The following is a 56,200-nucleotide window of genomic DNA, read 5'->3' on the forward strand; positions in this document are numbered from 1 at the left end:
CTTTTACATACCGATCATTCCTCGATAGCTCAGTCGGTAGAGCGCCGGACTGTTAATCCGTAGGTCCCTGGTTCGAGCCCAGGTCGAGGAGCCAATACTGGCAGCCAAAGGCTACCCTTCTGGGTGGCCTTTTTGCTTTGCAGTACCGCACTAGCAAAAGACGGTACGGCTCGCGCGCGATATCTCCACCCCTCTTGCGTGCCTACGCCAGCTGCAACTGATTTGGCCATTCCGATGCCCCCCCCCCCCGATTGAGCGCCGTGCGGGTGGCGAAAATGCATGTGCAGCCATCACATCACACATGACGGGTCCTTTGCCACACAATCGAATGCCGCCCTGAAGCCTCACAACATGCCCCCTCAACTGCCCTGGCTGGAGCCAGAGGACCTTCTGCCCGACCCCTCCACCGCCTGGGGAAAGACCAGCCCCGCTCCGGGCCTGCTGGCAGCGGGAGGAGCCCTTGATGTGGCCCATTTGCACGCTGCCTACGCTCAGGGCACCTTTCCCTGGTTCGGCATAGGCCAGCCCATTCTCTGGTGGGCGCCTGACCCCCGCATGGTTCTGAAGGTGGCCGATTTCCGGCTGCATCGGTCCTTGCGAAAAACCCTGCAGAGATTTCACACCAGTGCAGCCTGTGAAATCCGCATCGACTCGGCCTTTGGCCAGGTCATCCGGGCATGTTCCAGCACGCCACGGGATGGTCAGAACGGCACCTGGATCGTCCCCGAGATGGTGGTTGCCTACGAAGCGCTGCATGCGCATGGAACGGCCCACAGCGTCGAGACGTGGGTGAATGGAAAGTTGGCAGGGGGTCTATATTGTGTGGCGATCGGCCGCGCCATCTTTGGCGAATCCATGTTTGCCCACGCTACCGATGCCTCCAAGATCGCACTGGCGGCACTGGTTTGCATGTGTCTGCGCAACGGCATTGAACTGATTGACTGCCAACAAAACACCGCGCATCTGGCATCCCTGGGCGCACGCGAAATACCACGTGCTGAATTCATGCAACACGTGCAGAAGCAGACCACCCAGCCCCCGATGGCGTGGCACTTTGAGCCCGTATACTGGAATGCGCTGCTGTAACCAGCGGTACCCACGGCATGACGCAACTCAACGACCTACCGCTGCAAACACTGCAGTTTTACGCAACGGCACCCTACCAGTGCAGTTATCTGCCCGACCGGCAGGCGCGATCCCAAGTCGCCACCCCCAGCCATCTGATTCAAGGCGAGGTCTATTCGAACTTGGTGGCCCAGGGGTTCAGGCGCAGCGGTATGTTCACTTATCGTCCTTATTGCGATGGCTGCCAGGCGTGCATCCCCCTGCGCATCAAGGCCCACCATTTCAAGCCCGATCGCAGCCAGCGCAGAGCGGCTGCACGCCACGGGCACCTGCAGGCACGGGTGTTGAGGCTGTGTTTCATGCCTGAGCACTACCACCTGTATCGGCGGTATCAGAATGCCCGCCATCCCGGCGGGGGCATGGACCACGACAGTGTTGACCAATACACGCAGTTTCTGCTGCAAAGCCAGGTGAACACCCGCCTCGTGGAGTTTCGCGAAGTCGATGCATCGGGCGAGGCGGGTCAGCTGAAGATGGTGTCCATCCTCGATATCCTGGAAGACGGTCTCTCGGCCGTTTACACCTTTTATGCGCCGGAACCACATTGCAGCTACGGCACCTACAACGTGATGTGGCAGATTGAGCAGGCTCGCTCCCTGGGCTTGCCCCATGTGTACCTGGGCTACTGGATCCAGCAGAGCGCCAAGATGAACTACAAAGCCCGCTTCATTCCCCACGAGGTTCTGGAGGCCGGCCAGTGGATCCGCCGGACTGATCAGCATGCGGGTGGCGCTCCACGGCATGCATCAAATTTCACAAGATAAAATCACAACCCCTCCCCACATTCCACCCCATGAAGAAAAAAGATCCAGGCATCCCCGTGAAGCCCAGCGTTCAGGTGCTGGAACGCATGTTCACGCTGATGGATGTACTGGCATCACGCGAAGAGGCAATTTCGCTCAAGGAAATCAGCGAAAAAACGGGCCTGCACCCCTCGACGACCCATCGCATCCTGAACGACCTGACGATTGGCCGGTTCGTTGACCGGCCCGAATCAGGCAGTTACCGGTTGGGCATGAGGCTGCTGGAGCTGGGGAATCTCGTCAAGGCACGCCTGAGTGTGCGCGACGCGGCACTTGGCCCGATGCGCAATCTGCACAAGCTCATTCAGCAGCCGGTGAATCTCAGCATGCGCCAGGGCGATGAAATTGTTTATGTCGAGCGCGCCTATAGCGAGCGATCTGGCATGCAGGTGGTGCGCGCCATCGGCGGGCGGGCACCGCTGCACCTCACATCCACTGGCAAGCTGTTTCTGGCGCTCGACGATCCGCAACGTGTGCGCGCCTATGCCACGCGCACCGGACTGGCCGGGCACACACGCAACAGCATCACCCAGCTTCAGACACTTGAACGAGAACTGGCCAAGGCACGCCAATACGGCATCGCCCGTGACAATGAAGAGCTGGAACTTGGTGTGCGCTGCATGGCGGCAGGCGTCTTTGACGATCAGGGCAAGCTGGTGGCCGGCCTGTCCATATCGGCCCCGGCCGATCGCCTTGATGAAGGCTGGCTGCCCAAGCTTCAGGCCACCGCCCACGAAATCTCCCTGGCTCTGGGCTACCTCTCCACCCAAGACACAACCCGCGCGAACCGCGAATCCTGAAGCAGGATCGGAAGCTTTGCGCAATAAGGGGGCCGGTCAGCCCGCGCGGGCGGCCTGCAGTTTGGCACCCAATGCAGGCAAGGACTCCACCCAATGGCGCACCCGCTGCGCATCCCCCAGCCGGCTGAACTTGCCTGCCGAGTCGAGAAAAACCATGATGAGCTTGCGCCCAGCAATGTGGGTCTGCATCACCAGGCACCGGCCTGCCTCCGAGATATACCCCGTCTTCTGCAACCCGATCGTCCATTCCGGATTCTTCACCAGCCCATTGGTATTGTTGTACTGCAGTGTCTTTTGCCCCACCGCGACCTCATAACCGGGAGAGGTGGAAAACTCCCGCATGACCGGATCCCCGTGGGCCACGTTCACCAGCCGGGCCAGATCGCGGGCACTCGACTGGTTGCGGCTAGACAGCCCGGTGGGCTCGACATACTTCGTGTCGATCATGCCAATCGAACGCGCTTTGCTGTTCATCAGTGCCACAAAAGCATCGAGTCCGCCCGGATAGGTCCGGCCCAGTGCGTGCGCAGCGCGGTTTTCACTGGACATCAGCGCCAGATGCAGCATCTCGCCACGGGTCAAGGTGGTGCCTACGCTCAGGCGCGAGCGACTCCCCTTTTCCGTATCCACATCATCCTGGGTAATGGTCAGGGGCTCGTCCATGGGCAAGCCGGCCTGGGTGATGAGAAGGCCCGTCATCAACTTGGTCAGCGATGCGATGGGAAGCACCGCATGGTCGTTCTTGCTGACCAGAACCTCGTTCGTGTCCTGATCAATCACGAATGCCACACTGGACTTGAGATCGAGGGGATCGGCAACTTGGTGAAGTCCAGCCATCTGACCAAAAGTCGGCTTGGCCGGCTCATAGGCAACCCGCACGGGGGCCTTTGCAGTGCGCGCCGTGGCACGCACCGCCTTGCCCGCGCTGGCAGCCTTGCGCGGCACTGCGGCACGCTGGGCGCTGACGGTCTGGGCTTGGTGCTTCTTGGCGACGGGTTTCTTCCGTTCGCTCGCCTGGGCGGAGGGCGATAGCAGCGCAACGCTGACAACAAACAGGCCAAAAATCTGGAAGAGACGATTCACTGCAGTGGGGCGGCGATGGTGCATCAGAATGCTCCAAACGGTAATAAGTGTGGGCAGTGTACAGAATTGAAAAAAGTCGCGCAAGATCAATACGTTGCACGACTTTTCAATAAAGTGAGTGAATTACAGGTTCACATCTCAGCCCTGTGCTGCGACACGGTCGGATTTGCTTTGCAATTTGTTCAACGCGCTCAGGTAGGCTTTGGCTGACGCAACCACGATATCGGGGTCCGCTCCCACGCCGTTCACCACCCGACCGCTGTTTTGCAAACGCACCGTGACCTCCCCCTGGCTCTCGGTCGAACCGCTGATGGCGTTCACCGAGTACAGAACCATTTCAGCACCACTCTGGACATGCGACTCGATGGCCTTCAGCGACGCATCCACTGGGCCATTGCCGTCGGATTGCCCGCGTACCTCCTTGCCATCCACCGTGAACACAATCGAAGCCTGCGGCCGCTCGCCGGTCTCGCTGTGCTGCGCGAGCGAAACAAATCCAAATTGCTCCTTCTCGCTGGTCACGCTTTCATCACTCACCAGCGCCAGGATATCTTCGTCAAAGATTTCGCTCTTGCGGTCGGCCAGCTCTTTGAACTTGGCGAAGGCGTTGTTGACGTCGGTTTCGCTTTCGAGCTGCACACCCAATTCCTGCAAGCGCTGCTTGAAGGCATTGCGTCCACTCAACTTGCCCAGAACGATCTTGTTGGCACTCCAGCCCACATCTTCCGCACGCATGATTTCATAGGTGTCACGGGCCTTCAGAACACCGTCCTGGTGAATACCGCTGGCGTGGGCAAAGGCATTGGCCCCCACCACGGCCTTGTTGGGCTGCACCACAAAGCCCGTGGTCTGGCTCACCATGCGACTGGCCGCCACGATGTGCCTGGTGTCGATGCCCACGTCCAGCCCGTAGTAGTCGCGGCGCGTCTTGACCGCCATGACCACTTCCTCGAGCGAGCAGTTGCCTGCGCGCTCGCCCAGACCATTGATCGTGCACTCCACCTGGCGCGCGCCGCCGATCTTCACACCCGCCAGCGAGTTGGCCACCGCCATGCCCAGATCGTTGTGGCAGTGCACCGACCAGATGGCCTTGTCGCTGTTGGGCACCCGTTCACGCAGGCTCTTGATGAAGTTGCCGTACAGCTCGGGCACGGCATAACCCACGGTGTCGGGCACATTGATCGTGGTGGCACCTTCGGCAATGACGGCTTCGATCACGCGGCACAGGAAATCCGGGTCGCTGCGATAACCATCCTCGGGGCTGAACTCGATATCCCCCACCAGGTTGCGGGCAAAGCGCACCGACTGCCTGGCCTGCTCCAGCACCTGCTCGGGGGTCATGCGCAGCTTTTTCTCCATGTGCAGCGCAGACGTCGCGATAAAGGTGTGGATACGTGCACTGGCTGCGCCCTGCAGGGCCTCTGCGGCGCGTGCAATATCGCGATCATTCGCGCGCGACAGCGAGCAGATGGTCGAATCCTTGATCGCGTTGGCTATTGCCTGCACCGCCTCGAAGTCCCCGTTGGAGCTGGCTGCGAAACCGGCTTCGATCACATCCACCTTCAGGCGTTCGAGCTGGCGGGCAATGCGCAGCTTTTCGTCCTTGGTCATCGAGGCGCCGGGCGATTGCTCGCCATCGCGCAAGGTGGTGTCAAAAATGATGAGTTTGTCAGCCATGTGGTCTCTCCTGGTACTGGTGGGGTTGCCCGCAACGTCGAAATTCTGGCGCCCAAAACAAAAGGCCCGTTGCGGGTGCATACGGGCCTTTGTGGAAAAAGTGTGCGCGTGCGCCTACCGTCTCCGCCCGTGGGGAGATAGCAGTAGGGCCAGTGCAAACGTGTTCATGCGGGCCAATGTAGCACAGTTTGCTGCATTCCGCTGCCATCACTTGTGCAGACCCCGCTCATCGGGCTCATCGGTCGAGATACTGATCACGCTGCTGTGCTGTCCCTTGGCCTTGCGCCACGCATACACGGCATAGCCGCTCAGGCCGTACAACACAAACACGCCAAACAGGACAATGGGCGGATGGATGTTGATGACGGCAATGCCCAGGGCAATCAGCACGATGGCGGCGAAAGGCACGCTCTTTTTCATCTGCACGTCCTTGAAGCTGTAGAACGGCACATTGGTCACCATGGTGAGGCCCGCATACAGCGTGAAGGCAAACATGACCCAGCTCACCTGTGACCATGTAAGCCACGCGTCCTGGTCGCGGTGCACCCCCAGCTCGGTCAGCAACCAGATGAAGCCCGCCACCAGCGCCGCAGCGGCGGGCGATGGCAATCCCTGGAAATAGCGCTTGTCCACCACGCTGGTGTTGACGTTGAAGCGTGCCAGGCGCAGCGCAGCGCAGGCGCAATACACGAAGGCGGCAATCCAGCCCCAGCGGCCCAGCCCCCGGAGCGACCACTCGTAAGCAATCAGGGCCGGCGCCGCACCAAACGACACCATGTCGGACAGCGAATCCATCTGTTCGCCGAAAGCGCTCTGGGTGTTGGTCATGCGGGCCACGCGGCCGTCCAGGCTGTCCAGCACCATGGCACAGAACACACCCACGGCCGCCATGTCGAAACGCCCGTTCATGGCCATCACGATGGAATAGAAACCACCGAACAATGCCGCCAGTGTGAACAGATTGGGCAGAATGTAAATGCCCTTGCGCCGCTTGCGCACCATCACACCGACATTCTCGGTGGATTCATTGCCATCATGCATCAAATAGACCTCCAGCCCTTGCCTATCAGGCGCAAGAAGCTCTCAAATTTATAGCGTTATTTTTCACCCGCTGCGCTGGCAGAACGCCGCACGGGCACCAGGCGAAGGCAGCAGTGTAGCGCCAGCCAACACCGTGCCCGCCCACAAAAAAGGCCACCGAAGTGGCCTTTGGATGCTGGCAATGCCTTGGCGAGGCCGCATCAGTTGCGGGTCTGATCGACCAGCTTGTTCTTGGCGATCCAGGGCATCATGGCGCGCAGCTGGGCCCCCACCACTTCGATGCTGTGGTCGGCCGTGTTGCGGCGGCGGGCGGTCATGCTCGGGTAGTTCAGGCGGCCTTCCTGGATGAACATCTTGGCGTAGTCGCCGTTCTGGATGCGCTTCAAGGCATTGCGCATGGCGGCGCGCGACTGCTCGTTGATGACCTCGGGGCCGGTCACGTACTCGCCGAACTCGGCGTTGTTCGAGATCGAGTAGTTCATGTTGGCGATGCCACCTTCGTAGATCAGGTCCACGATGAGCTTGAGCTCGTGCAGGCATTCGAAGTAGGCCATCTCGGGGGCATAGCCGGCTTCGACCAGGGTTTCGTAACCCATCTTGATCAGCTCGACGGCGCCGCCGCACAGCACGGCCTGCTCGCCGAACAGGTCGGTCTCGGTCTCTTCCTTGAAGTTGGTCTCGATGATGCCGGCCTTGCCGCCACCGTTGGCCATGGCATAGGACAGGGCCAGGTCACGGGCCTTGCCGCTCTTGTCCTGGTGCACGGCCACCAGGTGGGGCACGCCACCGCCCTGGGTGTAGGTGTTGCGCACGGTGTGGCCGGGGGCCTTGGGGGCGACCATCCACACGTCCAGATCGGCACGGGGCACGACCTGGTTGTAGTGCACGTTGAAGCCGTGGGCGAAGGCCAGCGAAGCGCCTTGCTTGATATTCGGGGCCACGTTGTTGGTGTAGACCTCAGCGATCTGCTCGTCGGGCAACAGGATCATGACCACGTCGGCGGCCTTCACGGCATCGTTGACTTCCATGACCGTCAGGCCGGCCTTGCCGACCTTGTCCCACGAGGCGCCGCCCTTGCGCAGGCCGACCACGACCTTCACGCCGCTGTCGTTCAGGTTCTGGGCATGGGCGTGGCCCTGCGAGCCATAGCCGATGATGGCCACGGTCTTGCCCTTGATCAGGCTCAGGTCACAGTCTTTGTCGTAGAAAACTTTCATGGGTCGCTCCGGTTGAAATTCGTATGGGGTTGAAAAATGAACAGTTGATTGTCTTACATCGGATTTGGATCCGGCCGGATGGCTAGGCGGGGAGCCGCAGACAGTGCTTTAGCACCGCAAGGCTCTCCAACGACGCCAGCCGGTCGAAGGCAAATCCGTTACACGCGCAGGATTCGCTCGCCGCGACCGATGCCGCTGGCACCGGTGCGCACGGTTTCCAGGATGGCCGTGCGATCGATGGCTTGCAGAAAAGCATCGTTCTTGGACTGGTCACCGGTGAGTTCGATGGTGTAGCTCTTCTCGGTCACGTCGATGATGCGACCACGGAAGATGTCGGCCATGCGCTTCATCTCCTCGCGCTCCTTGCCCACCGCGCGCACCTTCACCATCATGAGCTCGCGCTCGGTGTAAGCACCTTCGGTGAGATCCACCACCTTCACGACCTCGATGAGGCGGTTCAGGTGCTTGGTGATCTGCTCGATCACGTCGTCAGAGCCCGTGGTCTGGATGGTCATGCGCGAGAGCGATGCATCCTCGGTGGGCGCCACGGTGAGCGATTCGATGTTGTAGCCACGGGCCGAGAACAGACCCACGACGCGGGAAAGAGCACCGGGCTCGTTTTCCAGCAGGACAGCAATGATGTGTTTCATGGTGAGAGATTCCTCTTTTTGCTGCCCTCCCCTGCGCACGGTAATGCGCAGGCTTGGCAGGCAATAGATTCGTCAAAAAAGATAGCTGCCAGCGCTTACCAGATAAACGCCAAAAGCCGATTGGATGCTTAAAGGTCTTCCGATCCCAGCAACATCTCGGTAATGCCCTTTCCGGCCTGCACCATCGGGAACACGTTCTCGGTGGGGTCGGTGCGGAAGTCCATGAACACCGTGCGGTCCTTGAGTTTGCGGGCTTCGCGCAGCGCGGGCTCGACGTCCTTGGGGTGCTCGATCAGCAGGCCCACGTGGCCATAGGCCTCGGCCAGCTTCACGAAGTTGGGCAGCGCGTCCATGTAGCTGTGGCTGTAGCGGCCGGAGTATTCAATCTCCTGCCACTGGCGCACCATGCCCAGGTACCGGTTGTTCAGCGAGCAGATCTTGATCGGCGTGTTGTACTGCAGGCAGGTGGACAGCTCCTGGATGTTCATCTGCACCGAGCCTTCGCCGGTGATGCAGAACACCTCGGATTGCGGCTTGGCCAGCTTGATGCCCATGGCATAGGGAATGCCCACGCCCATGGTGCCCAGGCCGCCAGAGTTGATCCAGCGGCGGGGTTCGTCGAAGCGGTAGTACTGCGCGGCCCACATCTGGTGCTGGCCCACGTCGGACGTGATGTAGGTGTCCGCGTCCTTGGTCATGTTCCACAGGGTCTCGACCACGTACTGCGGCTTGATCACGTCGCCGCTGCCCATGCTGTACTTGAGGCATTCGCGCTTGCGCCAGCCTTCGATGGTGTCCCACCAGGCGGCCAGTGCACCGGCGTCTGGACGGGTGCTGCTCTCGCGGATCATGGAGATCAGTTCGGTGAGCACGTCCTTCACGTCGCCGACGATCGGGATGTCGACCTTCACGCGCTTGGAGATGCTCGACGGGTCGATGTCCACGTGGATGATCTTGCGGTCGTTCTGCGCGAAGTGTTTGGGGTTGCCGATCACGCGGTCGTCAAAGCGGGCACCCACGGCCAGCAGCACGTCGCAGTTCTGCATGGCATTGTTGGCTTCGATGGTGCCGTGCATGCCCAGCATGCCCAGGAATTTGCGGTCCGACGCGGGGTAGGCGCCCAGGCCCATCAGCGTGTTGGTGACGGGATAGCCCAGCATGTCCACCAGCGTGCGCAGCTCGTTGGTGGCATTGCCCAGCAGCACGCCGCCGCCGGTGTAGATGTAGGGGCGCTTGGCCGCCAGCAGCAGCTGCAGCGCCTTGCGGATCTGGCCGCCATGGCCTTTGCGTACCGGGTTGTAGGAGCGCATTTCCACGCTCTGGGGGTAGCCGGTATAAGCGACCTTCTTGAATGACACGTCCTTCGGAATATCGACCACCACGGGGCCGGGTCGGCCGGTGCGGGCGATATGAAAGGCTTTCTTCAGCGTCATGGCCAGATCGCGCGGGTCCTTGACCAGAAAATTGTGCTTCACGATGGGGCGCGTGATGCCTACCGTGTCACATTCCTGGAATGCATCCAGGCCGATGGCCGCCGTGGGCACCTGGCCAGAGATGATCACCATGGGAATGCTGTCCATGTAGGCCGTGGCAATGCCCGTGACGGCATTGGTCAGCCCGGGGCCCGAGGTGACCAGCGCCACACCCACCTCGCCGGTGGCGCGGGCATAGCCGTCGGCGGCATGCACCGCGGCCTGCTCATGGCGCACCAGTACGTGCTGGATCGTGTCTTGCTTGTAGAGCGCGTCGTAGATATAGAGAACTGCGCCGCCGGGGTAGCCCCAGATGTACTGCACGTTCTCGGCCTGCAGCGACTTGACGAGGATTTCAGAACCCATGAGGTCCTGCGAGCCGGAGGCGGGAGAATTGCCGTGGGAGGCAATGGCTGCCGATGTGAGTTCAGCCTTGGAGATTTCCATGATCAACCTTTGTGAATTTCTCTGACGAAAAACCTTGGGTGCTCCTTACAAGCGCTCTTGTGAAGCCCGCTCGGAACTTGAGGCCAAGGACATGGGCGGGATGATTGCCGCGCCGGACCGTGACCCGTTTGCCTTTTGAATTGCAGTCGGAATTATCGCACTGCAACACACGCAAAACCAGCCGCTTCCAAAAAAATCGGTACCCAATGCGATAATTGAACCCTTGCGCGGACTGCACCGCGCTTTCACGCATGACTGCATCGCCCCTTCCGGGCTGCTTCCTCTTGGCCACTGAACAAGAACTCTCCGACTTCCTCAAAAGTGTAGAAAAGCGCGCATTCAAGCGCTCGCTCTACCACGTCCGCAATGAGGAAGCGGCCCTGGACATCGTCCAGGACAGCATGCTCAAGCTGGCCGAGCATTACGGCGACAAGCCCACGAGCGAATTGCCCATGCTGTTTCAGCGCATCTTGTCAAACTGCACGCTGGACTGGTTTCGCCGCCAAAAGACCCGCGATGCACTGTTTTCGAGCATGAGCGACTTCGACGGACCCGGAGAAGATGGCACGGAATTTGATCTGCTCGAAGCCTACACCGGCCCAGACAATGGCGAACGGGCTGACAGCGCGGAAGATCTGACCCGGCGTGCACAGATCTTCAAGGGCATCGAAGAAGAAATCGAGGCGCTGCCGGCACGTCAACGGGAAGCGTTTCTCATGCGTTACTGGGAAGAAATGGATGTAGCAGAAACAGCAGCCGCCATGGGTTGCTCCGAAGGCAGCGTCAAGACGCACTGTTTTCGTGCAATACAGACTCTCGGCAAGGCGCTGAAGGCAAAAGGAATCGAACCATGAACACCGCAAACACCCCCTCCCATGAAATGGCGGCGGATCGTTTTGCCCGCCGCGTCACTGCACGGTTAAGCAGTGGAGCGAATGATCTGCCCTACGATATTTCCGAGCGGTTGCGCGCGGCCCGCATGCAGGCGCTGGCCAAGCGCAAAGTCACCGTTCAGGTGCGTCGCGTTGCACCCGCCGTTGTGCACTCGGGCCATGCCGCCGCGCTCGGTGGCGGCAGCGAACGGGGTGGCTGGTGGAATGCCCTGATTTCGGCGGTTCCCGTGATGGCACTGCTGGTGGGCCTGGTAGTCATCAATGTGGCCCAGGACGAACTGGGAACGATCGAGGTGGCGGAAGTGGATGCCGCCCTGCTGACCGACGAGTTGCCCCCGGCGGCATACTCCGACCCGGGTTTTGTACAGTTCCTGAAAACCGCCCATTCCAGCAACTGATCGACTTCTTTTTTTCTGCATGCACGCAAGCCCCCCTGACGACCATCCCACCATGCCAGCCTTCGTGCTGGCTTCGGTGCTTTTGGGTGCGCTTGCAGCCGGCGGCATGGCGGTGCTCAACCAGGTGCGCATGGCCCCGGGCACCTTGGTGCCCACGGCCGCGCTGACCTCCAGCCCCAATGGCAAAGGCGCAGGCACGGTAGTCCATCCATCCCGACAACCCCCTGCGGGCCCAGGCTGGGAGGTTCTGAACACTCCGCAGAAACTGGCGCTCTACCCTCTCGCGGAACGCTGGGCGCTGCTCAGCGAAGCGCAGAAACGGCGCTGGCTCGCCCTGGCCCAGAATTTCCCCACACTCCCGGAACAAGAGCAGGAAAAACTCCATAACCGCATGACGGAATGGGCCAGTCTGAGCGTGCAGCAGCGCAACCAGGCACGGCTCAACTATGCCGACTCCAATCGCCTGGCCCGTGACAACAAGCTCGCCCAATGGCAGGCCTACCAGGCGCTGAGCGATGAAGAAAAGCGCAAGCTGGCTGCGCGCGCGGCCCCCAAGCCGCAAGGTGCAGCCACTGCGCTCAAACCCGTTTCTCCCCGCAAGCTGGCACAGATTCCGGCGGCCTCGGAGGCCAACCCCAACCGCCCCAACCAGCCCAAGATCCCACCGGGACAAAGCCTCCCGCCACGGGTCGCGAAGCCAGCACTGCCCGCCCCTGCCGGCGCCGGGCACGGGAGTGATGCACCGGTTCCGCCCCCCCCCGCCTTGGTGGAAACGGCCCCCGTCAACATACCGATGGCTGTGCCAATCACGCTACCGCCACTGCCGGCTGCGCCAGTTGCCAGCGACCATGCGACCCCGGCCGTACCCGATGCGCCCCTCCTGACCCCCCAGTAATTTGCATGCCCGTCCTGCCCCCGCCTGAAGCGCTGCCTTCCACGGTCCCCGCCCCCACGAACCTTCAGGCCCCGAGCCTGGTCCGCCGCATGGCATGCTGGATGTATGAAGGCATCCTGATGTTCGGCGTGGTCTTCATCGCCGGCTACCTGTTTGGCACCCTGAGCCAGACCCGCAATGCCCTGGACAATCGCCATGCCCTGCAGGCCTTCCTGTTTGTGGTGTTTGGCATCTACTTCACCTGGTTCTGGGCCAAGGGGCAGACCCTGGCCATGAAAACCTGGAACATCCGCGTGGTGGACCGTGGTGGCCGCCCGCTCACGCAGGCGCGTGCGCTGCTGCGCTATGTTCTTTCCTGGCTGTGGTTTCTACCGCCATTGGCCGCGGTGGCACCCTTTTCACTGCCGGGCGGCGAAGCCACGGTGATCGTGCTGGGCTGGGTTGCCGTGTGGGCGCTGCTGAGTCGCTTTCACCCCCAGCAGCAGTTCTGGCACGACGCACTGGCGGGCACCCGCCTGGTGCACCACGAACCTGTCAAAAAATAAGCTTTTGCCGGATATGCCCTTGCCCGGACAGATCCGACCCCGACAATTGCAGCATGCCATCACTCGACCCCACACACCCCGCGCCCGCCAACCCCCAGAAAGCCCGGACCGGACTGAACCGGGTCTGGCATGCCACGGGCTACTCCATCGCAGGCCTGCGTGCCGGCTGGCACGAAAAGGCGTTTCGCCAGGAAGTCATTGCGGCCGTGATCCTGGTTCCGCTGGCGTTCTGGCTGGGCCGCAACTGGATGGAGGTGGCGCTGCTGGCCGGGTCGGTCGTCATCGTGATGATCGTCGAGCTGCTCAACACCGGTATCGAGACCGCCATCGATCGCATCGGCCCCGAGTGGCACGACCTGTCCAAGCGTGCCAAGGACATGGGCAGCGCCGCGGTGCTGCTGTCGCTGCTGCTGTGCATCGGCATCTGGTGTGCCGCTCTTTTTCAGAGGTTTTTCCATGGCTGAGCCTGCTTTCTCCATCTGCGTGTACTGCGGCTCGCGCCCCGGTGAGAACCCGGCGTTTTCCCAGGCCGCCCAGGCCGTGGGCCAGTGGATCGGCTCGCATGGCGGCCAGCTCGTGTACGGCGGCGGCCTCAGCGGCCTCATGGGCACGGTGGCCGAGGCCACACGCCTGTCCGGTGGCCGGGTGGTGGGCGTGATACCGCAGACGCTGGTGGACAAGGAACTGGCCAACCGCCAGTGTGACGAATTGCACATCGTGCAGACCATGCATGAGCGCAAGGCCATGATGGCCGAGCGCAGCAACGCCTTTGTGGCGCTGCCCGGCGGCATTGGCACCTTCGAGGAACTGTTTGAAGTGTGGACTTGGCGCCAGCTGGGCTACCACGACAAGCCGCTGGGCCTGCTCAACGTGGGCGGCTACTACGATGGCCTGCTGGCCTTTTTGCAGACCAGCGTGGCGAGTGGGTTCATGAGAGGGTGGCAGATGGACCTGCTGCACATCGCAACCGACAGCGACGCCCTGCTGCGCACCTTGGTGCAGTCGGCAGGCCACAGCCTGGAGCCGGTACCGCTGCGCTCGGTGATCTGACAGCCCGCAAAACGAGCGCGGCCCAAGCCAGCGCCCCTGTGCAAGGGCCGCCCCGCCGCGCTGGGGCCATCCCCCTCAGGGGGATGGCGCGAAGCGACACAGGGGGAGCCTATACCGCTGCGTCGTCCAGGTCACCCGTGCGGATGCGCACCACGCGCTCCACGGCGGTCACAAAAATCTTGCCGTCGCCAATCTTGCCCGTGCGCGCCGCATTGACGATGGCGTCTACGCAGCGCTCCAGGTCTTCGGTCTTGACCACGACTTCCACCTTCACCTTGGGCAGGAAATCCACCACATACTCCGCCCCGCGGTACAGCTCGGTGTGGCCTTTCTGGCGCCCGAAACCCTTCACCTCGGTCACGGTGAGGCCCGTCACACCGCATTCGGCCAAGGCTTCACGGACCTCTTCCAGCTTGAACGGCTTGATGACGGCGGTGATCATTTTCATGGGGGAGTCTCCTGGAGGATAAAAAAGCAGTGGAACTGGCGGATGCCCGTCAGGCCCTGAATTGGCTGGTGATAGGGTAGCGCCAGTCCTTGCCGAAGCTGCGGCGCGTGACGCGCACGCCCACGGGGGCCTGGCGGCGCTTGTATTCGTTCAGCTTGATCAGCCGGGTGACGCGCTCGACATCGGCGCGCTCAAAACCGGCGGCAATGATGGACTCTATCGGTTCGTCATTTTCCATGTAACGCGCCACGATCGCATCGAGCACCTCGTAGGCCGGCAAACTGTCCTGGTCTTTCTGGTCGGGGCGCAATTCGGCACTGGGTGGGCGCGTGATGATGCGCTCGGGGATGGGGTTGGCGCCGGTGCCATACGGATCGTGGGCATTGCGCCAGCGCGCCAGATCGAACACCCGGGTCTTGGCCACATCCTTGATGGGCGCAAAGCCGCCGGCCATGTCGCCATACAGCGTGCAGTAGCCGGTGGCCATCTCGCTCTTGTTGCCGGTGGTCAGCACGATGGCGCCAAACTTGTTCGACAACGCCATCAGCAGCGTGCCGCGGATGCGGGCCTGCAGGTTCTCCTCGGTCGTGTCCTCGGACAGGCCGGCAAATTGGCTCGCCAGCGCCGCCTTGAAGGCCTCGAACTGGGGGGCAATCGCGATTTCGTCATGGCGCACGCCCATGCGCTCGGCCATGTCGCGCGCGTCGATCCAGCTGATGTCCGCCGTGTAGGGCGAGGGCATCATCACGGTGCGCACCTTGTCCGCGCCCAGGGCGTCCACCGCAATCGCCAGCACCAGCGCCGAATCGATGCCGCCCGACAGCCCCAGCAAGGCGCCCGGGAAGCCGTTCTTGCGCACGTAGTCGCGCACGCCCAGCACCAGCGCATCCCACAGATCGGCCTCCGCGCTGCGCTCGGGCGCCACTTCCGCTTCTATTCTGATAGCAGTTTGTGCTTCATGGATTTGCGCAAACACCAGTTTTTCCTCAAAACCAGGCGCCCGGCAGGCCACCGATCCATCGGCATTCAGGGCAAAGGAACGGCCTTCGAAAACCACCTCGTCCTGCCCGCCCACCAGGTGGGCATAGACCAGCGGCAGGCCTGTCTCGGCCACCCGCTCGCGCATGGTCTGCTCGCGCTCGGCGCTCTTGCCCAGATGAAAGGGCGAGGCATTGATCACGGCCAGCAGCTGTGCCCCCGCCTGCGCCGCAGCGCGCGCGGGTGCGGCAAACCACGCGTCCTCGCAGACCAGCACACCCACCCGCACGCCCTCCACCGCGAACACGCAGGGCGACTGGCCGGCGACGAAATAGCGGCGCTCATCGAACACCTGGTAGTTGGGCAGCTCGCGCTTGGCATAGGTCTGCTCGATCTGGCCATGCCGCAGCACGCTGGCCGCATTCAGGCAGGGGCTGAACGCCGGATCGCCCGGCGCCTGCTTTTGCGGATGGCCCAGCACGATCGCGAGGTCCTTCAACCCTGCGGTCTCGCGGACCACGGTTTTCACGGCATCATCACAGGCCGCAAGAAATGCGGGGCGCAAAAACAGGTCTTCTGCCGCGTAGCCACAGATGGCCAGCTCGGGCGTCAGCAGCAGCCGCGCGCCCTGCGCATGGGCCTCACGCGCGGCAGCGATGATTTTTTGCGCATTGCCGGGCATGTCGCCCACGACAAAATTGAGCTGAGCGGTGCAAATGGAGAGCGTCATGGAACTGGGATCGGCCCCTGCGGCCAGGTTGGACACCGCCACCCCTCGGAGCCCCGCGCTGGGCGGCGGCCCATGGAGGCAGCATGGCTGAAGGCAGCATTATCGCCCGCGTGCTGGCATCGCCGCTGGAGGTGGACGCCAGCGCCTGGAACGCCCTGCTGGCGCGGCACCCGCACGCCACACCCTTCATGCGCCACGAATACCTGGCGGCCCTGCACACCAGCGAAAGCGCCGTTCCCCGCACGGGCTGGACGCCCCGCTTCATGACGCTCTGGGAGGGCCAGGATCCACACGCAGTGCTGGTGGCCGCCTGCCCGCTGTACCTCAAGAGCCACTCCTACGGCGAATACGTGTTCGACTGGTCCTGGGCCAGCGCCTACGAGCAGCATGGCGTGCCGTACTACCCCAAGGCCGTGGTGGCCGTGCCCTTCACCCCCGTGCCCGGCTCCCGGCTGCTGGCGCGCGACGAAGCCACACGCCAGCTGCTGGTGCAGGCGCTGCGCCAGTGGTGCGAAGACGAGGGCCTGTCGTCCTTGCATGTGCTGTTTGCCAGCGACGACGACGTGCTGGCCAGTGCCCGGCAAGGACTGATGCTGCGGCATACGGTGCAGTTCCATTGGCAGAATGCGGCCCCCACGCTCCCTGCTTCGCGTGGTTCGCAGCCCTCCGAGGGGGTGCTCACCACCCTGGGGCAGCCCGGCGGTGGCCCCGGCCTGGCTTTCGAAAGTTTCGACCATTTCCTCGCCAGCCTGTCCCAGGACAAGCGCAAGAAGATCCGCCAGGAACGACGGCGCGTGACCGATGCGGGCGTCACCTTCCGCTGGGCACAGGGGTCCGACATCCGCCCGTCCGACTGGGACTTCTTTTACCGCTGCTACGAGCGCACCTACCTGGAGCATGGCAACCCGCCCTACCTCACGCGGGCTTTCTTTCAACAGATGGCCGACCGGATGCCCGGGCACTGGCTGCTGTTCATTGCCGAGCGGGAGGGCCGATCAATCGCGAGCAGTTTGATCGCGATTGACGATTACCCCGCCTGCGCCAGCGGCATTCATCAGGCAAAAAACCCACCCCGCGCCGCGTATGGCCGCTACTGGGGCGCGCTGGAACGCGTGGACTGCCTGCATTTCGAGGCCTGCTACTACCAGCCACTGCAATGGTGCATAGCCCACGGCGTGCAGCGCTTTGAAGGGGGCGCCCAGGGCGAACACAAGATGGCGCGCGCCCTGCTGCCCGTGCAGGCGACCAGCACACACTGGCTGGCACACCCGGCCTTTGCCGATGCGGTGGAACGCTTTCTGGCCCGCGAGGGCGCAGGCGTGGAAGACTATCTGGACCACCTGCAGGCGCGCAGCCCTTTCCGGGCGGCGTAGCATCGCCCCGGTGGCGCAGCGGTGCATCAGCCCCCGCAGGCACCACCCGAGCAGCAGGAGTCTTGCGAGGCCACGGCAGGCTCGGTCTTGCTGATCAGCACGCGCCAAAGGTCCGGGCCTTGCTGCAGATAGGCCCACTTGAAGGCACCTGCGGAGCGGGCCTGGAACTGGTGGTGCAGGGGCTGGGGATCATGGTCGTTGACCAGTTGCAGCGCCTCGCCGGGCAACAGCGTATCAAAGCGGCCAAAAATCAGGGCGTGGCGCTCACGGGGTGCAATCTCGCGGACATCGATGACAGAGCTCTGGGTGTGAAGCATGGCAGGACCTTTCTGAAAGGGTGTGAAAAAACCAAAGGAACCGCTCTGGCCGAGCGGCATATGCATGCAGGCAGCCAAGGCCTGCAGAGCGGAAACATCAACCGTCCTTGCCGTCCAGCCGCGTCTGGATCAACCAAGGGGTGTACAGGCCCAGATAGATGACAAAGGCCGCGGCCCAGGCCAGCGCAGCCAGCACCAGTGCGGCGGCATACCACTGCGGCGCAGCCAGCGGCAGCAGGACCCGCAGCACAGCGGCGCCCATCACCAGCCCATAGGCCAGCACCTCCAGCCGGCCGGCCTGCAGCGGCCTGCCGGTGTGGCCGCGCGCCGTGCGGGTGATCATGCCGACGATGAGTCCGCCCGTGGCACCCACGGCAAAGGCATGCACCGCGGCCGACACTGCCACGACACCCAGTTGCGCCAATGCCAGCAAAAGGAACCCCACAGGAATCCATGCATACGACGCATGCAGGATCCACAAGATGGGGCGATTGCGCGTGATCCATGGCTTCCACCGCCACATGCGCCATCCATGCAACAGCGCTGCCAACCCGGCCAGCACCGCCGTGACCGCACCCGCGCCGAAAGGAACACACACCCAGGACGCCAGTGCCAGCGCCGTCACGGCCAGAATCACGAGCTCCAGCGGACGCTGTGCCTGCAGCTTGAGCCCCGGATTCACGCTCATGGTGAAAGCCGGCACCACACGCCCTGCCATCACGCACTCGATCACCACGATCAGCGCCAGACCCGCGTACAGCGCCTGCACTGGCGGCAGGTTGAGGACACCCAGCACCGCCAGGTGGAACACCCCGTTGGCCACGGACAGCAGCACCAGCACCCCCATCAGCGGCAGATTGCGGCGGTTGCGCGCCCGCAGCAGCACCGCAAGCAGCAAGCCAGCCACCACGGGCAGCAAGACGACATCCAGTACGGCATAGATCGCATAGGGCGCCACCACGGCCGCCACCCGGGCAGCAAGCCAGAGCAAGGCCAGCGCTCCCAGCAGCGCACCGCGCGGAGTGGCCAGGCCGGTCCACGCCTTCACGGCCGTGAGCAGGAACCCGATGATGACGGTCGCCGCAAACCCGAACAGCATTTCATGGGCGTGCCACAGCAAGGGAGCGACCGGAAGATCAAGCGCCACCCACCCCATCATGGAAGCGATCCACAGTGGCACGGTCAGGCACGCCACCAGGGCTGCGCCCAGATAAAACGGGCGAAAACCCAGCCGCAGCAGGGGCATACCCTGGAGAGCGGGGGCCGCAGCCCCGTTCGCGGTAGACATGACGGGAGTGGAGAGTGGTTTCATACGGTGATGCCCACTGCGCGGGAACAACGGCGAGGGCGGGTGTTCATAAGATTCATTTAAAATGAATATTATCGCAGTGCACTCACCAACGCAAGCTCCAATGAATGCCTTGGAGCCCGTCCTTCGTTCTTTGTGTAGCAGAAACCGTTCAGCATGCGCCGGCCGAAACCCATCGACGCGCTCAGGGCGAACGGTAATGAGGGCCACCACATCCGCCACGGCATCCACCACGCACCCCATACCCCGCCTGGCCGTTGCAGCAACGTTCGCCATGCTGCCCAGTGGCGAAAAAAGCATGCAAACCAAGTGGTTTGCATGCTTTTGTTTTGAGAGCTTTCAGCGTTTTACGGCAAAGCGCCAGCCCCCTATTTCACGGAGAAATCGGTGAACGAACTTCAGGCAACGCCCTTCTGGAAGCTCGCGATACCGTCGGTGATTTCCTTCTTGGCGGCGTCGATGCCTTCCCAGCCCAGCACCTTGACCCACTTGCCCTTTTCGAGGTCCTTGTAGTGCTCGAAGAAATGGGCAATGGCGTTGCGGCGCATGGCGTTCACGTCGTCGATCGTCTTCCAGTGGTCGTACATGGGCAGGATCTTGGACGTGGGCACGGCAATCACCTTGCCATCCACACCGGCCTCGTCTTCCATCATCAGGATGCCCAGGGGGCGGCAGGGCACCACCACGCCGGGATGCAGGGGGTAAGGCGTGATCACCAGCACATCGACCGGGTCGCCGTCGCCCGACAGGGTCTGCGGCACATAGCCGTAGTTGGTGGGGTAGTGCATGGCCGTGGTCATGAAACGGTCCACAAAAATGGCACCCGATTCCTTGTCCACCTCGTACTTGATGGGGTCGGAATTCATCGGAATCTCGATGACGACGTTGAAGGTATCGGGAACGTTCTTGCCTGGGGGGACGTTGTTGAGGGACATGTCTTGGTTGAAAAGTTGATGGACGGCAATCCGCGCAGCATGCCGCGTCGGGATTAACCCTGATTTTAGGCACATGGCCCTTTCTGCCGGCTTGCAAATGGGGGTTTGGCTGTAAATTGACCCTGTTGGCCAATCGACTCCGGTACGCTGGGGCACGAGGAAGCAACGCAGCGGAAGCACGCCGATGCGTTGTGTTTCCTTCCGTGCAAGTGAATATTTCAAGGAGTGACGAATGGCTGGAAATACAGCGCTGACTGCCCCTCTGATACTGGCTGTGGTGTGTGGATTGATTGCGGTGGCCTATGGCATCTGGGCCCGGGGATGGATTCTTGCCAAAGACCCCGGCAACGCCCGCATGCAGGAAATCGCCGCCGCCATCCAGGCCGGCGCCGCCGCTTACCTGGCCCGCCAATACAAGACCATTGCCCTCGTCGGCGTGGTGCTGGCCATTCTCATCGGCATCTTCCTGGACGGCACCACGGCCGTTGGCTTCATGGTGGGCGCAGTGCTTTCGGGCGCCTGCGGCTTCATCGGCATGAACGTCTCGGTGCGCGCCAATGTGCGCACGGCACAGGCCGCCACGCAGGGCATTGGCCCGGCGCTGGATGTGGCGTTTCGCGGCGGCGCCATCACCGGCATGCTGGTGGTGGGCCTGGGGCTGCTGGGCGTTACCGGGTTCTACTGGTTTCTGGCAGGCAACGGCAACCTCACGCCCACGGCCAAGCTCTCCGTGCTGCTCAACCCGCTGATCGGCTTTGCCTTTGGCTCGTCGCTGATCTCTATCTTTGCGCGCCTGGGCGGTGGCATCTTCACCAAGGGCGCCGACGTGGGCGCCGACCTGGTGGGCAAGGTGGAGGCCGGCATCCCCGAGGACGACCCGCGCAACCCCGCCGTGATTGCCGACAACGTGGGCGACAACGTGGGCGACTGCGCCGGCATGGCGGCCGACCTCTTCGAGACCTACGCGGTGACGCTGATCGCCACCATGGTGCTCGGCGCGCTGCTGGTGGCCACCGCCCCGGTCAACGCCGTGGTGTACCCGCTGGCGCTGGGCGCCGTGTCCATCGTGGCCAGCATCATCGGCTGCTTCTTCGTGAAGGCATCGCCCGGCATGAAGAACGTGATGCCCGCGCTGTACAAGGGCCTGGCGATTGCGGGCGTGCTGTCGCTCGTCGCCTTCTACTTCGTCACCGTCTGGATCATGCCGGACAACGCCATCACCGCCACCGGCAGCCAGATGAAGCTGTTTGGCGCCTGCGCCACGGGGCTGGTGCTGACGGCAGCGCTGGTATGGATCACCGAGTTCTATACCGGCACGCAATACGCGCCCGTGCGGCACATCGCCCAGGCATCGACCACGGGCCACGGCACCAACATCATTGCCGGCCTGGGCGTATCCATGCGTTCCACGGCCTGGCCGGTGATCTTTGTGTGCCTGGCCATCCTGTCGGCCTACCAGCTTGCGGGCCTGTATGGCATTGCCGTGGCGGCCATGTCCATGCTCTCCATGGCGGGCATTGTGGTCGCGCTCGATGCCTATGGCCCCATCACCGACAACGCGGGCGGCATCGCAGAAATGGCCGAGCTGCCCAGCAGCGTGCGCGACATTACCGACCCGCTCGACGCCGTGGGCAACACCACCAAGGCCGTGACCAAGGGTTACGCCATCGGCTCGGCGGGCCTGGCCGCGCTGGTGCTGTTTGCCGACTACACCCACAAGCTCGAAAGCTATGGCCGGGCCATCAGCTTTGACCTGAGCGATCCGCTCGTGATCATCGGGCTGTTCATCGGCGGCCTCATCCCCTACCTGTTCGGCGCCATGGCGATGGAGGCCGTGGGCCGCGCCGCCGGCGCGGTGGTGGTGGAGGTGCGCCGCCAGTTCAGCACCATCAAGGGCATCATGGACGGCACGGGCAAGCCCGAGTACGGCAAGGCCGTGGACATGCTGACCACCGCCGCCATCAAGGAGATGGTGATCCCCAGCCTGCTGCCCGTGGTGGTACCCATCGTGGTGGGCCTGCTGCTCGGGCCCAAGGCGCTCGGCGGGCTGCTGATGGGCACCATCGTCACCGGCCTGTTCGTGGCGATTTCCATGTGCACCGGCGGCGGTGCCTGGGACAACGCCAAGAAGTACATCGAGGACGGACACCACGGCGGCAAGGGCTCCGAGGCGCACAAGGCCGCCGTCACCGGCGACACCGTGGGCGACCCCTACAAGGACACCGCCGGCCCTGCCATCAACCCGCTGATCAAGATCATCAACATCGTGGCGCTGCTGATCGTGCCGCTGGTCGTGAAATTCCACGGCGGCTGATTCCACCGCCAACCCTCCCCAAGGCTCGCTGCGGCGGGCCTTTTTTGTGCCCGACAGTGCCGTTTTTCAGGCGATTTGCAGCACCGCCAGCGGGTATTGATTCGCCAAAACGCTATCACATCAATAGCAATCAGTTCTTTACAGATAAGCACCGAAGCCACTTCTTACCTCACTCCCCGAGGGACACCCGGCTTTTACCGCACAATTTGGCCATGCCACTGCACTTCATCGCCAATGCCCCCGTTCCCTCCACCTCCGGCCGCACGATCCCGGTGATCGACCCGTCCGACGGCCAGCCGTTCGATGAGATCCAGCGCGGCACGGCCGAGGACATCGACGCCGCCGTGCGCGCGGCGCAGCAGTGCTATCACGCCGTGTGGCAGAAGATGGCGCCCGCCGACCGGGGCCGCCTGCTGCACAAGCTCTCGGTAAAAATTCTGGAGCACGCCGACGAGCTGACCGCGCTGGAGCGGCGCGACTGCGGCAAGCCCACCCGCCAGGCCCGGGCCGATGCGCTGGCGCTGGCGCGCTACTTCGAGTTCTATGCCGGTGCCTGCGACAAATTGCACGGCGAGACCATCCCCTACACCGATGGCTACAGCGTGCTCACCTGGCGCGAACCCCATGGCGTGACGGGCCACATCATTCCGTGGAACTACCCCATGCAGATCTTTGGCCGCAGCGTGGGCGGCGCGCTGGCGGCGGGCAATGTGTGCGTGGTCAAGCCCGCCGAAGATGCCTGCCTGAGCCTGATCCGCGTGGCGCAGCTGGCGGCCGAGGTGGGGTTTCCGGCCGGTGCGCTCAACATCGTCACTGGCTACGGCCACGAGGTGGGCGACGCACTGGCGCGCCACCCCGGCGTGCAGCACATCAGCTTCACCGGCAGCCCCAAGATCGGCACGCTGATCCAGCAGGTGGCCGCCGAGCGCCACTGCCCCGTGACACTGGAGCTGGGTGGCAAAAGCCCGCAGATCATCTTTGCCGATGCCGACCTGGACGCCGCCGTGCCCGTGGTCATCAATGCCATCGTGCAAAACGCGGGACAGACCTGCTCGGCCGGCTCGCGCGTGCTGATCGATTCGCTCATCTACGAGCCCCTGCTGGAGCGCCTGGGCCAGGCCTTTGAAGCGCTGCGCGTGGGCCCCGCCACCATGGACCTGGATGTGGGCCCGCTGATCCGCCAGTCGCAGCAGCAGCGCGTGTGGGATTTTCTGTCCGACGCCCAGGTGGCCGGCATCCCCATGGTGGCCCAGGGCCAGATTGTGGAGGAAGCGCCCGAAACCGGTTTCTACCAGGCCCCCACGCTGCTGCGCGATGTGCCGGTGGAACACCGCCTGGCGCAGCAGGAGGTCTTTGGCCCCGTGCTCAGCGCAATGGCCTTCCAGGACGAGGACCACGCGGTGGAGCTGGCCAACGCCACCCCGTTTGGCCTGGTGGCAGGCATCTGGACGCGCGACGGCGCCCGCCAGTTCCGCATGGCAAAGCGCGTGCACAGCGGCCAGGTGTTCATCAACAATTACGGCGCTGCGGGCGGCGTGGAGCTGCCGTTTGGCGGCGTCAAATCGAGCGGATACGGACGCGAAAAGGGCCTGGAGGCGCTGCACGGTTTCACCACGCTCAAGACCGTGGCCATCCGGCACGGCTGATCCAGGCCCGCCTGTCGCGCCCGCGCAAGACGGCGCGGCGGTGTGCCGGTAGCATGTGCCCTCGCCCTTCCTTTTTGCCCGACGGTTTCTTTTCTCCATGCCCCTGAGCCCCCCCGCCCCCCGCACTGCCCGGCACCAGCGCCGCGTCCATTACCAAGGCTTTGAACGCGACGATGGGCTGTGGGACATCGAAGGCGAGCTGCACGACAGCAAGACCTACGATGCGCCCTCGTTCCGCGAGGCCGGCCTGCGCCTGGCCGGCGAGCCCATCCACCACATGTGGCTGCGCGTCACCGTCAACCGCCAGCTGGTGGTGCAGGCCATCGACGTGGCCATGGACACCCACCCGCTCAAGGACTGCCCCCAGGCCCAGCCCGCGCTGCAATCCATGGTGGGCTGCAGCATGGCGCGCGGCTGGCGCCAGGCCATCCAGAAGAACCTGGGCGGCGTGGCCAGCTGCACCCACCTGCGCGAGCTGCTGTTCAACCTGGCCACGGCGGCATTCCAGTCGGTGCCCGCGGTGTTTGCTGCCGCCAATGCCGACGAACCGCCCCGCCATCTGGGCCAGTGCACCGGCTGGGACTTCAACGGCAACGGCGTGAAGGAATATTTTCCGCAGTTCTACCGCCGCGGCCCGGACGGCCTGACGGTGCCGGTGGGCCCGCCACCAGCGGCCGGCGACGCCCTCGCCGCGCTGCAGCCCTAGCCCGCGTAGCGGGGGAAAAATATGAATAAAAACAGGCGCTAGCGCCTACCCCTAAAGCGCAAGCAGCGATCAAATCTATAAAACAAGGAGACAACACCATGCGCGTGCAGCACAAATCCATCATCGTCACCGGCGCCGGCAACGGCATTGGCGAAGGCATTGCCAAGCGCCTGGCCGCTGAAGGGGGCAAGGTCATCGTCAACGACATCAACGAGGCCGGTGGCCAGCGCGTAGTGACCGAGATCATCGCGGCAGGCGGCACAGCGGCCTTCTTCCAGGCCGACGTGACGAAGTCTGCCGAGGTCAAGGCCCTGATCGACGAGGCCGTGCGCCTGCATGGCCGGCTGGACGTGGTGGTCAACAACGCCGGCTGGACGCACCGCAACCGCCCCATGCTGGAAGTGAGCGAGGACGAGTTCGAGAAGGTCTATGCCATCAACGTCAAGAGCATCTACCTCTCGGCCATCCACGCCGTGCCCGCGATGCGCCTGGGCGGCGGCGGCAGTTTCATCAACATTGCTTCCACGGCGGGCCTGCGCCCCCGCCCGGGCCTGACCTGGTACAACGGCTCCAAGGGCGCCGTCATCACCACCAGCAAGTCGATGGCGGCCGAGCTGGGCCCCGACAACATCCGCGTGAACTGCATCAACCCCGTGTTCAACCCCGACACGGGCCTGGCCGCCGAGTTTGCAGGTGGCCCGGTGGACGAAGCGCGCCGCGCGAAATTCCTGGCCACCATTCCGCTGGGCCGCTTTTCCTCGGCGCTCGACGTGGCCAACGCCGCGCTGTACCTGGCCAGCGACGAGGCCGCCTTCATCAGCGGCGTGTGCATCGAGGTGGATGGGGCACGCTGCGTGTAGCGGCACACCACAGCCCCCCGGACGGCGCTGCCGGCAAGCCCCTGGCTACAGCACCTCGCGCAAGGCGGCTTCGTACAGGCCGGTGAGCCGGTCCATCACGCTCAGCAGGCGTTCGCTGGTGGTGGCCACCACGCTCAGCCCCTGCTCGTCGGCGGGCCGGCGCAGGGCCGCCTCAAAAAACACCCACTGCGGGGCCGCCAGCTCCAGCTCGCCACGAATGGCGGGCGTGGAGACCGGTGCAGCCGTCAGGGTCTGCATGGCCTGCCGGAAATCGGCGGCGTCTGCCGCCAGTTGCGCGTGCACCAGCTTGGTGTCCGCCTTGGCGGCCACCAGAAAATAGTTCTTGGCCAGGCGCTGCGACAGCATGCGCTGGCGCCCGGCCAGGTTCACCAGCCGCGCACTGGCCACCCGTGCCATCTTTTCGATGGACTCGGTCACCGCCTGGGCCACCAGCAGCGTGCGGTCGGACTGCTCGGACACCGCCGCCACGGCCGCCCGCGACGTGGGCGCCGCTGTCAACTGGTCGAGCAGTGCAAACTGCTTTTGCACTTCGTCCAGCTGCCGCGCCACTTCGGCAGGCCACTGGCCCGACTGCAACCCACGCGCCAGCTCGCCAGATCCCTGCTGCACCCTTGTGCGCGCATGGCCCAGCACGTCCCTGGCAGCCTCGGGCAGCACCTGCAAATACTGCTGGCAATACGCCTTGGCCATGCGCTGCGACAGTGCCCGAAACCATCCCGCGTGGTTGATGGCCCCCGACAGTGCCATTTGCGCCTGGGCCCCGCCGGCCCAGGTGGGCAGCAGGATGCCTGCCGCCACCCACTGCACGGCCACCCGGCGCTGGCAGGCAAGCGCTTGTGCCATCGAGCTCGCATTCGTCATGTCATTTCCTTGAAACTTTGTGTGCTGCGATTGTTGTGACGCACCACATGCGCCCCCTGCGCCATGTCAAGCAACTGCCATTCGCCGGACATTGGCGGGACGAACCCGCGTTGACCCGCTCCATTGACCCCAGTCAACCTTGCCAGCAGGGGCATGCCCTCGATGGCGCGGCCGATACGGCAGAATCGCCCCATGTCTGAACGTGTGATTCCTCTGGTGGACCAACGCATCGCCGCTCTGGCGGCCAGGGTGCCCGCGCAGGCCGCCGCTCCCACCGGCCTGCTGACCGACACCCGGGGCCGCCCCCTGCGCGACCTGCGCATCAGCGTGACCGACCGCTGCAACTTCCGCTGCAACTACTGCATGCCCAAGGAAGTGTTCGACAAGGACCATGCCTACCTGCCGCACAACGCCCTGTTGAGCTTTGAGGAGATCGCGCGGCTGGCGCGGCTGTTTCTGGCCCACGGCGTGCGCAAGATCCGCCTGACCGGGGGCGAGCCGCTGCTGCGCAAGAACCTCGAAGAACTGGTGGCCCAGCTGGCCCGGCTGCGCACGGTGGACGGCACCGCGCCCGACCTCACCCTCACCACCAACGGCTCGCTGCTGGCCCGCAAGGCGCGGGCTCTCAAGGCGGCGGGACTGAACCGCGTCACCGTGAGCCTCGACGGTCTGGACGACGCAGTGTTCCGCCGCATGAACGATGTGGATTTTCCGGTGGCCGATGTGCTGGCCGGCATCGAGGCGGCGCACGCGGCGGGGCTGTCGCAGATCAAGGTGAACATGGTGGTCAAGCGCGGCACCAATGACCACGAAATCCTGCCCATGGCGCGCCACTTTCGCGGCACGGGCACCACGCTGCGCTTCATCGAATACATGGACGTGGGCGCCACCAACGGCTGGCGCATGGACGAGGTGCTGCCGTCGGCCGAACTGATAGCCCGCCTGCGCGCCGAGCTGCCGCTGGTGCCGCTCAGCCCCACCAGCCCCGGCGAAACCGCCGAGCGCTGGGGCTACGCCAACGCTGCAGGCCAGCACGACCCGGCCCTGGGCGAAGTGGGCGTGATCAGCAGCGTGACCCAGGCCTTCTGCGGCGACTGCAACCGCGCGCGGCTTTCGACCGAAGGCCGGCTGTACCTGTGCCTGTTTGCCAGCCAGGGCTACGACCTGCGCAGCCTGCTGCGCGGCGGCGCCAGCGACGAGGCCATCGCATCGGCCATCGCGCCCATCTGGCAGCAGCGCGCCGACCGCTATTCGGAGCTGCGCAGCAGCCTGCCGGCCGACACCACGCAGGGCGCGCGCCGGGTGGAAATGAGCTATATCGGCGGATGACCTCGCACACCCCCCTGAACGACTGCGTCGCTTCCCCCTTCTCTCGCACCGCTACGCGATGCGGGAAGGGGAACGCAGCACTCGCTGCGGGGCGGCCCTTGCCCGGCTGCCCTGGCCTGCAGAGCACAGCCTCCAAGGCCGCGGGAAATTCCGGCCCGCATTCTTTTGAAGAGCATCCATGATTGACACCCAAGACATCACCGGCCTGGTCCTGGCCGGGGGCCGAGGCTCCCGCATGGGCGGCGTCGACAAAGGCCTGCAGAATTTTCGCGGCCTGCCGCTGGCGCTGCACACGCTGATGCGCCTGCAGATGCAGGTGGGCGCCACCATGGTCAACGCCAACCGCAACCTGGCCGCCTACGAGGCCTTTGGCGCCCCCGTATGGCCCGACGTGATTGCCGACTATGCCGGCCCGCTGGCGGGCTTTCTGACCGGGCTGGAGCGCTGCGAAACCCCGTGGCTGCTCACCGTGCCCTGCGACACGCCGCTGTTTCCGCTGGACCTGGCCGCACGGCTGGCGGCCGCTGCGGACGCCCAAGGGGCCGACATCGCCATGGCCGCCGCCCCCGAGGACGATGGCGCGGGCGGCACCGCCGTGCGCACCCAGCCCGTGTTCTGCCTGCTGCGTGTGGACCTGCTCGAAAGCCTGGTCGCCTTCACCCAGGCCGGTGGCCGCAAGATCGACGCCTGGACCGCGCAACACCCGCATGTGGTGGTGCCCTTCGACCAGCCGGGCGACGACCCGCTGGCCTTCTTCAACGCCAACACGCTGGACGAGCTGCACCGCCTCGAAAGCGCCGGTACTCCCTGACCGCGTGCACCGGTTGCACCCCCACCCGCCCTGCGCGAACGCCCCCATGAAAACCATTGCACAGATTGCCGCCGAACTGCAGGGCTATGACCCCCAGGCACTCCGCGCCGACCAGGTGTCGGCCTTTCTGGAACGGCTGGCGCAGCCGGTCACGGACACCGAAGAGATCGGCATTTTCGAGGCCCTGGGCCGCGTGCTGGCGCGCGACGTGGTCTCGCCACTGAGCGTGCCGCCCCACGACAACTCGGCCATGGACGGCTACGCCTTTGCCGGTGCGCAACTGGTGGCGGGCCAGCCGCTCACGCTGCGCGTGGTGGGCACGGCCCTGGCAGGCAAGGCCTGGGCCGGCACCGTGGGTGCGGGTGAATGCCTGAAGATCATGACCGGCGCCATCATGCCCGCGGGCCTGGACACCGTGGTGCCGCAGGAGTTCACCACCGCCGCCGATGGCGACCACATCACCATTGCCGCCAACCTGCTGCACCTGGGCGACAACCGCCGCCTCAAGGGCGAAGACCTCATGGAAGGCGGCGTGGCGCTCTCCAAAGGAGCGTTGCTGGCGCCTGCCGCGCTGGGGCTGGTGGCCAGTCTGGGGCTGAAAACCGTGGTGGTGTACCGGCGCCTGCGCGTGGCCTATTTCTCCACCGGCGACGAAATCCTGAGCCTGGGCGAGCCGCCCCGCGAAGGCGCGGTGTACGACAGCAACCGCTACACCGTGTTCGGCCTGCTCACGCGGCTGGGCGTGGAGGTGATCGACCTGGGCGTGGTGCGCGACGAACCCACCCTGCTGGAGGCCGCCTTCCGCGATGCCGCGCAGCGGGCCGACGCCATCATCACCAGTGGCGGCGTGAGCGTGGGCGAGGCCGACCACACGCGCACCATGATGAAGCAGCTCGGCGACGTGGCCTTCTGGCGCATCGCCATGCGCCCCGGCCGGCCCATGGCCGTAGGAAGCATTGCCAGCGCAGATGCGGCAAGCGCTGACGGCGATCAAAACGATACTGGCAAAGCCGCAACCGGCGCCGTGCTTTTCGGCCTGCCCGGCAACCCCGTGGCGGTCATGGTGACCTTTCTGGCCTTTGTGCGCCCCGCCCTGCTGCGCATGATGGGCGGCACCCACCCGGCCCCGCCGCTGCTGCGCGCCGTGAGCACCGAGGTCCTCCGCAAGAAGGCCGGCCGCACCGAATACCAGCGTGGCACCGTCACCACCGCTGCCGACGGCACGCTGCAGGTCTGCACCACGGGCAACCAGGGTTCGGGCGTACTCAGTTCCATGGTGCAAGCCAACGGCCTGATCGTGCTGCACCACGACCAGGGCAACGTGGCCGTGGGCGACACGGTGGATGTGATGATGTTCGACGGAGTGATGTGACCCATGCCCTATACTGCCCAACACCTCGCCCAGCCCCCCACCCGCGCCGACGTGGACAGCCTGCCCGGCACCACCGTGCTCGAATTCGGCACCCCCTGGTGCGGCCACTGCCAGCGCGCCCAGCCCCTCATCGAGCAGGCCCTGCGCGACCGGACGGATGTGGCCCACATCAAGGTGGAAGACGGCCCCGGCCAGCGCCTGGGCCGCAGCTTCGGCGTGAAGCTCTGGCCCACGCTGGTGCTGCTGCGCGATGGACAAGAGTTGGCGCGTGTGGTGCGGCCCCAGGACGCCCTGACCATGGAACAGCTGCTTGGCGCAGACCGGCCGGCACCGGGCTGATTTTCACGGTGTCCTGCACCGCCAGCGACCCATGAAACAGGCGCAGCCCAGGCCAGGGCAGCCAAGCAAGGGCCGCCCCGCAGCGAGGGCTGCGTCCCCCTGCCCACAGCGCGCAGCGGTGCGAGAGCGGGGGGAAGCGGCAACGCCGCTCAGGGGGGGTCTCGCTTCAGGCCTGCTCGATCACCGGGGTACGCTGGGCCAGCCAGGCCAGCGCGCTGGTCAGCGCCGCCATCGCCCCGCAGAAAACCACGATGGCCACCCGCAGGCCCAGGTGGTCCGACAGCCTGCCCACGCCCAGAATGGGCACGATGGTGCCCAGGTAGCCCACCACCAGGTAGGTGGACAGCAGCCCGGACCGGTTCTCGGGGCCCGCCACCTTGTTCACGATGGCAATGCCTGCCAGGTTCACCAGGCCATGGCCTGCGGCGGTGCTGAGCACGCTCAGCACGAACAGCAGCGGCAGGTTGGTGTAGGTGGTGGTAATCAGCAGCAGATTGCAGGCTGCCAGCAGTCCCAGCCCGGCGACGACGCAGGTCTTGGTGTGCACCGGCCGGGCCAACCACTGAAAGCCGGCCGAGAGAAACAGGATCATGGCGATCGACAGGCCACTCACGGCCGGCCCGTGCCAGGGCACCATGTGCGCCATGAAGCTCGGTGCCAGCGACGCATAGAGGCCAAAGATGCCGAAGGTGCTGAACGCCCCCAGGCTGGCAATCAGGAACGGGCGCCGCAGGCTGGGCTGCGGGAGGGTGATGCGCGGCAGCCAGTCGCGCAAGGCCAAAGGCTGCTGCACCGCGACCGCACCCGGTGAAGCCCGTTGCACCTGGTACAGGGCATGGATGGCCAGCCCCCCCCAGCACCACGCTGGGCGCATAGGCCGTCACCAGCGGCAGCGGCACCCACTGCGCCATCAGGCCGCCCACCAGCGGCCCCAGGCCAAAGCCCAGCGCCATGGCAAAACTGGTCATGGCCGAGGCGCGCATCACGTTGCGGCTGCGGTTGAGCTGCGTGAGGCCGATCAAGGCCGAGGTGGTGATCATTCCCGAGGCAATGCCGATCAGCACACGGCTGACCAGCACCAGGCCATGGCGCAGCACGGGCAGAAAGCCGAACCGATCGCTGAGCCGCCCCAGGAACAGCAGGCTGGCCAGCGCACCGAACATGTAGGCCACATAAATGCCCGTGATGTGGCTGGGCTGCAGGCCCCAGTGGACCTGGTACAGCGGGTACAGCGGGCTGGCCAGGGCGGTGCCCATGACACCCACGCACATGGCAAAACAGACCCAGGCAAATGGAGGCCAATGGCGTTGCATAAGCGGTAGGCAGACCGGCAGCGAGCGGGCCGTGTTGGCGAAAAAACGGACGGGGAAAAACGGCAAAAGCCGCATGCGACCCAGGGGCGCACACGGCTTTCCCAGGCTCCAGGGTGGCATCCGATGGGATGCAAAGCAGTCACAACGGTGCATTCCCGGGCGGTCATTCTACGAAGAACACCCCAAGCGCGCCTGCGCCGCAGGCCCCGCCCCTGCCTGCAGGCGCGCCATTGCGTGCCGCGGGCGCAGCCTGCACCCCGCCCCCCCGCCCAACGCACACTCTTTGATCCAACCCCGACTGCGCGTGCGAACAGTGGCGAATCCCGGGTCTAGAATAACCTTTTCAATGAAGTGGTTACCACCATGCTCCAGCGCACAGCTCTGACGATCGGATTGATGGCTGCACTCGTGGTCCCGCCCGTGGTGGCCCAGCAAGCCAAGGCACGCGCCACCGCCAACGTGGATCTGGACGCCCGCTTCCAGGAAGCGCAAACCAGTGCACCGCTGGCCGATCACCTCTACAAGCTGGGCCGCAAGGTGGCCGCCGTGTGCGCCAATTGCCATGGCGAAGGCGGCAACAGCACCAAACCGTCCATTCCCAACCTGGCCGGCCAGAATCCGGCCTATCTGCTGGAGCAGATGCGGCAGTTTGCCGACGGCCGCCGGCGCAACGAATTCATGGAAGGCATGATCCGCGCCATGAACAGCGACGAAAAAATCGGCATGGTGCTGTTCTATGCAGCGCAGCCAGTGGCCCACCAGACCACCGCCAACCCCGCACTGACCGCCAAGGGGCAGGCCTATTTCGAGAAAACCTGCTTTCGCTGCCATGGCACTGCAGGCCGGGGAAACGAGCAGATTGCCCGCATCGCCGGGCAGCAGCCCGACTACCTGCGCATGACCCTGCACCGCTACCGAGAAGATACGGGGGTGCGTGCCAACTCCATCATGACCCCCAACACCAAGCGGATGTCGGATGCCGACATCGAAGCGGTGGTGGCCTATGTGTCGTCCATGCCTTGAACGCCGTTTCATACGGTTTTGCCTTCCAACGTATAACTTCGTTGGTTCGCCTTGCCGTGCTAGAGCACTGTCTGCGGCTTCCCGCCTCGTTATCCGCTTGAATGCAAGACCGTGTCAGACACAACCAGCCACAATGCGGCAGACCTTGCCACTGCGTCCGCGTGGCACGGACAGGCCCAGCTCCTGCAGCACCCGCAGCTGCGGCAGGCCCTGGGCCCTGGCAAAGGCCTTGAGCGCCTTGCAGCCGCGCTCCATGGCCGCCTGCCCGGCCTCGCCCGCCACGGGCAGGCGCAACACCAGCGTGTGCGCGTCCTGCTGGCGCAGGTAGAAATCAAACACGCCCGCGTCGTCCTCCAGCACCGTGGACAAGGCCAGCGGCAACAGTGTTACCGGCCGCCCGTCCGGCCCTGCCATGTGCAACAGGTCGTCGTGGCGCCCCTGCACCACCATCACCGGCAAGGGCGAACCACAGCTGCAGCGCCCGGCCTGCAACGTCACCTGGTCGCCCAGGTCGTAGCGGATGAGGGGCTGAACGGTGTTGGCCAGATTGGTCAGCAGCACGCTGCAGGCGGCATGGCCCGCCGGTACGGGACGGTGGTGCTCGTCCACGGGCTCCAGGATCACCCAGTCGGCGTTCAGGTGCATCTGGCCGTGGGCGCACTCCCAGCCCATGGAGAGGAACTCCGAGGCGCCATAGCTGTTGCGCACCACGGCACCCAACGCCCGTTCGATGTGGGTGCGCACGGCCGGGCTCAGCGTTTCACCACCGGTCCAGACCTCGTGCGGCGCGATGCGCAAGGCCCCCCGGTCCGCCTCGTCGGCCAGCAGCGCGGCCGCAGTGGGGTAGGTGGCCAGCACCGTGGGCGCAAAGTCATTCAGGGCGGCCACCAGCTCGGGCGTGGACTCCTGTATAGAAAAACTGCGGATGCGCCCCGCCAGCCACGGGTTGAGGGTGCGCAGCCGCTGCACCGAGACATAGCTGGCGAAATGCCCGCTGGTCGCCCCCACGAAGGCAATGCGCTCGGACAGGCACAGCGGGTCCAGCCAGCGCAGCAGGGGGCGCGGCGTGCTGCGGCGCAGCGCTTCGAGCGCGTCGTACACGGCCATGGCCTGCGCATCCTGCACAAAGATGCCCGGCTGGCCGCTGGTGCCCGAGCTTTCCCACACCATGTAGCGGCCCTGCCAGGGCGCGGCGATGCGCGCCGGGTCGGCGGTGAAGGCGCGCAAGGCATCCAGCCTGAGGCAGGGGTCTGTCACCCAGTCGTCAAAGCGTGCCATCAACTGGTGGCGTGTGACCACCGGCAAATCCTGCAGCGGCGTGCGGGCCGAGGCGTCAGCGGGCAGCAGCTCGCGGTAAAGGCGCGAGCCCTGGAGCGCGGCCTCCAGCAGCCGCGCCAGCCGCGCCTGCTGGCGCCGCGCCAGGCCCTGCACCGAATCGCGGTTGGCCGCCATCACCTCCAGCGACACCGCCGACAGGCGCAGCGGGTCGAACACGGTGCTCATGGCGGCGCCGCCCGGACCGGCCAGCCCACGGTTTGCGCCAGCAGCACCTGCTGGTTGGTGCCCAGGCCCATGGCCTGCGCCAGTGTGGTGCGGTCCAGCCAGGCGCGGATGACGGTGGCCAGCCCGGTGGATGCGGCCTGCAGGTAGACGTTTTGCGCCATGGCACCCGCTGCCGCTGCGGCGTAGGTGCCGCGCTGTTCGGCCGGCACCAGCTGCATGCGTGCATGGTCGGCCACATAGACGAGATCGAGCGGCGCGCTGTCCACAAAGTCCTGGTAGCCCGTGACGCGCCGCACATCGGCGACCACCATGCGCTGCAGTGCGTGGGCCAGGGGGTCGTAGAGGTACAGGCCTTCGGGCAGGGCCACGTACAGGTCCACCTCCTGCGCGTTCATGGCACTCGGCGCCGTGCGCCCGCCGCTGTCGTGCCGGTTGACGCCCGCCGCAGCCCACAGCAGGTCGGACAGCACCGGCATTGGCAGCGCCACGGGATCGAATTCGCGCTGCGACTGCCGCCGGGCCAGCGCCTGCATGAGCGGCATGCCGCCGTCGCACCGCGGCGGGGGCAAGGCCAGCACCGGGCTACCATCGCCCGTGGGGGGCTCGGGGCGCAGCTGCCCCATCAGCCCCAGCGCCATCTTGGTCAGCGGGTTCACGTTCACTCCTGTGCAGAGTTTCACCGGCCGCCATCAGACCACAGCGTCGCGCCGCTGCCTACCGGCAAGGCGCAGGCCGGTGCCCACCGGCAGAGCGCTCACACACCAGGAATTTGGTGAAATCACCTGAAGCACCTTATTCATGCGCGTTTTAAGCTACCAACAAAGTAGCAATCAACACGCAACAGGCAGCGCATACCCGCCAGATCTGGTCGAGAACTTCAGCGCCGCCCCAGGGCCTGTTCCACGCCGCGGTTGGCCAGGGCATCGGCCCGCTCGTTGCCCGGATCGCCCGAATGCCCCCGCACCCAGCGCCAGTCGATGCGGTGGCCGGCCCCGGTGACCAGCGCATCCAGGCGCTGCCACAGCTCGACGTTTTTCACCGGCTGCCTGGCGGCGGTGCGCCAGCCGCGCGCCTTCCAGCCATGGATCCATTCGGTGATGCCCTTGCGCACATATTCGCTGTCGAGGTACAGCGTCACCGCGCAAGGCCGCTTGAGCGCAGACAGCGCTTCGATCACGGCCAGCAGCTCCATGCGGTTGTTGGTGGTGCCGAGCTCGCCGCCAAACAGCTCTTTTTCAGTGGCGCCGGAGCGCAGCAAAACACCCCAGCCGCCGGGGCCCGGATTGCCCTTGCAGGCGCCATCGGTGTAGATCTCGATCTGGTTCAAACTTTTTTCCTGTGGATGCGGTCTGTGGTGCCCGCCACAATGGTGGGCGCCACGCTGGTGCGGTGCGACGGTTTCCGGGTGGCACCGCGATGGGCCACCGGCACCGACGCGGCAGCGCGCTGCGGTGCGGTGCGCCAGGCGGGCTCGAGCAGGCGCATGCCATGCACGCGCTTGACGGCCACCAGAAAGTACGCGGCCCCGAGTATCGGCCACCATTGATCGCCCAGGCGGTCCATCCAGGCAAATCTTTCCAGCCAGTGGCTGCTGCGTACGGCCGGCCGGTAGCAGCCAAAGCGCGCCGACTCGACCTCGAAATTGAGCAGCCGCAACCAGTCGCGCAGCCGCCGGTAGCCAATGAACTCGCCCGCATCCGGCAGGTACAGGCGGCCCCGCCCCAGGCGCTGGTACAGGCGCGCGCGGTGTTGGCGCAAGGCCCACAGGCTGACCGGATTGAGCCCGCTGATCACCACCCGCCCCTCGGGTACCAGCACCCGCTCCACCTCGCGCAGCGCGGCATGCGGGTCCACGCTCTGCTCCAGCGTGTGCGGCAGCACGATGAGGTCCAGGCTGTTGTCCGCAAACGGCAGCGCCACCGGGTCGGCCAGCAGGGCCAGCAGGCGCAGGGGGTCTGGCACGGGCGCAGCGCCAGCGGGTGGCGGGCTTGCGGCGCGGGTGCCCGGCAGCAGGGCCATGCCCTCTTCGCCCAGGGCCAGCCACTGGTGCGGCATGCGGTTGGCGCGCAGGCCGTCGAGCATCGGTATGCCGATCTGCAGGCCATGGAAGCCAAAGATGTCCGCCACCGCCTCATCGAAGCGCTGCTGCTCCCACGCCAGCAGGTAACGGCCGGGGGGGGAGTCGAACCAGTGGTGCAAACTTATAATTTGATCGCTCATGAACCTGCTACCGCTGCCCGCCTTTGCCGATAACTACATCTGGATGCTGCACAACGGCCACCAGGCCATCGTGGTGGACCCCGGTGACGCGGCGCCCGTGCTGCAGGCGCTGCAGGCCCAGGGGCTGCAGTTGCAGGCCATTCTAGTCACGCACCACCACGCCGATCATGTGGGCGGCGTGGATGCCTTGCGCGCTGCCACCGGCGCCCAGGTGTTCGGCCCGGCGCGCGAGCGCATCCCCGAGCCGCTGGTGCGCCTGGCGCAAGGCGACAGCGTGGATCTGCTGGGCCTGCGGTTTTCGGTGCTCGATGTTCCGGGCCACACGGCTGGCCACATCGCCTATTACTGCCCCGACATGGAGGGCGCGCCCCTGCTGTTTTGCGGGGACACCCTTTTCTCGGGTGGCTGCGGGCGCCTTTTTGAAGGCACACCCGCGCAGATGCTGGCATCGCTCGACCAGCTGGCCGCCCTGCCGGGCAGCACGCTGGTGTGCTGTACCCATGAGTACACGTTGTCCAACCTGAAATTTGCGCGTGCCGTGGAACCCGGCAACGCCGCCTTGCTCCACTACAGCAGCCATTGCACGGCCTTGCGGGCACAAAACCAGCCCACGCTGCCATCACGCATGGCGCTGGAACGTGACATCAACCCCTTTCTGCGTGTGCGCGAAGCCGCAGTCGCCGCAGCCGCCCAGGGCTTTGACGCCCGGGTCCCACAACACGACGCCGTGGCGGTATTTGCCGCCCTGCGCCAATGGAAAAACGACTTCCGATGAAAATTCTGCGCTTCGCCTGCCTTGCGGGACTGCTGTGGCTCACCGGCTGCGCCACCACCGGCACCCCCTCCAGCAACCAGTTCGACACCGATTCACCCGCGGGCACCGCCAGCCACACCCCCATCATCCCCAATGGGCCGCTGAGCCCGATCACGGCCGGCCGCGCCGCCAGCAGCGAAGTGGCCTCGCTGTTCACGCCCACCGACCTGTGGGAGCGCATTCGCCGCGGTTTTGCCATGCCCGACCTGCAGCACGAACTGGTCCAGGACCGCGAGCAGTGGTATGCCAGCCGCCCCGACTACATGCAGCGCATGACCGAGCGCTCCAGCAAATACCTGTTCCACATTGTTGAAGAGCTCGAACGCCGGGGCATGCCCACCGAGCTGGCGCTGCTGCCCTACATCGAAAGTGCCTTCAACCCGCAGGCCGTCTCCAGCGCCAAGGCCGCCGGCATGTGGCAGTTCATGCCGGCCACGGGCAACTACTTCGATCTCAAGCAGAACGCCTTTCGCGATGACCGCCGCGACGTGCTGGCATCCACCCGCGCCGCGCTCGACTACCTGCAAAAACTGTACGGCATGTTTGGCGACTGGCACCTGGCCCTGGCCGCCTACAACTGGGGCGAAGGCAGCGTGGGCCGCGCCATTGCCCGCAACCAGAAAGCCGGGCTGGGCACGCGCTACACCGACCTGAACATGCCTGCCGAAACGCGGCTGTATGTGCCCAAGCTGCAGGCCGTCAAAAACATCGTGGCCAACCCCGAGGCCTTTCGCACCGAACTGCCACTGATCGAAAACCACCCCTATTTCCAGACGGTAGACATCACCCACGACATCGACGTGGCGATGGTGGCCCAGCTGGCCGGGGTGCGCGAAGCGGATTTTCGTGCGCTGAACCCCTCGTTTCACCGTCCGACCATTTTTGCCGCAGGCACCCCCCAGATCCTGCTGCCCTGGGACAACGCGCGGGTCTTCCAGCGCAACCTTGACGCCAAAAACCAGGGGCAATACGCCAGCTGGACGGTGTGGTCCGTGCCCACCACCATGAGCGTGGCCGATGCCGCCCAGCGTACCGGCATGAGCGAAAACGACCTGCGCAGCCTCAACAACATTCCGCCGCGCATGCTGATCAAGGCCGGATCGGCGCTGATGGTGCCGCGCACCACCACCACCCGCCAGGATGTTTCGGCCCACCTGGCAGACAACGGCCAGCTGGCCCTCACGCCTGAAATCGTGACCCGCCGCACCACAGTGCGCGCCGGCAAGCGTGACACCGTGCACAGCATGGCACAGCGCTACCGCGTCAGCGTCGACAACGTGGCCGACTGGAACGATGTGAAGATCGGCGCAGCCTTCAAGGCCGGCCAGCAGGTGGTGATGTTCCTGCCAGTGCGCATGAGCAAAGGGTCATCGGCCAGCGGCTCAGCCAGTCGCACAACAGGAAGCAAGGCTCCAGCCCCCACACGCAAGGGTGGCAAGCCCTCCAAGAAACGCCGCTGAGCACGAGTGCTGCTGTGCCGTAGGCGCTTACCAGCGCAGGGTGTGCATGCCCAGCAAGCCCAAAGCGCCGATCACGATCAGGTAAAGCGCAACAATAGTGCTCAGCAGGCGCGGCATGACCAGGATGAGGATGCCCGCGATCAGGGAAACGAGCGGGCCAATGCTGAGGCTCAGCGACATGAGAGGGTCCTTTGAACTGGGTAAGGAAGAGTGGCGAACACCGGGCACAGCCCCGGTGGCCCGGCATTCTCACCCACGGCGCAGGCCAGCAGCGGCTTCGCACCGCCAGGGCGCGCATCTCACACACCGAATTTCTGCCGCGCCTTTCGGGTCAGGTCATCGGTGAAGGTGCGTGCCAGGCCGGCCCTGGTGCCCAACATGCCGGGATAGGACGGTGCAAGCGCCCGCAAGGCGGTTGCCGGCCCGTCCTCGGGCATGAGCCCATTGGGCGAAAACGTCTCGCGCACCCGGTTGAATGCCGCCAGATAGACCGCCCTGTCACCCAGCAGGTAACTGGCAGGCACGGCCTTGACCAGATCGGCCGGCGCTGCTGTCTGCAGCCACTTGAGCGCATGCACGATGCCGTTGACCAGCGCCTGTGCCACCACAGGCTCCTGGTGCAGAAATGACTGGGGCGCAACCAGGCAACTGGCGGGCATGGCGCCGCCAAACACCTCCTGCGTGGCCTGGAGCGTGCGCAGGTCACCGACAAGGCGCACCTCGCCCCGTTGCTCGAGCAGCGCCATGATGGGGTCGGCATGGCACAGCGCATGGATGCGGCCCGTGCGCAGCGCCGCCAGGGCAGCAACCCCCGTTCCCACGCCCACAAAGGAGACAGTGTGCACATCCACGCCCGCGCGGGCCAGCAGCATGCTCGCCATCACGTGGGTGGACGAGCCCAGGGCCGAAACGCCGATGCGCCGTCCCCGCAGGTCCGACGGCCCCCGATAGCCCGGCACCGCCCGCAGCGACACGCCCAGCGCCTGCTGCGGCGCCCGCCCCTGCACCACGAAAGCGCGGTAATCGTAGCCCCGGCCCTGCTGGCGCAGGGTGTGCTCATAGGCCACCGAGCAGACCTGGGCCACTCCGTCCTGCACCGCCCGCAAGGCCAGGGCACCACCGGGGTAGTCGAGCACCGTGACATCCAGCCCTTCGTCCCGGAAAAAACCCAGCCGGTCCGCGATGGTCAGGGGCAAGTGGTACAGCACAGCCTGCCCGCCCACCGCGATGGTGACGCGCCGCGCCGCAGCGCCGGGCGCATACGCCCAGGCGCCAGACGTGCATGCCGCGACTGCCGACAGGGCAGACAGGGCACCAAAGGCACGGCGGCTGACAGGAGGAAGGGGCATGGGGAAAAAAGCGGAAAAACAGGAAATTGCTGCAACGCAACAATCGTGCCGCAGCCGCTGCATGGGCGCATCAGGGTCTTCCCCTGAGCGCTTCTACGTATTGCCGTGCAGGCAGCAGCCCGCACCGTTTCAGCGGTAGCCGATGAAGAAAATGGCGATGTTCACCAGGAACGCCGCACCCCACACCGCGCTGCGGGCCTTGGGCATGTCCGAGACATACATCAGGATGTAGAAAACGCGCAGCATGATGAACAGGAAAGCGAGGATGTCGAGCAGGGTCTGCGCCGCACCCAGCTGGTGCGCAATGACGACCGCTCCGATGAAGAATGGCAGCGCCTCGAAACTGTTGGCCTGCGCCGCGTTCGCACGGGCATGCCAGTCGGACTGGCGGGCCATCCAGGCGCGCGGATCATGGTTGTCGTAGCCCCCTTCGCGGCGCGGCTTGCCCAAGCCACCGCTCTTGGCCAGCCACGCACACACCAGGGGCAACAGCACAGCCATGAAAACACACCAGTAGGCCACTGTGAAACGTGCCACATGCAAGGAATTCATTTTGTCCCTAAACGGATCTAGCAAAGCACCGACAAGCACTGCTCGCTATTAAATCGGGAGTATTTTAGTGCAATGCTTCACGCTATCCGGCACATAAAAAGGCGTCTTTTCGGCCCCGGCAGCGTTGCAAATCCTCGCGATACCACCCGGTATCGCGAGGATTTGCGCCTTGCCAGAACCAAAAATCCATCCTTTTTATTGGTGCCATCCAGCATGAAACACTGCACTAGCGACGAAAAGGCTAGCGACGGTCTACCAGCGCATGGGCGATGGTGCCCAGGTCCACATACTCCAGCTCGCTGCCCACGGGTACACCCCGCGCCAGCCGCGTGACATGCAGGCCCCTGCTTTTGAGCGCCTCGCTGATCACATGGGCCGTGGCCTCGCCCTCGGCATTGAAGTTGGTGGCCAGGATCACCTCCTGCACCACGCCGTTGGCGGCGCGCTCCATGAGCTTGTGCAGGCCGATCTCCTGGGGGCCGATGCCGTCGAGCGGGCTGAGCCGCCCCATCAGCACAAAGTAAAGCCCCTTGAATGCCCCCGTGCGCTCCAGCGCCGACTGATCGGCGGGCGTCTCGACCACGCACAGCCGCGTGGCGTCGCGCTCCGGGTCCAGGCAGGTGCTGCACACCTCGGCCTCGGTGAAGGTATGGCACAGCGTGCAGTGGTGCACCGACCCCACGGCCTCTTCCAGCGCCCGCGACAGCGCCAGCGCCCCCTGCCGGTCATGCTGCAGCAAATGGAACGCCATGCGCTGCGCAGACTTCACCCCCACCCCCGGCAGCCGGCGCAGCGCCTGGATCAGGACATCAAGGGAGTTGGTGGTGGACATGGGAAAGAAGGATGCGGGTGGCGGTGTGGGAGGGCGGAACCAGGCTTCGACAAGCTCAGCCCGAACGGCACAGTGAGAGAACCATTGCCCCCTTCACCCCGCGCTCAAGGGCGTAGCGAGCGCCTGCCAGGCTAGGCGGACGGAGCACAGCAACCGGAACGTACTTCCTGTACGTGAGGATTGCGAGCACCGCCCAACGACGCATGGCTGGCGCGCAGTAGCCAGGGCATCAGAAAGGGAATTTCATGCCGCCGGGGAGGCCTGGCATGCCTTGCGTGAGCTTGCCCATCTTCTCCGCCGAAGTCTCCTCGGCCTTGCGCACGGCCGCATTGAACGCTGCCGCCACCAGGTCTTCCAGCATGTCCTTGTCTTCGGCCAGCAGGCTGGGGTCGATGGTGATGCGCTTGACGTCGTGCTTGCAGGTCATCAGCACCTTGACCAGGCCCGCGCCCGATTCGCCCTCCACCTCGATGAAGGCCAGCTCGTCCTGCGCCTTCTTGAGGTTGTCCTGCATCGCCTGGGCTTGCTTCATGAGGCCGGCGAGTTGTCCTTTGTTGAACATGGTGTGGTTTCCTTTGCTTTCTTTCTGGTTGATCGATTCCCACAAGGGGTCTGAGATTCAGTATCTGAGATTCGCAGTATTGTGCGGCGCGCCGTCGGCATGCCGTAGAAACTGACGCTACCTAGGCCGGTGCTCCCGCGCAAGGGCAGCCCCGCCGCGCTGGGAGCGCTCCCCTCCCGCGAAGCGAGAGAGGGGGAAGGCGCCGAAGGCGACTCAGGGGGTGCTTCATCTCACGCAGGCTTGATGCTGCCCGGCACGATTTTCGCGCCGTAGTCGCGCACCAGCGACTGCACATAGGGGTCGTTCATCACGATGTCTTCGGCCACGCGCTGGCGCTCGGCGGCGGCGGCGGCATTGCGGCGGGCGGGGCTGTCAATCACCACACCCACTTCCACGCTGATCTGGCTGGCATGGCCGGCGGCCTCCAGCGCGGCACGCAGCCGCTCGCGGGCCAGGGGCTGGTTGAGCGATTCGCGTTCGACGCGCAGCAGCCAGTGGCCGCCATCCCGCGCCACCAGCTGGGACTGCAGGGCCAGCTCGCGCACCAGGGCGGTAATGGTTTCGGCCACCACCAGCTGCTGCACGGTGCGGTGCCATACGTCGCCTTCGTCCGTAGGGGTGTAGCGCGCCGAGACGGGGGTGGGCGCAGACAGGGGCAACGGCTGCAGCCGCTCACCAGGCTCGGGCAACTCCCGCACGGGAATTGCTACATATTCAGGAGCGATTTGCGCACGACCGGCATGCACCGGGGCCTGACTTCCATCAAAATCGTCGGTGGTGCGCACCGGCTGAACGGCGGCAGTGGGTGCTTCAGCCCGCACGGTATCCGGCCCGTCCGAACCCGGCCAAGGAGGCGGCTCGGAGGCATCGGAAGGGACGTCTTCTGACGGCGCAGAAGCGGACGGGGACGGCTGCACCGACAGGACCGGGGCGGTGGCAGCCGGGGCAGGGTCAGCCAACGCTGCGGGCTGCGCCCCAGAAGCTGCTACCGCACGGACCATCGGTGCCGGCACAGGGGCAGCAGGGGACGCCTGGAACCCGGCAGAACCAGCGGCGACCCGGCCCGAAGACGCCGCTTCAGACCGGATCAGAGTTTTTTTTTCAGCCGGTTCGCTCTGGGGCTTGAAGGCCAGCAGGCGCAGCAGCACCATGGTCAGTGCGGCATATTCATCGGGCGCCAGGCCCAGTTCGCCCCGCCCGTGCAGGCACAGGCTGTAGAGCAGCTGGGTTTCATCGGCAGGCATCAAGGCGGCCAGGCGGGCGGTCTCAGCCGCCTCGGGGTCATCGGCATCCACGGCGCCGGCCATCTGCGGCACGGCCTGGAACACCGCCATGCGCTGCAGCACGGCGCTCATTTCTTCGAGCGTGGACGCGGCCGACAAGCCATTCAGGCGCAGCGTGTCCGAGGTGTCCACCACGGTCTTGCCGTCGCCCCGGGCCAGCGCTTCGATGAGGCGGAACACGTAGGAGCGGTCCACCGCCCCCAGCATCTGGCGCACGGCGGCTTCCTGCAACTGGCCGCTGCCAAAAGCAATGGCCTGGTCGGTGAGCGACAGCGCATCGCGCATCGAGCCGCGCGCCGCGCGCGACAGCAGGCGCAGGGCCTGCGGCTCGGCCGCTACGTTTTCGGCTGCCAGCACCTGCGTGAGGTGCGACAGCACGGTCTCGGGCGCCATGGGGCGCAGGTTGAACTGCAGGCAGCGGCTCAGCACCGTCACAGGCACTTTCTGCGGGTCGGTCGTGGCGAGCACGAATTTCAGGTATTCGGGCGGCTCTTCCAGCGTCTTGAGCATGGCGTTGAACGCCGTGTTCGTAAGCATGTGCACTTCGTCGATCATGAAGACCTTGAAGCGCCCCTGCACCGGCTTGTACACCGCCTGCTCCAGCAGGCTCTGCACCTCGTCCACGCCACGGTTGGAGGCGGCGTCGAGTTCGGTGTAGTCCACGAACCGGCCGCTGTCGATATCGGTACAAGCCTGGCACACGCCGCAGGGCGTGGCCGTGATACCGCCCTGCCCGTCTGTACCCTGGCAGTTGAGCGACTTGGCCAGGATACGCGACACCGTGGTCTTGCCCACGCCGCGCGTGCCCGTGAACAGGTAGGCATGGTGCAGCCGCTGCTGGGTGAGCGCGTTGGTGAGGGCCTGCACCACATGCTCCTGCCCCACCATTTCGGTGAAATTGCGGGGACGGTACTTGCGGGCGAGCACGAGGTAGGACATGGGGGGTGATTCTAGGGCCCGCAACGCCACCCCCCTGCAAAACCGGCATGCGCCCCACACCAGGGACACCGCGCAAGGGCCGCGCCGCCGCGCTGGTGTCGTCCCCCTTCCCGAATTGCGCGGCAATTCGAGAGAAGGGGGAAACGGCGCGGCCGTTCAGGGGGTAGAATCTCACCCTGACGGGCCTCCCCGCATGGTGAAGCGGCCAACCGGGTCAGGTGGGGAACCAAGCAGCCCTAACTGTGGAGCCAGTGCCGGGGGTAGGGCTCGTCAACTTCTTTCCGATATTGCGTCAGGCAGGGTGACGAAAACCCTGCAGCCACCCGACAACACGACGAGGCGCCCGTGTTCGCAGAGAACTTCAACCCCCTTGCAGCGCTGACGGCTGCCAAGTGCCCCCGTTGCCACGCCACGGGGTTGGTCGAGATTGACGGCGAAGCCCACGACAAGGCGCCGGAGACCGACAAGCACCAGGCCAAGTTCCACGTCAGCCCCAGCCTCTATGCCCAGTGTCCGGCCTGCGGACTGGTCGGCGAATGGCCCGGCATGAGCGACCATTGACAACGATGCGGCGCCTGCCCAGCCCCTTTCTCGCCCTTGCATCCACTTTGTTTCCACGCCTTGGCACCCGTTTGAGTTTGCGCAGCACATGGCTGGCGCTCTGGCTGGCTGTTTGCGCCCCCATGGCAGGCGCCGCGCCCTGGCTGGTGGACGGACGCCCCGCGCCTGCGGCGCAGCAGGCCGTGGACATCCTGGCGGCGGCGGCCACCGAAGGCCTGCAGCCCGACGATTACCACGCCACCCGACTGGCGCAGGCCGTGGCCTCCGCCGCCCGTGGCCCCGCGCTGGGCCCCGATGCCGCACAGCAGCTTGAAGATGCACTCACCGCCGCCCTGCAGCGCTACCTGGGTGACCTGCGATCAGGCCGCATCGATCCGCGCCAGATCCAGCAGAACTACACCCAGCCCGCAGCCCCCCGCATCGACGCCACCACCGCCTTGCAGCAGGCCCTGGCCGCCCCCTCACTGGCCGATGCCGTGCGTGCCGCAGCGCCCCAGGTGCCCCTGTATGCCAGCCTGCGCACTGAACTGGCCCGCTACCGGGCGCTGGGCGCCCCCGCCGCCTGGGCCACCCCCCTGCCGGCGCTGCCGGGCCGCAAGCTGGAGGCCGGCCAGGCCTGGGCAGGCCTGGCCCAGCTGATGCAGCGCCTGGTGGTGCTGGGCGACCTGCCCGCGGATGCGCAGCCGCCAGCGCTTTACGACGAGGCCCTGCAAAACGGCGTGAAGGCCTTCCAGCAACGCCACGCTCTCGCCTCTGACGGCGTGATAGGCAAGGCCACGCTGGATGCCTTGGCCATTTCGCCCACCGCCCGCGCCCGCCAGATCGAGCTGGCCATGGAGCGCCTGCGCTGGACGCCCCTGCTGCGCGGCCCGCGCATGATCGTGGTCAACATCCCCGAATTCGTGCTGCGCGCCTACGAGGTGCAGGACGGACGGGTGTCGCTGCAGCTGGCCATGAAGGTGATCGTGGGCAAGGCGCTGGACACCCGCACGCCGCTGTTCGACGAAGACATGCGCTTCATCGAATTCAGCCCCTACTGGAACATTCCGCCTTCCATTGCGCGCAGCGAAACCATCCCCCGGCTGCGGCGTGACCCTGGTTATTTGCAGCAGCAGGGCATGGAATTTGTGGGCACCAACGGGCAGGTGCACAGCACGCTGGCGCCAGAGTACCTCGACGCCGTGCTGCGCGGGCAGATGCGCATACGCCAGCGCCCCGGGCCCAAAAATGCACTGGGCGACATCAAGTTCGTGTTTCCCAACAACAGCAACATCTACCTGCACCACACGCCCGCACCGTTGCTGTTTCAGCGCGACCGGCGCGACTTCAGCCATGGCTGCATCCGCGTGGAAGACCCCGTGGCGCTGGCCCAGTTTGTTTTGCACAACGACCCGGCCTGGCCCGAAACGCGCATCCGCGAGGCCATGGCCCGGGGCCAGTCGGCCACGCTGCGCCTGGCCAAACCCCTGCCCGTGGTGATTGCCTACAGCACCGCCATCGTCAAGCAGGGCCAGCTGCATTTCTTTGCCGACCTGTACGGGCAGGACAGACTGCTGGACCAGGCCCTGCGCCAGCAATCCGAGCAGCGCCGCCTGCGCGCCGGCGCACTCTGATAAAACCGGTTTCACCCCTTCCTGGAACATGCCATGACCCAGCCCACCCACCCTCTTGCACCGGAACGCCGCCGCTTTCTGGGCACGGGCAGCCGCTGGCTGGTGACCGGGGCCCTGCTGCCGCTGGCGCAGCCCGCCCTGGCCAGCCTGCCCGACGCCCGCAGCCTGTCGCTGGACCACACCCACACCAGCGAGCGTCTGGCCCTGGTGTATGCGCTGGGCGAGCAGTTCGTGCCCCAGGCGCTGAGCAGCCTCAACCATTTCCTGCGCGACCACTACAGCGGCGAGGCCGGCCTGATGGACCCGCAGCTCTTCAACCTGCTGCACCGGATCCGGCAGGAGCTGCGCGCGCAGCAGCCCTTCCAGGTCATTTCAGGCTATCGCAGCGCGGCCACCAACCACACACTGCGCACCACGCGCGGTGGCGGCGTGGCCAAGCGCAGCCTGCACATGGATGGCAAGGCCATCGACGTGCGCCTGCCCGGCGTGCAGTTGGCCAGCCTGCGCGACGCCGCGCTGGCGCTGGGCCTGGGTGGCGTGGGTTTTTACCCGCGCGAGCAGTTCGTGCATGTGGACACCGGCCCCGTGCGCCGGTGGTGATGAAGCGCTATTTTCAATAGCTACTGGCGCTTTATCCTCCATCGCCAGCGCCCAAAAACTTCAAAACCCCCTGCCCCGCCCGCACGCCACTGGCCAGGCTGGCCGTGAGCAGGTAGCCCCCGGTAGGCGCTTCCCAGTCGAGCATCTCGCCCGCGCAGAACACGCCGGGCGCGGCGGTGGCCATGAGGTGCGCATCCAGCGCCTCGAACGCCACACCGCCGGCCGTGCTGATGGCCTCGTCCAGCGGGCGCGCGGCCACCACGGTGATGGGCAGGGCCTTGATGGCATGGGCCAGGGCCACGGGGTCGTTCATGCCGTCCTTGCCCAGGTGTTCGTACAGGATGCCGGCCTTGATGCCATCGAGCCCCAGGCGGCTCTTGAGGTGGCTGGACAGCGAGCGTGAACCGCGCGGGTGGCGCACTTCCACCAGCACACGCTCAGGCACATGGTCGGGCAACAGATCAAGGTGGAACGTGGCATGGCCATGGGCCTCGATCTCGTCGCGCAGCAGCTGCGATGCGGCATAGACCAGGCTGCCCTCCACGCCCGTGGCCGTGGCCACGAACTCGCCCCGGCGGCTGAAGTGCCGGCCCTGGCTGTCGGTAAAACTGAGCGCCACCGATTTGAACGGCTGGCCGGCAAAGCGCTCGGCAAAGTGCGGCGTCCAGCCCACGGCGCCCCCGGGCGTGCGGCCCAGCAGCTCCTGCAGGAATGCGCGGCGGGTTTCGCCGGCGGGTGCATCCATGCGCGGCACATCGAAGCCGCAATTGGCGGGGCGCAGCGGCGCCACGGCCACGCCACGCCCGGCCAGCAAGGGCACCCAGGCGCCATCGGACCCCAGGCGCGCCCAGCTGCCGCCACCCAGCGCCAGCACCACGGCGCGCGCCGTGACCTGCACCTCACCCACAGGCGCCGCAAAACGCAGGGCGCCGCCATCACTCCAGCCCAGCCAGCGGTGGCGCATGTGGAACCGCACCCCCAGCCCGCGCAGGCGCTGCAGCCAGGCGCGCAGCAGCGGCGCGGCCTTCATGTCGACCGGGAACACGCGGCCCGACGTGCCCACAAAGGTTTCCACCCCCAGGCCCTGCGCCCAGGCACGCACCTCGGGCCCGCCAAAGGCCTGGATGAGCGGCTCGACCTGCGGCTGGCGCCCGGCATAGCGGCTGGCAAAGGGCGCGTGCGGCTCGGAATGCGTGAGATTGAGCCCGCCCTTGCCCGCCAGCAGGAATTTGCGCCCCACCGAAGGCATGGCGTCAAACAGATGCACCGCCACGCCCGCCTGCGCCAGCACCTCGGCCGCCATCAGCCCGGCAGGGCCGCCCCCCACGATGGCGGCATCGCAGTGCAGAGGGCTGGCTGCATCGGTGGCCAGGGGGGTGGGTGCGTTCATGGGGAAAACCTTTCGATCCATCGACAACGTTCGGCGCTCAGAACAAGGAGCCTTGGGCAGGCCCCGGCGCGGGGGCGAGAGTATGCCGCACGGCCTGCGCCGCCCGATCCGCGCCCGCTGCCAAGGCAGCTTCGGCGGGAGGTGCGCCATCGGGCACCGGCACCATGCGCCCGTCGCCCGTGAGGAACGCCGCCCGCACCGGCTCGCCGGGTGCCTGCCCCGAGACCGCCGCGCGGTAGCGCTGCAGCTGCGCCATCAGCGCGGGCTGGCGCTCGGGCTCGGCGGCGCTTTTGTAGTCCAGCACCCACCAGCCCGTGCGCTCGGGCGGCTGGTGGCAGTGCACCAGGCGGTCGATGCGCAGGTTCTGGCCCTGGTGGTGCAGGGGCGCCTCGTTGATGGCGGTGTCCACCACCGTCGCATCCCAGGCCCAGGCACCCTCGCCCGCCAGGATACGCCGGGCGGTCTGCGCGGCGGTGCGCGCGGCGCCCACGGTGATGTCGAAGTCCTGCGCCAGGCGCGCAATGCGTGCCGCGGACCAGCCGTGGGCACGCAGCTCGGCCAGTGGCGCACCGGCCACGCCGGCCTGCTCCAGCAACTGGTGCATGGCCTCGCCCAGGCGCGATGCGGGGGTGGACAGCGACGCCTCCGGGTCGGCGCTTTCTTGCACAGCCCGAGGGGTGGCGCGCAATTCAGCAGGAAGCCCCGGCAACTCAGCCAAGGTGAACTGGTCGTGAACGCTGCCCGTCGTGGCGACAAACCCGTCGGATTCAACCGCTTCGTCCAAGGCCTCCACATCAGCCAGCAGCGGCTCCAGCCGGTTCCACCAGCTGCCTGGCGCAGACACGCTGGGCAACACCGACGACAGCGCCAGGCAGTGTTTGGCGCGCGTCATGGCCACATAGAGCATGTTGAGTTCTTCGCGCTGGCGGGCCTGCTGCTCGGCAGCCAGGGCGGCTTCGGCGCTGGGCGGCGGGCTGGATTCGCTGGCCAGAAAGACGAAGCCTGCGGGCACGGCCTGCTCGCCGGGCCAGTCCACCAGCACGCCCATGGTCTCGGCCTTTTGCGGGCGGGTGTCGGTGTCCAGCAGCAGCACGCAGCGCGCCTCCAGCCCCTTGGCTCCGTGCACGGTGAGCAGGCGCACCGCCAGCGCATCCACCCGGCCGGGCGCGCGCACGCCGCCTTTTTTCATGGCGCGCACAAAGGCATAGGGCGTGAGGTAGCGGCCGCCGTCGTGCTGCAGCGCGGCCGACAGCAGCGCGCGCAGATTGGCCAGCACCGCCATGCGCTGCGCGGCGGGCGCGGCGGCGGCAAAGCGGGCCAGCACGTCGCCATGCTGGTAGATGGCGTGCAGCGCATCGTGTGGCGGCAGGGCATCCACCCAGGCCTTGTATTGGGCCAAACGGGTCGATAGCGCTTGCAGTTCAAGCGGTAGCAGATCACTTTCTTGGAGCAAATCAAACCAGCTGCTGCTGGCATGCTCGGGCTGGCGGCGCAGCAAGGCCAGCGCTACCAGGGCGTCATCATTCAGCCCGAACAGCGGCGACTTGAGCGCGCGCGCCAGCGAGAGGTCGTGCCCGGTGGACACCAAGGCATCGAGCAGCGCCACCATGTCCTGCACCTCGGGCGCGTCGAACAGGTCGGCCTTTTCGGGCTGCACGCAGGGCAGATGCAGGGCACGCAAGGCCTCCTGCATGGCGGCGAGCCGATCGCGTTTGCGGGCCAGCACCAGCACTTCGTTCGGCGGCGTGCCTTGCGCGATCTGCGCCGCCACCCAGGCGGCGGCCTGCGTGCATTCGCGCATGCGCTGGGTTTCCTCGGGCTCATGGCGCGGCTCGGTCAGGCTGTCGCGCCAGGCAAACGGGTCGGTGCCCCCGCCACTGTCAGTATCCGGCGGCAGGATGGAGGGCAGGCGCAGCAGCACGCCGGGGTCTTGGGATTCGGTGGTGTGCTCGCGAAAACCGAAGGTTTCACCAAAGCCGCTGGTTGCGTGTTGCGCCTGCGCGGTGCCCATCACATGGTTCACCGCGGCGATCACGCCCGTGGCGTTGCGGCGCGTGTGGTCGCAACTGAGCAGGTCGCCCGCAAGGCCGTCGCGCACAAAGGCCTGCGCGGCAATGAACACCTGCGGCTCGGCGCGGCGAAAGCGGTAGATGCTCTGCTTGGGGTCGCCCACGATGAACACACTGGGCGCCGTGGCTCCGCCGCCCGAGCCCGCGTAGCCCGCCAGCCAGGCGTGCAGCGCCTGCCACTGCAGCGGGTTGGTGTCCTGGAACTCATCGACCAGCAGGTGGCGGATGCGCGCATCGAGCCGCTCCTGCACCCAGCCCGAGAGCACGGGATCGGCCAGCATGACCAGGGCCGTGCGTTCCACATCGTTCATGTCCACCCAGCCGTGCTGGTGCTTGACGGCGGCAAATGCCGCAATCAGGCAGCGCGCCAGGCGGGCCATGCGCTGCTGGTGCTGCCAAGCCTCGTGCTGGCGGCGGGCGGTGAGCGCGCGCTGGCACAGCGCCTGGACGTGGCGCACCTGCTCGATCCCGGCCAGCTTGTCGTTGAACTTGCGCGGCTCGCCCTTTTGGGTGAGCAGGGCGTCGATCAGGCCATCGGCGTCTTCGTTGCTGACTGCCGTTTCCAGCGCGACGCCCTTGGCCGAGAAGGTGGGCGCACTGGCCCGCCCCAGCGCGAGCGCCGCGGCCAGCAGGGCATCACGCTCGCGACGCAACAACGCGATAGCCGGGTCGTTTTCCCCCGACAGATCGGGGAACAGCGCCCCTGCCGGCGGCACCGAGACATCGACCACGCCCGCGGCGTCGGCCAGGTCAAACTCCACCCGCTTGGCGAGCGCCGCCGCCAGCGCCTTGTGCGTTTGCGAGCGGCCATGGCGGGCCACCACGGCCTCGTAGTCGGCCCGCAGCGTGGCGCTGGTGGCAACCGTCTGCAAAAACGGCCCCCACACCTCGCGCACAGCCTCGGCGTCGTCTTCGAGCAGCTCGAAATTGGCCGGCAGGCCCTGCGCCTGCAGCAGCGCCAGCGGCGCCGTGCCGAGCAGCGCGGCAAACCAGCTGTGAAAGGTGCGGATCTGCACCGGGCGGCCGCTGGCCAGCATCTGGTGGTATAGATTTCGTAGCGCCTCGCGCTTGTCTAGCGCACGTTCGGGGCTGATTCCTCTTGCAACCAGCTCTGCGCCCAAGGTATCCAGCGGGGCCTGGGCAAACGTCTCCAGCCACTCCTGCAGCCGCTGGCGCATTTCGCCGGCGGCCTTCTTGGTGAAGGTGATGGCCAAAATTTCATGCGGCGCAGCGCCGTCGAGCAAGGCGCGCAGCATGCGCGAGACCAGCATCCAGGTCTTGCCCGCGCCCGCGCAGGCCTCCACTGCCACGCTGCGCGCGGGGTCGCAGGCGATGGCGTAGAAGGCCGCGCGCGAGACCGGGTGGCCGTTGTGTTCGTAGGCCGCTTGTTCAGTCATTCTGGTGATCCACGGCGCCCTGCCCGCAAGTGATCTGTGAACCCGGCGCGCGCCCGGGCGAGAGACGCCGCGCAAGGGCCGCCCCGCCGCGCTGGCGTCGTTCACCCTCCCGGCGCAGCCGAGAGAGGGGGGAAGCCGCGAAGCGGCTCAGGGGGGTATTCCTGTTCATTTCCAGAAGTCTTTTCGGCACAGCCCCCGCGCGGCGCAGTAGTCGCACACGGTGCCCTCGCCCAGCGCGGGCATGGGCGCGCCAGCCGCAATGCGGGCGAAGTCGTGCTGGATGCCTTCCACCAGCAGGTCGCGCAGGTGCACCACCTCGTCCTGTTCGTGCATCTGCGTCTCGCCGCGCTCGCCCACGTTCACGTAGGCGGCGCGCAGCGTGTCGTGGCTCAGCAAGGCGGCGTAGAACGCGAGCTGGGTGTCTTCCGCGCCCGCCTGGATGCGCTGGCGCGTCGCGGTGTCGTTCTCGGTCTTGTAGTCGATGACCAGCGGCGTAGGCTCGCCGATGGACGAAACGGTATCGATGCGGTCGATGGTGCCCACGAGCTGCAGGGCGCCCAGCGGCTGGCTGGCTTGCACCTCGGCCTGCCGGAAGTGCCCCCCGGCCTGTTCGTGCTGGGCCAGCCAGCGCAGATAGCCGTCGCGCACCTGCCGCCAGCCTGCGGCAAACGGCAGGAAGTCGCCCTCGCCCAGGCCTTGCTGCAGCGTGACGGACTGCGCGGCGCCGTCCATGCGGACGATGCGGGTGGCTGCGTCGTCCGTTGGCTCGGCGAGCAGGCCTTCGTGAAAGTGCTGCAGCACCGCGTGCAGCCAATTGCCAAAGTCGCGCTTGTCCACCTCGGCGGCCAGTTCTTCGGCCTCCTGCAGGCCCAGCTGGCGCAGCGCAAAAAAACGGTAGGGGCAGTGGCGCAAGTCGGAATAGGCGGTGGACGACAGGCGCAGCACCGGCAGCGCGCTGCCATTGGGCAGGGGCCGCGCCGTGGGGGTGGCCGCCACGGTGCGCTGGCTGCGCTCGTCGGCACCTTGGGTGGCCGCGCCTTCGAGGTGCAGCGCCAGCACCAGCGCGCTGGCCAGCAGGGGCTCGCCGCCTTCGTCGCCCGTGCGCCAGAGCACATCCACCGCGGGTGTCTGCAGTGCGTGCAGCCAGGCGGCGCGCTGGGCCAGCTCCAGCGATTCGCGCGTGGGCAGGCCCCAGGCCTGGCGCTGCGCGGGGCTCCAGTCGCCCACGGGTTCGGGCGAGGGCTGCAGGCGTTTTTCATCGCAACCGGGCAACACCAGGGCGGCAAACGGGCGGGCCAGCAACTGGGGCATGGGCAGTACGACCACGGGCGCGTCGCCCATCTGGGTCGGTACATGACGCGCGGCTTCCAGCACCTCGTTGGCCCAACGGGTGAACTCGGCCAGGGCCATGCGCCGGCCGGCGCTGTCCCAGCCCTCCAGCTCGACCTCCTGGCCGGCCTGCAGGCGCAGCGCCGTCAGCACGCGGGCGCCTGCGGCGTCCGCTTCAAGCTGGGGCCACTGGCCACTGGCCAGCAGCAGGGCGCGCAGGGACTGCAGCCACTGCGCCAGCGGACGCGGCGCGCGCAGGCCCTCGCGCCAGTCCTGCACCTGGGCCACACAGGCCGCCAGCGCGGGCTTGCCGGCCCAGTTGCGCCCGACCGCACCCGCCCAGGCGGCCACCGAAGCCTTGCGCAGGGCACGCTCCAAGGCACCGAGCACGGCGGGCTCGACGAGCGGTGCATGCTTGAGCCAGTCCAGCACCTCGTCGGCCGACGCGTTCCAGGCCGAGGCCTTGAGCGCGGCCATCAGCTGCGCGGCCGCGCGGGTGGTCGAGAGCGTCCAGCCGTTTTCATCGCGCACCGCCACACCACAGCTGGTCAGATGCGCCCCGATGCGGCGCGTGAGGGCGCGGTCGTTGGCCGCCAGCGCCACTGGTGTGCGGCCCGCCACCACATGGGCCAGCACACAGGCCGCCGCCCGCTGGGCCTCGTCTTCGGCATCCTGGGCCGCATGCAGGGCAATGCGGCCGCGCGCGTTGGCATCCGGTGCCGCAGGCGGCAATGCCAGGGCCGCGGCCTTGTCGCCCCAATGGACCTGCAGGGCCTGTGCCAAGGGCTCCACCTGAAAGCCTTGCAGAACCACCAGGGCATCGACCGACTGGCGCACGCCGGGCTCGAACAACACATCGGTGGCATGGCGCGATGCCAGTACCCATTCGAGCGCAATGCGGGCCACGACGGCCTCGAAACGCAGGGTCGAACCTTCGTCAGGCTCCGTCATCAGGCTGCGCGCCTGCATCCCCCAGGCCTCACGCTGCGCCGGGGCCATGGCAGCCACAGCCACTGCCAGCTGGGCGGCAGCCTCTTGCAAGGGCACCGCCAGCACGTCGCGTTGCGCGGCCAAGCCGGCGCGGTCGAGCAAGGCGCGTGCGGTGAGCGTGTCGCGCGCCACGTCACCGGCCAGGTCGTCGCCTTGCGGTACAAAAGCGGCCAGCTGGCGGGCCCAGTTGCGCGTGGTTTCGAAACGGGGTGCAAATCCGTCGGCATGGTGCAAGGCCCAGTAACGCTGCGCCCAGGGCATGAGCTGGGCATAGGGCAGCAGCACCACGGTGCGCGCCGGATGGGCCTGCAAACCCAGCATGTGCGCCTCCACCTGGGCCAGAACGCGCTGCCACAAGGCCGCGCACTGATCGCTTTTCGCTATGACTGTCATAGCGTCGTAAGGCCCGGCCACACCGGTGAACATGGGATTGGTTTCTGTCACAATGACCAGACTTTAAACGTACACCGGTAGCAAACCGCTCAAAATCAAGGAATCCGCCATGGCCAGCGCACTCATCAAACATGTCTCTGACGCCAGCTTTGAAGCCGACGTGCTCCAACCCGGCACCGCCGTGCTGGTGGACTACTGGGCCGAATGGTGCGGCCCCTGCAAGATGATCGCCCCCATCCTGGATGAAGTGGCTGGCACCTACCAGGGCAAGCTGCAGATCGCCAAGATGAACGTGGATGAAAACCGCGAGATCCCTGCCAAGTTCGGCATCCGCGGCATCCCCACGCTGATGCTGTTCAAGGACGGCCAGCTGGCCGCCACCAAGGTCGGTGCCATGAGCAAGGCGCAACTGACCGCCTTCATCGATCAGCAACTGGCCTGATTCACCGACGCCCCGCTGGCTGTGCCGCCACCGGGGCTTTTTATCGGATGCATGGTGCACACACAGGCACCAGGGTCGGCGGCAATCATCGACTCAATTGCGCTCGCATGAAGTCCTCGCTTTTTTTCCTGTCATAATTCTTCCAGATCACCGGGCTGCGTGCATTGGCAGCCGGACCAAGATCCCAGGCGCGCCGGAGCTGCAAACAGCAGCCCATCCGGCCCCGGCCCCCCTCCCCAAAGATTCATACCAGCTCCGCCAAGGAGTCAATCCATGCACTTAAACGAACTCAAGGCACTGCACGTGTCTGAAGTCCTGAAGCAGGCCGAAGAACTCGAAATCGAAAACACGGGCCGCATGCGCAAGCAGGAGTTGATGTTTGCCATCATCAAGAAGCGCGCCAAGACCGGGGAACAAATCATTGCCGACGGCGTGCTGGAAATCCTGCCCGACGGCTTCGGCTTCCTGCGCAGCCCCGACACGAGCTTCACGGCCAGCACGGACGACATCTACATCAGCCCCAGCCAGGTGCGCCGCTTCAACCTGCACACCGGCGACATGATCGAAGGGGAGGTCCGTACCCCCAAAGACGGTGAACGTTACTTCGCGCTGAACAAGCTCGATTCCGTCAATGGTGGTCCGCCCGAGCAGAACAAGCACAAGGTGATGTTCGAGAACCTGACGCCCCTGTTCCCCAAGGAGCAGATGCGCCTGGAGCGCGACGTCAAGAGCGAAGAGAACATCACCGGCCGCATCATAGACATCATCGCGCCCATCGGCCGCGGCCAGCGCGCCCTGATCGTCGCTCCGCCCAAGAGCGGCAAGACGGTGATGATGCAGCACATCGCCCATGCCATCACGGCCAACAACCCCGATGTGCACCTGATGGTGCTGCTGGTGGACGAGCGCCCTGAAGAAGTGACGGAAATGCAGCGCACGGTGAAGGGCGAAATCATCGCCTCCACCTTTGACGAGCCCGCCGCCCGCCACGTGCACGTGGCCGAGATGGTGATCGAGCGCGCCAAGCGCCTGGTCGAGCTGAAAAAAGACGTGGTGATCCTGCTGGACTCCATCACCCGCTTGGCCCGCGCCTACAACAACGTCGTGCCGTCGAGCGGCAA

At 65.9% G+C, this 56,200-nt stretch carries 51 protein-coding genes, 1 tRNA gene, 1 other RNA gene and 1 pseudogene (1 of these 54 cut by a window edge); 28 read left to right on the forward strand and 26 right to left on the reverse strand.

The window, feature by feature from the left end:
* The first annotated feature begins 18 nt into the window (after window positions 1-18).
* The 4 genes from K225_RS0112565 to K225_RS0112580 all read left to right on the forward strand — a co-directional run bounded on the left by K225_RS0112565 (window position 19) and on the right by K225_RS0112580 (window position 2,728).
* A tRNA-Asn gene (locus K225_RS0112565) sits at window positions 19-94 on the forward strand.
* A 257-nt stretch (window positions 95-351) separates the two neighbouring features.
* On the forward strand, window positions 352-1,086 hold the full coding sequence (gene aat, locus K225_RS0112570) for a leucyl/phenylalanyl-tRNA--protein transferase (RefSeq protein ID WP_026436750.1): 735 nt from the start codon (window positions 352-354) through the stop codon (window positions 1,084-1,086).
* Window positions 1,087-1,103: 17 nt separating this feature from the next.
* Window positions 1,104-1,889 carry an arginyltransferase gene (locus tag K225_RS0112575; protein WP_026436751.1) on the forward strand — a complete coding sequence of 262 codons (786 nt, stop codon included), beginning with the start codon at window positions 1,104-1,106 and terminating at the stop codon, window positions 1,887-1,889.
* A gap of 29 nt (window positions 1,890-1,918) precedes the next feature.
* Window positions 1,919-2,728: an IclR family transcriptional regulator gene (locus K225_RS0112580; protein ID WP_026436752.1), complete on the forward strand. Its 810-nt coding sequence runs from the start codon at window positions 1,919-1,921 to the stop codon at window positions 2,726-2,728.
* Window positions 2,729-2,764: 36 nt separating this feature from the next.
* On the opposite strand, the gene K225_RS0112585 is transcribed toward K225_RS0112580, so the two are convergent.
* The 6 genes from K225_RS0112585 to K225_RS0112610 form a co-directional block, all read right to left on the reverse strand.
* Window positions 2,765-3,835, reverse strand: coding sequence for a serine hydrolase (locus tag K225_RS0112585; RefSeq protein WP_026436753.1), 1,071 nt, complete (start codon window positions 3,833-3,835; stop codon window positions 2,765-2,767).
* Between the two features lie 114 nt (window positions 3,836-3,949).
* On the reverse strand, window positions 3,950-5,488 hold the full coding sequence (locus K225_RS0112590; RefSeq protein ID WP_026436754.1) for a 2-isopropylmalate synthase: 1,539 nt from the start codon (window positions 5,486-5,488) through the stop codon (window positions 3,950-3,952).
* Window positions 5,489-5,695: 207 nt separating this feature from the next.
* Window positions 5,696-6,529, reverse strand: coding sequence for a CDP-diacylglycerol--serine O-phosphatidyltransferase (pssA, locus tag K225_RS0112595; protein WP_026436755.1), 834 nt, complete (start codon window positions 6,527-6,529; stop codon window positions 5,696-5,698).
* Between the two features lie 200 nt (window positions 6,530-6,729).
* The gene (gene ilvC / locus K225_RS0112600; protein WP_005796248.1) at window positions 6,730-7,746 is read right to left on the reverse strand and encodes a ketol-acid reductoisomerase; all 1,017 of its coding nucleotides are present in this window, start codon (window positions 7,744-7,746) and stop codon (window positions 6,730-6,732) included.
* A 158-nt stretch (window positions 7,747-7,904) separates the two neighbouring features.
* Complete coding sequence (gene ilvN, locus K225_RS0112605; protein WP_015013659.1) at window positions 7,905-8,396, reverse strand: acetolactate synthase small subunit; 492 nt, start codon at window positions 8,394-8,396, stop codon at window positions 7,905-7,907.
* A gap of 128 nt (window positions 8,397-8,524) precedes the next feature.
* Window positions 8,525-10,315, reverse strand: a complete 1,791-nt coding sequence (locus K225_RS0112610) for an acetolactate synthase 3 catalytic subunit (RefSeq protein ID WP_026436756.1) — start codon at window positions 10,313-10,315, stop codon at window positions 8,525-8,527.
* 284 nt (window positions 10,316-10,599) lie between these two features.
* Here K225_RS0112610 and K225_RS0112615 point away from each other — a divergent pair, with 284 nt between their 5' ends.
* Genes K225_RS0112615 through K225_RS0112640 form a run of 6 tightly spaced genes read left to right on the forward strand, consistent with a single transcriptional unit; the run spans window position 10,600 to window position 14,096 of the window.
* The gene (locus tag K225_RS0112615) at window positions 10,600-11,169 is read left to right on the forward strand and encodes an RNA polymerase sigma factor (protein WP_026436757.1); all 570 of its coding nucleotides are present in this window, start codon (window positions 10,600-10,602) and stop codon (window positions 11,167-11,169) included.
* On the forward strand, window positions 11,166-11,606 hold the full coding sequence (locus K225_RS0112620; protein WP_026436758.1) for a DUF3619 family protein: 441 nt from the start codon (window positions 11,166-11,168) through the stop codon (window positions 11,604-11,606). Before K225_RS0112615 ends, K225_RS0112620 begins: the two co-directional genes overlap by 4 nt.
* 52 nt (window positions 11,607-11,658) lie before the next feature.
* Window positions 11,659-12,501, forward strand: a complete 843-nt coding sequence (locus K225_RS0112625; protein WP_238323231.1) for a DUF3106 domain-containing protein — start codon at window positions 11,659-11,661, stop codon at window positions 12,499-12,501.
* Between the two features lie 5 nt (window positions 12,502-12,506).
* Window positions 12,507-13,046, forward strand: a complete 540-nt coding sequence (locus tag K225_RS0112630; protein ID WP_155885267.1) for an RDD family protein — start codon at window positions 12,507-12,509, stop codon at window positions 13,044-13,046.
* Between the two features lie 53 nt (window positions 13,047-13,099).
* Window positions 13,100-13,510 (forward strand): diacylglycerol kinase, encoded by a 411-nt coding sequence (locus K225_RS0112635; RefSeq protein WP_026436761.1) that lies wholly within the window; start codon window positions 13,100-13,102, stop codon window positions 13,508-13,510.
* Window positions 13,503-14,096, forward strand: a complete 594-nt coding sequence (locus K225_RS0112640; protein ID WP_026436762.1) for a TIGR00730 family Rossman fold protein — start codon at window positions 13,503-13,505, stop codon at window positions 14,094-14,096. The genes K225_RS0112635 and K225_RS0112640 overlap by 8 nt, the downstream gene beginning before the upstream one ends.
* 109 nt (window positions 14,097-14,205) lie before the next feature.
* On the opposite strand, the gene K225_RS0112645 is transcribed toward K225_RS0112640, so the two are convergent.
* Together K225_RS0112645 and K225_RS0112650 are read right to left on the reverse strand one after the other, a co-directional pair.
* The gene (locus K225_RS0112645) at window positions 14,206-14,544 is read right to left on the reverse strand and encodes a P-II family nitrogen regulator (RefSeq protein WP_026436763.1); all 339 of its coding nucleotides are present in this window, start codon (window positions 14,542-14,544) and stop codon (window positions 14,206-14,208) included.
* A 49-nt stretch (window positions 14,545-14,593) separates the two neighbouring features.
* On the reverse strand, window positions 14,594-16,252 hold the full coding sequence (locus K225_RS0112650) for an NAD+ synthase (protein ID WP_026436764.1): 1,659 nt from the start codon (window positions 16,250-16,252) through the stop codon (window positions 14,594-14,596).
* Between the two features lie 83 nt (window positions 16,253-16,335).
* Between K225_RS0112650 and K225_RS0112655 the strand changes: the two genes are divergently transcribed.
* On the forward strand, window positions 16,336-17,625 hold the full coding sequence (locus K225_RS0112655; protein WP_026436765.1) for a GNAT family N-acetyltransferase: 1,290 nt from the start codon (window positions 16,336-16,338) through the stop codon (window positions 17,623-17,625).
* Window positions 17,626-17,651: 26 nt separating this feature from the next.
* Here the strand turns inward: K225_RS0112655 and K225_RS0112660 are convergent, their stop codons facing one another.
* From K225_RS0112660 to ppa, 3 genes are all read right to left on the reverse strand, one after another.
* Window positions 17,652-17,942 carry a DUF2249 domain-containing protein gene (locus K225_RS0112660; protein WP_026436766.1) on the reverse strand — a complete coding sequence of 97 codons (291 nt, stop codon included), beginning with the start codon at window positions 17,940-17,942 and terminating at the stop codon, window positions 17,652-17,654.
* 97 nt (window positions 17,943-18,039) lie between these two features.
* Complete coding sequence (locus K225_RS0112665; protein WP_238323232.1) at window positions 18,040-19,230, reverse strand: NnrS family protein; 1,191 nt, start codon at window positions 19,228-19,230, stop codon at window positions 18,040-18,042.
* A 419-nt stretch (window positions 19,231-19,649) separates the two neighbouring features.
* On the reverse strand, window positions 19,650-20,186 hold the full coding sequence (ppa, locus tag K225_RS0112670) for an inorganic diphosphatase (protein ID WP_026436768.1): 537 nt from the start codon (window positions 20,184-20,186) through the stop codon (window positions 19,650-19,652).
* Window positions 20,187-20,418: 232 nt separating this feature from the next.
* Here ppa and K225_RS0112675 point away from each other — a divergent pair, with 232 nt between their 5' ends.
* The 4 genes from K225_RS0112675 to K225_RS0112690 all read left to right on the forward strand — a co-directional run bounded on the left by K225_RS0112675 (window position 20,419) and on the right by K225_RS0112690 (window position 25,712).
* Window positions 20,419-22,500, forward strand: a complete 2,082-nt coding sequence (locus tag K225_RS0112675) for a sodium-translocating pyrophosphatase (protein WP_026436769.1) — start codon at window positions 20,419-20,421, stop codon at window positions 22,498-22,500.
* Window positions 22,501-22,712: 212 nt separating this feature from the next.
* Window positions 22,713-24,146: an aldehyde dehydrogenase family protein gene (locus tag K225_RS0112680; RefSeq protein WP_026436770.1), complete on the forward strand. Its 1,434-nt coding sequence runs from the start codon at window positions 22,713-22,715 to the stop codon at window positions 24,144-24,146.
* A gap of 97 nt (window positions 24,147-24,243) precedes the next feature.
* Window positions 24,244-24,852: a DUF2889 domain-containing protein gene (locus tag K225_RS20770; RefSeq protein WP_051248919.1), complete on the forward strand. Its 609-nt coding sequence runs from the start codon at window positions 24,244-24,246 to the stop codon at window positions 24,850-24,852.
* Window positions 24,853-24,950: 98 nt separating this feature from the next.
* Window positions 24,951-25,712 (forward strand): SDR family oxidoreductase, encoded by a 762-nt coding sequence (locus tag K225_RS0112690; protein WP_026436771.1) that lies wholly within the window; start codon window positions 24,951-24,953, stop codon window positions 25,710-25,712.
* A 45-nt stretch (window positions 25,713-25,757) separates the two neighbouring features.
* On the opposite strand, the gene K225_RS0112695 is transcribed toward K225_RS0112690, so the two are convergent.
* Window positions 25,758-26,594 carry a type IV pili methyl-accepting chemotaxis transducer N-terminal domain-containing protein gene (locus K225_RS0112695; protein WP_051248921.1) on the reverse strand — a complete coding sequence of 279 codons (837 nt, stop codon included), beginning with the start codon at window positions 26,592-26,594 and terminating at the stop codon, window positions 25,758-25,760.
* Window positions 26,595-26,786: 192 nt separating this feature from the next.
* On the opposite strand from K225_RS0112695, the gene moaA reads away from it, so the two are divergent.
* The 4 genes from moaA (at window position 26,787) to K225_RS0112715 (ending at window position 30,445) form a co-directional block, all read left to right on the forward strand.
* Window positions 26,787-27,923, forward strand: coding sequence for a GTP 3',8-cyclase MoaA (gene moaA / locus K225_RS0112700; protein WP_026436773.1), 1,137 nt, complete (start codon window positions 26,787-26,789; stop codon window positions 27,921-27,923).
* A 178-nt stretch (window positions 27,924-28,101) separates the two neighbouring features.
* A complete protein-coding gene (mobA, locus tag K225_RS0112705; protein WP_026436774.1) occupies window positions 28,102-28,734 on the forward strand; it encodes a molybdenum cofactor guanylyltransferase MobA in 633 nt (210 codons plus the stop codon).
* A 46-nt stretch (window positions 28,735-28,780) separates the two neighbouring features.
* Window positions 28,781-30,106, forward strand: a complete 1,326-nt coding sequence (gene glp / locus K225_RS0112710) for a gephyrin-like molybdotransferase Glp (RefSeq protein ID WP_026436775.1) — start codon at window positions 28,781-28,783, stop codon at window positions 30,104-30,106.
* A gap of 3 nt (window positions 30,107-30,109) precedes the next feature.
* Window positions 30,110-30,445 carry a thioredoxin family protein gene (locus K225_RS0112715; protein WP_026436776.1) on the forward strand — a complete coding sequence of 112 codons (336 nt, stop codon included), beginning with the start codon at window positions 30,110-30,112 and terminating at the stop codon, window positions 30,443-30,445.
* Window positions 30,446-30,611: 166 nt separating this feature from the next.
* Here K225_RS0112715 and K225_RS20775 read toward each other — a convergent pair.
* Window positions 30,612-31,716, reverse strand: a pseudogene (locus tag K225_RS20775) (MFS transporter).
* Between the two features lie 405 nt (window positions 31,717-32,121).
* Between K225_RS20775 and K225_RS0112725 the strand changes: the two are divergent.
* Window positions 32,122-32,781 (forward strand): c-type cytochrome, encoded by a 660-nt coding sequence (locus K225_RS0112725; RefSeq protein ID WP_238323233.1) that lies wholly within the window; start codon window positions 32,122-32,124, stop codon window positions 32,779-32,781.
* A 114-nt stretch (window positions 32,782-32,895) separates the two neighbouring features.
* Here the strand turns inward: K225_RS0112725 and K225_RS0112730 are convergent, their stop codons facing one another.
* From K225_RS0112730 to K225_RS20780, 4 genes are all read right to left on the reverse strand, one after another.
* Window positions 32,896-34,284: a phenylacetate--CoA ligase family protein gene (locus tag K225_RS0112730; protein ID WP_026436778.1), complete on the reverse strand. Its 1,389-nt coding sequence runs from the start codon at window positions 34,282-34,284 to the stop codon at window positions 32,896-32,898.
* The gene (locus tag K225_RS0112735; RefSeq protein ID WP_026436779.1) at window positions 34,281-34,940 is read right to left on the reverse strand and encodes a SagB/ThcOx family dehydrogenase; all 660 of its coding nucleotides are present in this window, start codon (window positions 34,938-34,940) and stop codon (window positions 34,281-34,283) included. Before K225_RS0112735 ends, K225_RS0112730 begins: the two co-directional genes overlap by 4 nt.
* 221 nt (window positions 34,941-35,161) lie before the next feature.
* Entirely contained in the window at window positions 35,162-35,611 is a 450-nt protein-coding gene (gene rnhA, locus K225_RS0112740) for a ribonuclease HI (protein ID WP_026436780.1), read from the reverse strand.
* On the reverse strand, window positions 35,608-36,504 hold the full coding sequence (locus K225_RS20780) for a class I SAM-dependent methyltransferase (protein WP_081679680.1): 897 nt from the start codon (window positions 36,502-36,504) through the stop codon (window positions 35,608-35,610). Before K225_RS20780 ends, rnhA begins: the two co-directional genes overlap by 4 nt.
* Here K225_RS20780 and gloB point away from each other — a divergent pair.
* Complete coding sequence (gene gloB / locus K225_RS0112750) at window positions 36,503-37,279, forward strand: hydroxyacylglutathione hydrolase (protein ID WP_026436781.1); 777 nt, start codon at window positions 36,503-36,505, stop codon at window positions 37,277-37,279. The two genes, K225_RS20780 and gloB, sit on opposite strands and share 2 nt — an antisense overlap.
* Window positions 37,276-38,778, forward strand: a complete 1,503-nt coding sequence (locus tag K225_RS0112755) for a transglycosylase SLT domain-containing protein (RefSeq protein WP_026436782.1) — start codon at window positions 37,276-37,278, stop codon at window positions 38,776-38,778. The genes gloB and K225_RS0112755 overlap by 4 nt, the downstream gene beginning before the upstream one ends.
* A 27-nt stretch (window positions 38,779-38,805) precedes the next feature.
* On the opposite strand, the gene K225_RS21745 is transcribed toward K225_RS0112755, so the two are convergent.
* The 6 genes from K225_RS21745 to dnaX form a co-directional block, all read right to left on the reverse strand.
* Window positions 38,806-38,958 carry a DUF3096 domain-containing protein gene (locus K225_RS21745; protein WP_081679681.1) on the reverse strand — a complete coding sequence of 51 codons (153 nt, stop codon included), beginning with the start codon at window positions 38,956-38,958 and terminating at the stop codon, window positions 38,806-38,808.
* 119 nt (window positions 38,959-39,077) lie between these two features.
* Window positions 39,078-40,127: an ABC transporter substrate-binding protein gene (locus tag K225_RS0112765; RefSeq protein ID WP_026436783.1), complete on the reverse strand. Its 1,050-nt coding sequence runs from the start codon at window positions 40,125-40,127 to the stop codon at window positions 39,078-39,080.
* A gap of 129 nt (window positions 40,128-40,256) precedes the next feature.
* Entirely contained in the window at window positions 40,257-40,679 is a 423-nt protein-coding gene (locus K225_RS0112770; RefSeq protein ID WP_026436784.1) for an MAPEG family protein, read from the reverse strand.
* A 241-nt stretch (window positions 40,680-40,920) separates the two neighbouring features.
* A complete protein-coding gene (recR, locus tag K225_RS0112775) occupies window positions 40,921-41,511 on the reverse strand; it encodes a recombination mediator RecR (protein WP_026436785.1) in 591 nt (196 codons plus the stop codon).
* Window positions 41,512-41,740: 229 nt separating this feature from the next.
* Complete coding sequence (locus K225_RS0112780; RefSeq protein WP_010457931.1) at window positions 41,741-42,073, reverse strand: YbaB/EbfC family nucleoid-associated protein; 333 nt, start codon at window positions 42,071-42,073, stop codon at window positions 41,741-41,743.
* A 230-nt stretch (window positions 42,074-42,303) separates the two neighbouring features.
* Window positions 42,304-44,295: a DNA polymerase III subunit gamma/tau gene (dnaX, locus tag K225_RS0112785; protein ID WP_026436786.1), complete on the reverse strand. Its 1,992-nt coding sequence runs from the start codon at window positions 44,293-44,295 to the stop codon at window positions 42,304-42,306.
* Window positions 44,296-44,473: 178 nt separating this feature from the next.
* Between dnaX and ffs the strand changes: the two genes are divergently transcribed.
* The 4 genes from ffs (at window position 44,474) to K225_RS0112800 (ending at window position 47,069) form a co-directional block, all read left to right on the forward strand.
* Window positions 44,474-44,570: signal recognition particle sRNA small type (gene ffs / locus K225_RS21750), an RNA gene on the forward strand.
* 70 nt (window positions 44,571-44,640) lie between these two features.
* Window positions 44,641-44,856, forward strand: a complete 216-nt coding sequence (locus tag K225_RS0112790) for a hypothetical protein (protein ID WP_026436787.1) — start codon at window positions 44,641-44,643, stop codon at window positions 44,854-44,856.
* 122 nt (window positions 44,857-44,978) lie between these two features.
* A complete protein-coding gene (locus tag K225_RS0112795) occupies window positions 44,979-46,469 on the forward strand; it encodes a murein L,D-transpeptidase (RefSeq protein WP_081679682.1) in 1,491 nt (496 codons plus the stop codon).
* Between the two features lie 33 nt (window positions 46,470-46,502).
* Window positions 46,503-47,069: a DUF882 domain-containing protein gene (locus K225_RS0112800; RefSeq protein ID WP_026436789.1), complete on the forward strand. Its 567-nt coding sequence runs from the start codon at window positions 46,503-46,505 to the stop codon at window positions 47,067-47,069.
* Window positions 47,070-47,100: 31 nt separating this feature from the next.
* Here K225_RS0112800 and K225_RS0112805 read toward each other — a convergent pair whose 3' ends face one another.
* The 3 genes from K225_RS0112805 to K225_RS0112815 form a co-directional block, all read right to left on the reverse strand.
* Window positions 47,101-48,459, reverse strand: a complete 1,359-nt coding sequence (locus K225_RS0112805) for a TIGR03862 family flavoprotein (RefSeq protein WP_026436790.1) — start codon at window positions 48,457-48,459, stop codon at window positions 47,101-47,103.
* A 37-nt stretch (window positions 48,460-48,496) separates the two neighbouring features.
* Entirely contained in the window at window positions 48,497-51,925 is a 3,429-nt protein-coding gene (locus tag K225_RS0112810) for an exodeoxyribonuclease V subunit beta (RefSeq protein WP_026436791.1), read from the reverse strand.
* Window positions 51,926-52,090: 165 nt separating this feature from the next.
* Complete coding sequence (locus K225_RS0112815; RefSeq protein WP_026436792.1) at window positions 52,091-54,637, reverse strand: PD-(D/E)XK nuclease family protein; 2,547 nt, start codon at window positions 54,635-54,637, stop codon at window positions 52,091-52,093.
* Window positions 54,638-54,746: 109 nt separating this feature from the next.
* Between K225_RS0112815 and trxA the strand changes: the two genes are divergently transcribed.
* Both trxA and rho read left to right on the forward strand, forming a co-directional pair.
* Window positions 54,747-55,079, forward strand: a complete 333-nt coding sequence (gene trxA, locus K225_RS0112820) for a thioredoxin TrxA (RefSeq protein ID WP_026436793.1) — start codon at window positions 54,747-54,749, stop codon at window positions 55,077-55,079.
* Between the two features lie 273 nt (window positions 55,080-55,352).
* On the forward strand, window positions 55,353-56,200 hold the 5' portion of the coding sequence (gene rho / locus K225_RS0112825) for a transcription termination factor Rho (RefSeq protein ID WP_026436794.1). It continues 415 nt past the right edge of the window; the window shows 848 of its 1,263 coding nt (coding positions 1-848); its start codon is at window positions 55,353-55,355; its stop codon lies off the right edge, out of view.

It is taken from the genome of Acidovorax sp. JHL-9 (genome assembly GCF_000426205.1).
In the GTDB taxonomy this organism is placed as follows: domain Bacteria; phylum Pseudomonadota; class Gammaproteobacteria; order Burkholderiales; family Burkholderiaceae_C; genus Acidovorax; species Acidovorax soli.

Bases quoted from the DNA above. Each gene is read 5' to 3' on its own strand.
- aat (WP_026436750.1), top strand. From the start codon at position 352: ATGCCCCCTCAACTGCCCTGGCTGGAGCCAGAGGACCTTCTGCCCGAC.
- K225_RS0112575 (WP_026436751.1), top strand. From the start codon at position 1,104: ATGACGCAACTCAACGACCTACCGCTGCAAACACTGCAGTTTTACGCA.
- K225_RS0112580 (WP_026436752.1), top strand. From the start codon at position 1,919: ATGAAGAAAAAAGATCCAGGCATCCCCGTGAAGCCCAGCGTTCAGGTG.
- K225_RS0112585 (WP_026436753.1), bottom strand. From the start codon at position 3,835: ATGCACCATCGCCGCCCCACTGCAGTGAATCGTCTCTTCCAGATTTTT.
- K225_RS0112590 (WP_026436754.1), bottom strand. From the start codon at position 5,488: ATGGCTGACAAACTCATCATTTTTGACACCACCTTGCGCGATGGCGAG.
- pssA (WP_026436755.1), bottom strand. From the start codon at position 6,529: ATGCATGATGGCAATGAATCCACCGAGAATGTCGGTGTGATGGTGCGC.
- ilvC (WP_005796248.1), bottom strand. From the start codon at position 7,746: ATGAAAGTTTTCTACGACAAAGACTGTGACCTGAGCCTGATCAAGGGC.
- ilvN (WP_015013659.1), bottom strand. From the start codon at position 8,396: ATGAAACACATCATTGCTGTCCTGCTGGAAAACGAGCCCGGTGCTCTT.
- K225_RS0112610 (WP_026436756.1), bottom strand. From the start codon at position 10,315: ATGGAAATCTCCAAGGCTGAACTCACATCGGCAGCCATTGCCTCCCAC.
- K225_RS0112620 (WP_026436758.1), top strand. From the start codon at position 11,166: ATGAACACCGCAAACACCCCCTCCCATGAAATGGCGGCGGATCGTTTT.
- K225_RS0112625 (WP_238323231.1), top strand. From the start codon at position 11,659: ATGCCAGCCTTCGTGCTGGCTTCGGTGCTTTTGGGTGCGCTTGCAGCC.
- K225_RS0112630 (WP_155885267.1), top strand. From the start codon at position 12,507: ATGCCCGTCCTGCCCCCGCCTGAAGCGCTGCCTTCCACGGTCCCCGCC.
- K225_RS0112635 (WP_026436761.1), top strand. From the start codon at position 13,100: ATGCCATCACTCGACCCCACACACCCCGCGCCCGCCAACCCCCAGAAA.
- K225_RS0112640 (WP_026436762.1), top strand. From the start codon at position 13,503: ATGGCTGAGCCTGCTTTCTCCATCTGCGTGTACTGCGGCTCGCGCCCC.
- K225_RS0112645 (WP_026436763.1), bottom strand. From the start codon at position 14,544: ATGAAAATGATCACCGCCGTCATCAAGCCGTTCAAGCTGGAAGAGGTC.
- K225_RS0112650 (WP_026436764.1), bottom strand. From the start codon at position 16,252: ATGACGCTCTCCATTTGCACCGCTCAGCTCAATTTTGTCGTGGGCGAC.
- K225_RS0112655 (WP_026436765.1), top strand. From the start codon at position 16,336: ATGGCTGAAGGCAGCATTATCGCCCGCGTGCTGGCATCGCCGCTGGAG.
- K225_RS0112660 (WP_026436766.1), bottom strand. From the start codon at position 17,942: ATGCTTCACACCCAGAGCTCTGTCATCGATGTCCGCGAGATTGCACCC.
- K225_RS0112665 (WP_238323232.1), bottom strand. From the start codon at position 19,230: ATGTCTACCGCGAACGGGGCTGCGGCCCCCGCTCTCCAGGGTATGCCC.
- ppa (WP_026436768.1), bottom strand. From the start codon at position 20,186: ATGTCCCTCAACAACGTCCCCCCAGGCAAGAACGTTCCCGATACCTTC.
- K225_RS0112675 (WP_026436769.1), top strand. From the start codon at position 20,419: ATGGCTGGAAATACAGCGCTGACTGCCCCTCTGATACTGGCTGTGGTG.
- K225_RS0112680 (WP_026436770.1), top strand. From the start codon at position 22,713: ATGCCACTGCACTTCATCGCCAATGCCCCCGTTCCCTCCACCTCCGGC.
- K225_RS20770 (WP_051248919.1), top strand. From the start codon at position 24,244: ATGCCCCTGAGCCCCCCCGCCCCCCGCACTGCCCGGCACCAGCGCCGC.
- K225_RS0112690 (WP_026436771.1), top strand. From the start codon at position 24,951: ATGCGCGTGCAGCACAAATCCATCATCGTCACCGGCGCCGGCAACGGC.
- K225_RS0112695 (WP_051248921.1), bottom strand. From the start codon at position 26,594: ATGACGAATGCGAGCTCGATGGCACAAGCGCTTGCCTGCCAGCGCCGG.
- moaA (WP_026436773.1), top strand. From the start codon at position 26,787: ATGTCTGAACGTGTGATTCCTCTGGTGGACCAACGCATCGCCGCTCTG.
- mobA (WP_026436774.1), top strand. From the start codon at position 28,102: ATGATTGACACCCAAGACATCACCGGCCTGGTCCTGGCCGGGGGCCGA.
- glp (WP_026436775.1), top strand. From the start codon at position 28,781: ATGAAAACCATTGCACAGATTGCCGCCGAACTGCAGGGCTATGACCCC.
- K225_RS0112715 (WP_026436776.1), top strand. From the start codon at position 30,110: ATGCCCTATACTGCCCAACACCTCGCCCAGCCCCCCACCCGCGCCGAC.
- K225_RS0112725 (WP_238323233.1), top strand. From the start codon at position 32,122: ATGCTCCAGCGCACAGCTCTGACGATCGGATTGATGGCTGCACTCGTG.
- K225_RS0112730 (WP_026436778.1), bottom strand. From the start codon at position 34,284: ATGAGCACCGTGTTCGACCCGCTGCGCCTGTCGGCGGTGTCGCTGGAG.
- gloB (WP_026436781.1), top strand. From the start codon at position 36,503: ATGAACCTGCTACCGCTGCCCGCCTTTGCCGATAACTACATCTGGATG.
- K225_RS20780 (WP_081679680.1), bottom strand. From the start codon at position 36,504: ATGAGCGATCAAATTATAAGTTTGCACCACTGGTTCGACTCCCCCCCC.
- K225_RS0112755 (WP_026436782.1), top strand. From the start codon at position 37,276: ATGAAAATTCTGCGCTTCGCCTGCCTTGCGGGACTGCTGTGGCTCACC.
- K225_RS21745 (WP_081679681.1), bottom strand. From the start codon at position 38,958: ATGTCGCTGAGCCTCAGCATTGGCCCGCTCGTTTCCCTGATCGCGGGC.
- K225_RS0112765 (WP_026436783.1), bottom strand. From the start codon at position 40,127: ATGCCCCTTCCTCCTGTCAGCCGCCGTGCCTTTGGTGCCCTGTCTGCC.
- K225_RS0112770 (WP_026436784.1), bottom strand. From the start codon at position 40,679: ATGAATTCCTTGCATGTGGCACGTTTCACAGTGGCCTACTGGTGTGTT.
- recR (WP_026436785.1), bottom strand. From the start codon at position 41,511: ATGTCCACCACCAACTCCCTTGATGTCCTGATCCAGGCGCTGCGCCGG.
- K225_RS0112780 (WP_010457931.1), bottom strand. From the start codon at position 42,073: ATGTTCAACAAAGGACAACTCGCCGGCCTCATGAAGCAAGCCCAGGCG.
- dnaX (WP_026436786.1), bottom strand. From the start codon at position 44,295: ATGTCCTACCTCGTGCTCGCCCGCAAGTACCGTCCCCGCAATTTCACC.
- K225_RS0112795 (WP_081679682.1), top strand. From the start codon at position 44,979: ATGGCAGGCGCCGCGCCCTGGCTGGTGGACGGACGCCCCGCGCCTGCG.
- K225_RS0112800 (WP_026436789.1), top strand. From the start codon at position 46,503: ATGACCCAGCCCACCCACCCTCTTGCACCGGAACGCCGCCGCTTTCTG.
- K225_RS0112805 (WP_026436790.1), bottom strand. From the start codon at position 48,459: ATGAACGCACCCACCCCCCTGGCCACCGATGCAGCCAGCCCTCTGCAC.
- K225_RS0112810 (WP_026436791.1), bottom strand. From the start codon at position 51,925: ATGACTGAACAAGCGGCCTACGAACACAACGGCCACCCGGTCTCGCGC.
- K225_RS0112815 (WP_026436792.1), bottom strand. From the start codon at position 54,637: ATGACAGTCATAGCGAAAAGCGATCAGTGCGCGGCCTTGTGGCAGCGC.
- trxA (WP_026436793.1), top strand. From the start codon at position 54,747: ATGGCCAGCGCACTCATCAAACATGTCTCTGACGCCAGCTTTGAAGCC.